The sequence below is a fragment of the Saccharothrix sp. NBAS 001 genome, assembly GCF_056640475.1.
The window spans coordinates 2798811-2853890 of the sequence record NZ_CM153251.1 but is presented as its reverse complement, the minus strand read 5'-3'; the positions used below and the strand labels follow the sequence as shown (position 1 = coordinate 2853890).

Annotated in this window: 58 protein-coding genes and 1 pseudogene (2 of these 59 running past the window's edge); 32 read left to right on the top strand and 27 right to left on the bottom strand. The window is 73.6% G+C overall.

Going from position 1 to position 55080, the window contains the following annotated elements; translation table 11 throughout:
- The 3 genes in view from AC0HI0_RS12080 to AC0HI0_RS12070 are tightly spaced (each overlapping or abutting the next) and all read left to right on the top strand, a layout consistent with a single transcriptional unit that may run on beyond the window.
- Positions 1-641, top strand: the 3' portion of a protein-coding gene (locus AC0HI0_RS12080) for a toxic anion resistance protein (RefSeq protein ID WP_480932404.1). Its footprint begins 514 nt before the window's first position; only the last 641 of its 1155 coding nucleotides appear in the window; its start codon lies off the left edge, out of view; the stop codon is at positions 639-641.
- Positions 638-2266, top strand: a complete 1629-nt coding sequence (locus tag AC0HI0_RS12075) for a vWA domain-containing protein (RefSeq protein WP_480932403.1) — start codon at positions 638-640, stop codon at positions 2264-2266. The genes AC0HI0_RS12080 and AC0HI0_RS12075 overlap by 4 nt, the downstream gene beginning before the upstream one ends.
- Complete coding sequence (locus tag AC0HI0_RS12070; protein WP_480932402.1) at positions 2263-2853, top strand: hypothetical protein; 591 nt, start codon at positions 2263-2265, stop codon at positions 2851-2853. The genes AC0HI0_RS12075 and AC0HI0_RS12070 overlap by 4 nt, the downstream gene beginning before the upstream one ends.
- Positions 2854-2939: 86 nt before the next feature.
- Here the strand turns inward: AC0HI0_RS12070 and AC0HI0_RS12065 are convergent, their stop codons facing one another.
- The gene (locus tag AC0HI0_RS12065) at positions 2940-3503 is read right to left on the bottom strand and encodes a hypothetical protein (protein ID WP_480932401.1); all 564 of its coding nucleotides are present in this window, start codon (positions 3501-3503) and stop codon (positions 2940-2942) included.
- A gap of 541 nt (positions 3504-4044) precedes the next feature.
- On the opposite strand from AC0HI0_RS12065, the gene AC0HI0_RS12060 reads away from it, so the two are divergent.
- Complete coding sequence (locus tag AC0HI0_RS12060) at positions 4045-5238, top strand: esterase-like activity of phytase family protein (protein WP_480932400.1); 1194 nt, start codon at positions 4045-4047, stop codon at positions 5236-5238.
- Between the two features lie 103 nt (positions 5239-5341).
- On the opposite strand, the gene AC0HI0_RS12055 is transcribed toward AC0HI0_RS12060, so the two are convergent.
- Positions 5342-6604 (bottom strand): AlkA N-terminal domain-containing protein, encoded by a 1263-nt coding sequence (locus tag AC0HI0_RS12055; RefSeq protein ID WP_480932399.1) that lies wholly within the window; start codon positions 6602-6604, stop codon positions 5342-5344.
- Between the two features lie 145 nt (positions 6605-6749).
- Between AC0HI0_RS12055 and AC0HI0_RS12050 the strand changes: the two genes are divergently transcribed.
- Positions 6750-7550 carry an isocitrate lyase/PEP mutase family protein gene (locus tag AC0HI0_RS12050; RefSeq protein WP_480932398.1) on the top strand — a complete coding sequence of 267 codons (801 nt, stop codon included), beginning with the start codon at positions 6750-6752 and terminating at the stop codon, positions 7548-7550.
- Between the two features lie 60 nt (positions 7551-7610).
- Here AC0HI0_RS12050 and AC0HI0_RS12045 read toward each other — a convergent pair whose 3' ends face one another.
- A complete protein-coding gene (locus tag AC0HI0_RS12045) occupies positions 7611-7961 on the bottom strand; it encodes a hypothetical protein (RefSeq protein WP_480932397.1) in 351 nt (116 codons plus the stop codon).
- A 147-nt stretch (positions 7962-8108) separates the two neighbouring features.
- On the opposite strand from AC0HI0_RS12045, the gene AC0HI0_RS12040 reads away from it, so the two are divergent.
- Positions 8109-9329: an MFS transporter gene (locus AC0HI0_RS12040; protein ID WP_480932396.1), complete on the top strand. Its 1221-nt coding sequence runs from the start codon at positions 8109-8111 to the stop codon at positions 9327-9329.
- Here AC0HI0_RS12040 and AC0HI0_RS12035 read toward each other — a convergent pair whose 3' ends face one another.
- Positions 9330-9959: a response regulator gene (locus tag AC0HI0_RS12035; RefSeq protein WP_480934291.1), complete on the bottom strand. Its 630-nt coding sequence runs from the start codon at positions 9957-9959 to the stop codon at positions 9330-9332.
- Positions 9950-11194 carry a sensor histidine kinase gene (locus tag AC0HI0_RS12030; protein ID WP_480934290.1) on the bottom strand — a complete coding sequence of 415 codons (1245 nt, stop codon included), beginning with the start codon at positions 11192-11194 and terminating at the stop codon, positions 9950-9952. Before AC0HI0_RS12030 ends, AC0HI0_RS12035 begins: the two co-directional genes overlap by 10 nt.
- 137 nt (positions 11195-11331) lie before the next feature.
- On the opposite strand from AC0HI0_RS12030, the gene AC0HI0_RS12025 reads away from it, so the two are divergent.
- Complete coding sequence (locus AC0HI0_RS12025) at positions 11332-12141, top strand: CPBP family glutamic-type intramembrane protease (RefSeq protein ID WP_480932395.1); 810 nt, start codon at positions 11332-11334, stop codon at positions 12139-12141.
- 116 nt (positions 12142-12257) lie between these two features.
- Here the strand turns inward: AC0HI0_RS12025 and AC0HI0_RS12020 are convergent, their stop codons facing one another.
- A complete protein-coding gene (locus tag AC0HI0_RS12020; protein WP_480932394.1) occupies positions 12258-13640 on the bottom strand; it encodes a KamA family radical SAM protein in 1383 nt (460 codons plus the stop codon).
- A 107-nt stretch (positions 13641-13747) separates the two neighbouring features.
- Here AC0HI0_RS12020 and AC0HI0_RS12015 point away from each other — a divergent pair, with 107 nt between their 5' ends.
- Positions 13748-14242 (top strand): FxsA family protein, encoded by a 495-nt coding sequence (locus tag AC0HI0_RS12015; RefSeq protein ID WP_480932393.1) that lies wholly within the window; start codon positions 13748-13750, stop codon positions 14240-14242.
- Here the strand turns inward: AC0HI0_RS12015 and AC0HI0_RS12010 are convergent.
- The gene (locus tag AC0HI0_RS12010; protein ID WP_480932392.1) at positions 14125-14814 is read right to left on the bottom strand and encodes a hypothetical protein; all 690 of its coding nucleotides are present in this window, start codon (positions 14812-14814) and stop codon (positions 14125-14127) included. The genes AC0HI0_RS12015 and AC0HI0_RS12010 overlap by 118 nt on opposite strands.
- Positions 14815-14856: 42 nt before the next feature.
- On the opposite strand from AC0HI0_RS12010, the gene aroQ reads away from it, so the two are divergent.
- Positions 14857-15330, top strand: a complete 474-nt coding sequence (gene aroQ, locus AC0HI0_RS12005; RefSeq protein WP_480932391.1) for a gamma subclass chorismate mutase AroQ — start codon at positions 14857-14859, stop codon at positions 15328-15330.
- Positions 15331-15340: 10 nt separating this feature from the next.
- On the opposite strand, the gene AC0HI0_RS12000 is transcribed toward aroQ, so the two are convergent.
- From AC0HI0_RS12000 to AC0HI0_RS11990, 3 genes are read right to left on the bottom strand one after another with little or no spacing between them, the layout of a single operon-like run.
- Positions 15341-15994 carry a class I SAM-dependent methyltransferase gene (locus tag AC0HI0_RS12000; RefSeq protein ID WP_480932390.1) on the bottom strand — a complete coding sequence of 218 codons (654 nt, stop codon included), beginning with the start codon at positions 15992-15994 and terminating at the stop codon, positions 15341-15343.
- Between the two features lie 16 nt (positions 15995-16010).
- Positions 16011-16682: a response regulator gene (locus AC0HI0_RS11995; RefSeq protein WP_480932389.1), complete on the bottom strand. Its 672-nt coding sequence runs from the start codon at positions 16680-16682 to the stop codon at positions 16011-16013.
- On the bottom strand, positions 16679-18253 hold the full coding sequence (locus AC0HI0_RS11990) for an ATP-binding protein (RefSeq protein WP_480932388.1): 1575 nt from the start codon (positions 18251-18253) through the stop codon (positions 16679-16681). Before AC0HI0_RS11990 ends, AC0HI0_RS11995 begins: the two co-directional genes overlap by 4 nt.
- A 153-nt stretch (positions 18254-18406) precedes the next feature.
- Here AC0HI0_RS11990 and AC0HI0_RS11985 point away from each other — a divergent pair, with 153 nt between their 5' ends.
- The 3 genes from AC0HI0_RS11985 to AC0HI0_RS11975 are packed head-to-tail and all read left to right on the top strand — an operon-like array spanning position 18407 to position 21376.
- Positions 18407-19387, top strand: a complete 981-nt coding sequence (locus AC0HI0_RS11985) for a Bug family tripartite tricarboxylate transporter substrate binding protein (protein WP_480932387.1) — start codon at positions 18407-18409, stop codon at positions 19385-19387.
- Positions 19384-19902 carry a tripartite tricarboxylate transporter TctB family protein gene (locus AC0HI0_RS11980; protein ID WP_480932386.1) on the top strand — a complete coding sequence of 173 codons (519 nt, stop codon included), beginning with the start codon at positions 19384-19386 and terminating at the stop codon, positions 19900-19902. Before AC0HI0_RS11985 ends, AC0HI0_RS11980 begins: the two co-directional genes overlap by 4 nt.
- Positions 19895-21376: a tripartite tricarboxylate transporter permease gene (locus tag AC0HI0_RS11975; protein WP_480932385.1), complete on the top strand. Its 1482-nt coding sequence runs from the start codon at positions 19895-19897 to the stop codon at positions 21374-21376. The genes AC0HI0_RS11980 and AC0HI0_RS11975 overlap by 8 nt, the downstream gene beginning before the upstream one ends.
- Here AC0HI0_RS11975 and AC0HI0_RS11970 read toward each other — a convergent pair.
- Complete coding sequence (locus tag AC0HI0_RS11970) at positions 21313-21663, bottom strand: hypothetical protein (protein WP_480932384.1); 351 nt, start codon at positions 21661-21663, stop codon at positions 21313-21315. The two genes, AC0HI0_RS11975 and AC0HI0_RS11970, sit on opposite strands and share 64 nt — an antisense overlap.
- A 123-nt stretch (positions 21664-21786) precedes the next feature.
- On the opposite strand from AC0HI0_RS11970, the gene AC0HI0_RS11965 reads away from it, so the two are divergent.
- From AC0HI0_RS11965 to AC0HI0_RS11955, 3 genes are read left to right on the top strand one after another with little or no spacing between them, the layout of a single operon-like run.
- Complete coding sequence (locus tag AC0HI0_RS11965) at positions 21787-22689, top strand: helix-turn-helix domain-containing protein (RefSeq protein ID WP_480932383.1); 903 nt, start codon at positions 21787-21789, stop codon at positions 22687-22689.
- Positions 22631-22798 carry a DUF397 domain-containing protein gene (locus AC0HI0_RS11960; protein ID WP_480932382.1) on the top strand — a complete coding sequence of 56 codons (168 nt, stop codon included), beginning with the start codon at positions 22631-22633 and terminating at the stop codon, positions 22796-22798. Before AC0HI0_RS11965 ends, AC0HI0_RS11960 begins: the two co-directional genes overlap by 59 nt.
- Before the next feature lie 42 nt (positions 22799-22840).
- A complete protein-coding gene (locus AC0HI0_RS11955) occupies positions 22841-23008 on the top strand; it encodes a DUF397 domain-containing protein (RefSeq protein ID WP_480932381.1) in 168 nt (55 codons plus the stop codon).
- Here AC0HI0_RS11955 and AC0HI0_RS11950 read toward each other — a convergent pair.
- A complete protein-coding gene (locus AC0HI0_RS11950; RefSeq protein ID WP_480932380.1) occupies positions 22962-23795 on the bottom strand; it encodes a helix-turn-helix transcriptional regulator in 834 nt (277 codons plus the stop codon). The two genes, AC0HI0_RS11955 and AC0HI0_RS11950, sit on opposite strands and share 47 nt — an antisense overlap.
- A gap of 78 nt (positions 23796-23873) precedes the next feature.
- Here AC0HI0_RS11950 and AC0HI0_RS11945 point away from each other — a divergent pair, with 78 nt between their 5' ends.
- The 7 genes from AC0HI0_RS11945 (at position 23874) to kal (ending at position 30957) form a co-directional block, all read left to right on the top strand.
- Positions 23874-25031, top strand: a complete 1158-nt coding sequence (locus AC0HI0_RS11945) for an FAD-dependent monooxygenase (protein ID WP_480932379.1) — start codon at positions 23874-23876, stop codon at positions 25029-25031.
- Between the two features lie 69 nt (positions 25032-25100).
- Complete coding sequence (kdd, locus tag AC0HI0_RS11940; protein ID WP_480932378.1) at positions 25101-26114, top strand: L-erythro-3,5-diaminohexanoate dehydrogenase; 1014 nt, start codon at positions 25101-25103, stop codon at positions 26112-26114.
- A complete protein-coding gene (locus AC0HI0_RS11935) occupies positions 26111-27685 on the top strand; it encodes an amidohydrolase (protein ID WP_480932377.1) in 1575 nt (524 codons plus the stop codon). Before kdd ends, AC0HI0_RS11935 begins: the two co-directional genes overlap by 4 nt.
- Positions 27682-28212, top strand: coding sequence for a hypothetical protein (locus AC0HI0_RS11930; RefSeq protein ID WP_480932376.1), 531 nt, complete (start codon positions 27682-27684; stop codon positions 28210-28212). Before AC0HI0_RS11935 ends, AC0HI0_RS11930 begins: the two co-directional genes overlap by 4 nt.
- 41 nt (positions 28213-28253) lie before the next feature.
- Positions 28254-29819 (top strand): lysine 5,6-aminomutase subunit alpha, encoded by a 1566-nt coding sequence (kamD, locus tag AC0HI0_RS11925; RefSeq protein ID WP_480932375.1) that lies wholly within the window; start codon positions 28254-28256, stop codon positions 29817-29819.
- Complete coding sequence (gene kamE / locus AC0HI0_RS11920) at positions 29816-30568, top strand: lysine 5,6-aminomutase subunit beta (RefSeq protein WP_480932374.1); 753 nt, start codon at positions 29816-29818, stop codon at positions 30566-30568. The genes kamD and kamE overlap by 4 nt, the downstream gene beginning before the upstream one ends.
- On the top strand, positions 30565-30957 hold the full coding sequence (kal, locus tag AC0HI0_RS11915) for a 3-aminobutyryl-CoA ammonia lyase (RefSeq protein WP_480932373.1): 393 nt from the start codon (positions 30565-30567) through the stop codon (positions 30955-30957). Before kamE ends, kal begins: the two co-directional genes overlap by 4 nt.
- Before the next feature lie 3 nt (positions 30958-30960).
- Here the strand turns inward: kal and AC0HI0_RS11910 are convergent, their stop codons facing one another.
- On the bottom strand, positions 30961-32934 hold the full coding sequence (locus AC0HI0_RS11910; protein ID WP_480932372.1) for a HelD family protein: 1974 nt from the start codon (positions 32932-32934) through the stop codon (positions 30961-30963).
- A 109-nt stretch (positions 32935-33043) separates the two neighbouring features.
- Here AC0HI0_RS11910 and AC0HI0_RS11905 point away from each other — a divergent pair, with 109 nt between their 5' ends.
- A complete protein-coding gene (locus AC0HI0_RS11905; RefSeq protein WP_480932371.1) occupies positions 33044-33397 on the top strand; it encodes a GntR family transcriptional regulator in 354 nt (117 codons plus the stop codon).
- A 16-nt stretch (positions 33398-33413) separates the two neighbouring features.
- The gene (locus tag AC0HI0_RS11900; protein WP_480932370.1) at positions 33414-34160 is read left to right on the top strand and encodes a TetR/AcrR family transcriptional regulator; all 747 of its coding nucleotides are present in this window, start codon (positions 33414-33416) and stop codon (positions 34158-34160) included.
- Here AC0HI0_RS11900 and AC0HI0_RS11895 read toward each other — a convergent pair.
- The gene (locus AC0HI0_RS11895) at positions 34154-34339 is read right to left on the bottom strand and encodes a PspC domain-containing protein (RefSeq protein ID WP_360732702.1); all 186 of its coding nucleotides are present in this window, start codon (positions 34337-34339) and stop codon (positions 34154-34156) included. The two genes, AC0HI0_RS11900 and AC0HI0_RS11895, sit on opposite strands and share 7 nt — an antisense overlap.
- 232 nt (positions 34340-34571) lie before the next feature.
- Between AC0HI0_RS11895 and lnt the strand changes: the two genes are divergently transcribed.
- Positions 34572-36182: an apolipoprotein N-acyltransferase gene (gene lnt, locus AC0HI0_RS11890; protein WP_480932369.1), complete on the top strand. Its 1611-nt coding sequence runs from the start codon at positions 34572-34574 to the stop codon at positions 36180-36182.
- Entirely contained in the window at positions 36157-36948 is a 792-nt protein-coding gene (locus tag AC0HI0_RS11885; RefSeq protein WP_480932368.1) for a polyprenol monophosphomannose synthase, read from the top strand. The genes lnt and AC0HI0_RS11885 overlap by 26 nt, the downstream gene beginning before the upstream one ends.
- Before the next feature lie 65 nt (positions 36949-37013).
- Here the strand turns inward: AC0HI0_RS11885 and AC0HI0_RS11880 are convergent, their stop codons facing one another.
- A complete protein-coding gene (locus AC0HI0_RS11880) occupies positions 37014-37358 on the bottom strand; it encodes an RNA polymerase-binding protein RbpA (RefSeq protein ID WP_015101702.1) in 345 nt (114 codons plus the stop codon).
- A gap of 481 nt (positions 37359-37839) precedes the next feature.
- A complete protein-coding gene (locus tag AC0HI0_RS11875; RefSeq protein ID WP_480932367.1) occupies positions 37840-38307 on the bottom strand; it encodes an NUDIX hydrolase in 468 nt (155 codons plus the stop codon).
- A 175-nt stretch (positions 38308-38482) separates the two neighbouring features.
- Here AC0HI0_RS11875 and AC0HI0_RS11870 point away from each other — a divergent pair, with 175 nt between their 5' ends.
- Positions 38483-39565 carry an SGNH/GDSL hydrolase family protein gene (locus AC0HI0_RS11870; RefSeq protein WP_480932366.1) on the top strand — a complete coding sequence of 361 codons (1083 nt, stop codon included), beginning with the start codon at positions 38483-38485 and terminating at the stop codon, positions 39563-39565.
- A 49-nt stretch (positions 39566-39614) separates the two neighbouring features.
- On the opposite strand, the gene AC0HI0_RS11865 is transcribed toward AC0HI0_RS11870, so the two are convergent.
- Positions 39615-40331, bottom strand: coding sequence for a thymidine kinase (locus tag AC0HI0_RS11865; RefSeq protein ID WP_480932365.1), 717 nt, complete (start codon positions 40329-40331; stop codon positions 39615-39617).
- A 211-nt stretch (positions 40332-40542) separates the two neighbouring features.
- On the opposite strand from AC0HI0_RS11865, the gene AC0HI0_RS11860 reads away from it, so the two are divergent.
- The 3 genes from AC0HI0_RS11860 (at position 40543) to AC0HI0_RS11850 (ending at position 42292) form a co-directional block, all read left to right on the top strand.
- Positions 40543-41106 (top strand): RICIN domain-containing protein, encoded by a 564-nt coding sequence (locus AC0HI0_RS11860; protein ID WP_480932364.1) that lies wholly within the window; start codon positions 40543-40545, stop codon positions 41104-41106.
- A gap of 185 nt (positions 41107-41291) precedes the next feature.
- Entirely contained in the window at positions 41292-41606 is a 315-nt protein-coding gene (locus AC0HI0_RS11855; RefSeq protein WP_480932363.1) for a PadR family transcriptional regulator, read from the top strand.
- A complete protein-coding gene (locus AC0HI0_RS11850) occupies positions 41603-42292 on the top strand; it encodes a hypothetical protein (RefSeq protein ID WP_480932362.1) in 690 nt (229 codons plus the stop codon). Before AC0HI0_RS11855 ends, AC0HI0_RS11850 begins: the two co-directional genes overlap by 4 nt.
- Here AC0HI0_RS11850 and AC0HI0_RS11845 read toward each other — a convergent pair.
- The 3 genes from AC0HI0_RS11845 to AC0HI0_RS11835 all read right to left on the bottom strand — a co-directional run bounded on the left by AC0HI0_RS11845 (position 42243) and on the right by AC0HI0_RS11835 (position 45354).
- Positions 42243-43100: an alpha/beta hydrolase fold domain-containing protein gene (locus tag AC0HI0_RS11845; RefSeq protein ID WP_480932361.1), complete on the bottom strand. Its 858-nt coding sequence runs from the start codon at positions 43098-43100 to the stop codon at positions 42243-42245. The two genes, AC0HI0_RS11850 and AC0HI0_RS11845, sit on opposite strands and share 50 nt — an antisense overlap.
- 18 nt (positions 43101-43118) lie before the next feature.
- The gene (locus AC0HI0_RS11840) at positions 43119-44516 is read right to left on the bottom strand and encodes an MFS transporter (protein WP_480932360.1); all 1398 of its coding nucleotides are present in this window, start codon (positions 44514-44516) and stop codon (positions 43119-43121) included.
- Positions 44517-44577: 61 nt separating this feature from the next.
- Positions 44578-45354 (bottom strand): glycerophosphodiester phosphodiesterase family protein, encoded by a 777-nt coding sequence (locus AC0HI0_RS11835; protein WP_480932359.1) that lies wholly within the window; start codon positions 45352-45354, stop codon positions 44578-44580.
- A gap of 67 nt (positions 45355-45421) precedes the next feature.
- Here AC0HI0_RS11835 and AC0HI0_RS11830 point away from each other — a divergent pair, with 67 nt between their 5' ends.
- On the top strand, positions 45422-45778 hold the full coding sequence (locus AC0HI0_RS11830) for a hypothetical protein (RefSeq protein ID WP_480932358.1): 357 nt from the start codon (positions 45422-45424) through the stop codon (positions 45776-45778).
- A gap of 175 nt (positions 45779-45953) precedes the next feature.
- Complete coding sequence (locus tag AC0HI0_RS11825; protein WP_480932357.1) at positions 45954-46625, top strand: VOC family protein; 672 nt, start codon at positions 45954-45956, stop codon at positions 46623-46625.
- Between the two features lie 18 nt (positions 46626-46643).
- Here the strand turns inward: AC0HI0_RS11825 and AC0HI0_RS11820 are convergent, their stop codons facing one another.
- The 7 genes and pseudogenes from AC0HI0_RS11820 to ligD (AC0HI0_RS11790) all read right to left on the bottom strand — a co-directional run.
- Entirely contained in the window at positions 46644-47105 is a 462-nt protein-coding gene (locus tag AC0HI0_RS11820; protein WP_480932356.1) for a PPOX class F420-dependent oxidoreductase, read from the bottom strand.
- Positions 47106-47504: 399 nt separating this feature from the next.
- Positions 47505-49016, bottom strand: coding sequence for an MFS transporter (locus AC0HI0_RS11815; protein ID WP_480932355.1), 1512 nt, complete (start codon positions 49014-49016; stop codon positions 47505-47507).
- 31 nt (positions 49017-49047) lie between these two features.
- Positions 49048-52050 carry an ATP-binding protein gene (locus AC0HI0_RS11810; RefSeq protein ID WP_480932354.1) on the bottom strand — a complete coding sequence of 1001 codons (3003 nt, stop codon included), beginning with the start codon at positions 52048-52050 and terminating at the stop codon, positions 49048-49050.
- Between the two features lie 206 nt (positions 52051-52256).
- Positions 52257-53129 carry a hypothetical protein gene (locus AC0HI0_RS11805; protein WP_480932353.1) on the bottom strand — a complete coding sequence of 291 codons (873 nt, stop codon included), beginning with the start codon at positions 53127-53129 and terminating at the stop codon, positions 52257-52259.
- Positions 53130-53346: 217 nt separating this feature from the next.
- Entirely contained in the window at positions 53347-53919 is a 573-nt protein-coding gene (locus AC0HI0_RS11800) for a GrpB family protein (protein WP_480932352.1), read from the bottom strand.
- Between the two features lie 60 nt (positions 53920-53979).
- Positions 53980-54886 (bottom strand): annotated as a pseudogene (gene ligD / locus AC0HI0_RS11795) (non-homologous end-joining DNA ligase).
- Positions 54855-55080, bottom strand: partial view of a non-homologous end-joining DNA ligase gene (gene ligD, locus AC0HI0_RS11790; RefSeq protein WP_480932351.1) — the end only. Its footprint extends 1271 nt past the window's final position; the window shows 226 of its 1497 coding nt (coding positions 1272-1497); the start codon falls outside the window, past its right edge — the gene reads right to left on this strand; the stop codon is at positions 54855-54857. The pseudogene ligD (AC0HI0_RS11795) and the gene ligD (AC0HI0_RS11790) overlap by 32 nt, the downstream one beginning before the upstream one ends.

Sequence of the window (55080 nt, the reverse complement as noted above, 5' to 3'; positions counted from 1 at the left end):
AGCGGGAGCGGCTGTGGCGCACGATGGGCCGGCTGGCCGAGGCCGCCGCGTTCGCCGAGGCGGTGGACGGCGCGGTGGAGCGCCAGGCCGGCGTGTTCGACCTGACCGACCCGCTGCGCGCGCAGGCGTTGCGCGCCGACGCCCAGTACCCGATCCGGCAGCGCCACCAGGACCTGCTGACCCAGCTCGCGGTCAGCGCGCAGGGCTACCTGGCGCTGGACCTGGTGCGCCGCAACAACGACGAGCTGATCCGGGGCGTGGAACGGGCGGTGTCCACGACCGTGGCCGCGCTGCGGGTGGCGCTGCTGGTCAGCGGCGCGCTGGCGAGCCAGCGGGACGTGCTGGACGAGGTCGCCGCGCTCCAGGCCACCACCGACGGCCTGATCCGCGCCAACTCCGACCTGCTCGACCTCCAGGGTGCCGAGATCCGCCGGGCGGGCGCGGACCCGGCGGTGGCCGTGGAGACGATCCGGGCGTCGTTCGAGCGGATCTACGCGGCGATCGACGCGGTGGACGGCTTCCGGGCCGACGCCGTGCGCACCATGTCGGCCACCGTCGAGTCGCTGTCCGGCGAGATCCGCCGCGCCGAAGAACACCTGCGCCGGTCGCACGACGCGACCGCCGCCGAGGGGGACCGATGAGGAAAGTGCTCGCGCTCGGGTCGACGGCGCTGCTGCTGGCCGGGCTGCTCGCCGGGTGTTCGGCCGAGCCGGACCCGGCGCAGCCGGTGGGGCCGCCGGAGAAGGGCACGCTGCGGGTGCTCGCGGGCAGCGAACTCGCGGACATGCAGCCGGTGCTGGAGGAGGCGGCGAAGGCGACCGGGGTGAGCGTGAAGTTCAGCTTCGCGGGCACCCTCGAAGGCGCGGAGCAGCTCGCCAACGGCTCGGCGGACGGCAAGTACGACGCGGTGTGGTTCTCTTCGAACCGGTACCTGTCGGGCATCCCGGACGCGGCCAAGCGGCTGGGCAACCAGGTCAAGATCATGAGTTCGCCGGTCGTGCTGGGCCTGGCCACCTCCGCCGCGCAGCGGCTGGGCTGGGTCGGCAAGCAGGTCGGCTGGGGCGAGATCGCCGCGCGGGCCGGGCAGAAGGCGTTCAGCTACGGCATGACCGACCCGTCCGCGTCCAACTCCGGGTTCTCCGCGCTGGTCGGCGTGGCGTCGGCGCTCGCGGGCGCGGGCACCGCCGTGGACGCCGGCCAGATCGCGGCGGTGACCCCGAAGCTGACCGAGTTCTTCAGCGCGCAGGCGCTCTCGGCGGGTTCGTCGGGCTGGCTGTCCGAGGCGTACCAGCGCCGGGCCTCCGGCCAGGACGCCGGGCAGAAGATCGACGGTCTGGTCAACTACGAGTCGGTGCTGCTGTCGCTGAACAGCGCGGGCACCCTGCCCGAGCCGCTGACCGTGGTCTACCCGAGCGACGGCGTGATCACCGCCGACTACCCACTCACCCTGCTGACCTCCGCGAGCGACGACGCGCGCCAGGCCCACCAGCGCCTGGGCGACCACCTGCGCACGCCCGACGTCCAGCGCCGGATCATGGAGACCACCCAGCGCCGCCCGGTCGTGCCGGGGGTCGAGCTGGGCGCGCAGTTCGCCCGCAAGGACCTGGTGGAGCTGCCGTTCCCGGCCACCCAGGACGCGGTGGACGCGCTGCTGTCGGCCTACTTCAACAAGATCCGGCGGCCCTCGCGCACGCTGTACGTGGTGGACACGTCGGGGTCGATGCAGGGCGACCGGATCGACGCGCTGCGCTCCGCCCTGGTCGGCCTGACCGGCGCGGACAGCTCGCTCACCGGCCGGTTCCGGGGCTTCCGCAACCGCGAGGAGGTGACCATCCTGCCGTTCAGCACGGCACCGGCGCAGCCGCGCACGTTCACCGTGCCCGAGCAGCACCCGGAGGCCACCCTGGCCGAGATCAAGGACTTCGCGCAGGCCCTGGCCGCCAACGGCGGCACCGCGATCTACGACAGCCTGTCGCGGGCCTACCAGGTGCTGGGCCCGGTGGTCGCGGCCGACCCGGACCGGTTCAACTCGATCGTGCTGATGACCGACGGCGAGAACGCCAACGGCTCGGACTTCGACGGGTTCAAGCGGGCTTTCCCGGGCGTGCCCGGTTCGGTGCGGTCGGTGCCGGTGTTCACCGTGCTGTTCGGCGAGGGCAGCAGCGACGAGCTGTCGGAGGTGGCGACGATGACCGGCGGCAAGGTGTTCGACGCCCGCAAGGCCCAGCTGTCCGAGGTGTTCCAGGAGATCCGCGGTTACCAATGATCCGCTACCTGGGCTCGACCAAGAACCTCGCCGGCTGCGTCGGCGGGCTGCTCGGCGTGGTGCTGCACCTGACCGGCGTGGTCGGCGCGTGGTGGCCGCTGGTCGTGGCCGCCCTGTACGCGGCGGGCGCGCTGATGGCGCCGCCGGAGAAGGTCCGGCTGGTGCCGGTGGACGCGGCGACCGAGGCAGGCCAGGTGCGGGCGGGGCTGGACACCCTGGTCGGCGAGGTCGCCGGGCAGGCGTCCCGGATGCCCGAGTCGACCGTGGACGCCGTGCGGCGGATCGCGGACGTGCTGGGCGACATGCTGTCCCGGCCCGCGCAGCTGGCCGCGAACCCGGACCTGCGGCACACCCTGGTCCGGCTGGCGCGCACCGACCTGCCGCTGTCCGTGCAGACCTACCTGAACCTGCCGTGGTGGTTCGCGGTGAAGCGGCGGACCGGCGGGGAGCCGAGCGCGGGGGAGGAGCTGGTCACCCAGCTCGGGCTGCTGGAGCGGCAGGCGCACCAGCTCGCCGAGCGGTTCTACGCGGGCGACGTGAACCAGCAGGCCGACCACACCCGTTACCTGCGCGATCAGGGCGAGTGACGCAGGAGTTCGCGCACGGGATCGCCTGATGCGTCCCGGTGCCCCGTCCGCTTCGTACGGGGCACCGGAAACCTCGTGCTACCTGCTCAGAAATTCCACGCGTTGGTGCTGATCGGCGACACCGCGGACTGCGTGCGGATCTTCGCCCACGAGAAGGCGTACTTGTTGAACACCTCCGCAGTGGTGATGTGCCGATATCCGCCCGCGCCGATTCCGCCGGCGTTGGCGTCCCAGATGTACGTCGCGGGGGACGAGGCCGACTTGGCGAGGTGCGCATTGCTCATGGTGAAGTAGCCGTGGAAGCAGTCGATGAGGACGTTGTCGCCCACTGTCGAGATCCCGTCCCAGCTGTCCCACAGGTTGAAGTAGACGGTCGGATTCGGGATCAGGTTGGCGGTGCTGTTCGGGTCGATGAGGTAGACGTTGGACGAGGTCGTCGTCTTCACCCGCTGGCCGGGTTGGGGACAGGCCAGGCGCGCGGTCGCCCCTGTCGCCGCCCGTGCGGCCTGCGCCTTGGACGTGGTGGCCGGACCGAACGCCCGGGTGCTCGCGGTGCCGGTCGCGGTCGTGGCGACGGTGAGGCCCACGGCCAGCGCGAGCGCGGTCAGGACAATGCGGGCCGTGGACTTCCCGACACGGAATTTATTCATGGAACATCCTTCGAAAGGTGTGCAATGTGCGGGCGGCGCGCGAGTGCGTGCCGCCGCGACGCCCGGCGGGCGGAGGCGTGCGGGAGCCGCATTTGCGGACATGTCGATACAGTCTGCCGGTGACGCCGCGGACATCACGACAGTTAAGTGTTATCCCCCTCTGCGGCATTCCTGCCCGCTCGGATTTCGCCGTCCCCTCGGCGGAGTCGCAATCCGAGTATCGACCCGGGCGCGCGTTTTCGTCAATCCTCGCGATTCGAGAATGGGGCCCCGCACCGCGCTCGTCGTCGCGTTCCCCTGGTGTGCCGTTCGTCGGACACCCTCCCGGTCGACGGCGCGGAAACCCGCCCGGGTGCGCGGACCCAGGCGGCGGCCACGCGGGCGGGAACCGCTGGGGCGCAACGACAACGCCCCGCACGACGACCGGTGCGGCCATCCGGGCGAGGCCGAAGCGCGTCCATCCCGCGTTCACCTCGCCCCCCTAGCGTTCCGTCCCGCCGCGCGTGCCGTGGGGCCGCGCCACGGGGAGATCGGAACACCCATGAGGAGACCGCTCGTCGTCGGACTGTCCGTGCTCGCCCTGGTCGCGGCGGCAGTGCCCGGCGAAGCGTCGCCGACCGACCGCCGGGGCGATTTCGGGCAGGCGACGCTGACCCGGTTCGCGTCCCTGCCCGCCCGGACCTTCGTGCCCGCGAGCGAACCGTCCGGCGCGGCGCTGGGCACCGCCCCGGTCAACGGGATCACGCCGCCGTTCGCCGACCAGCCCGTGCAGGGGTTCAGCGCGGTGCTGCGCAACGGCGACGGCAGCTACGACGTGCTGTCGGACAACGGTTACGGCAGCAGGGAGAACAGCGCCGACTTCGCGCTGCGGGTGCACCGCATCGCGCCGGACTTCGCCACCGGCCGGGTCGACGTGGTCGGCGGCGTGACCCTCACCGACCCGGACGGCCGCGTCCCGTTCCCGCTGACCCGCCCCGACCGGGTGCTCACCGGCGCGGACTTCGACGTCGAGTCCATGGTCCGGCTCGCCGACGGCTCGTTCTGGACCGGCGACGAGTTCGGCCCGTACCTGCTGCACTTCGACCGCGCCGGCCGGCTGCTGTCGCCGCCCGTGCCGACGCCCGGCGTGTTCGCGCCCGGCAACCCGGCGGGCCCGCCGAACATCGGCGGCAGCAAGGGTTTCGAGGGCCTGGCGCTCTCGCCGGACCGCCGCACCCTCAACGCCCTGCTGGAGGGCACGGTCGCCGGCGACGAGCCGGGCACGCTGCGCCTGTACGAGTTCGACCTGGCGGCGGGCCGGTTCACCGACACCCGGTGGGTCTACCGGCTGGACTCCACCGAGCACGCGATCGGCGAGGCCGTCGCCGTGGACCGCAACCGCCTGCTGGTGATCGAGCGCGACGCCAACGCGGGCCCGGACGCCAAGGTGAAGAAGGTCTACCTGGCCGACAAGCGCGACCGCGACCGGGACGGCAAGCTCGACAAGACCCTGGTCGCCGACCTGCTCGACCTGGCCAACCCGCGCGGGCTGGGCGGCTTCGGCAGCCCGTTCCGGTTCCCGTTCCCGACCATCGAGAGCGTGCTGGTGCTCGACGACCGGACGCTGGCCGTGCTGAACGACAACAACTTCCCGTTCTCCTCCAGCCGGGTCGCGGGCAAGCCGGACGACAACGAGTTCATCACCGTCAAGCTCGCCGAACGCCTGTACGCCGACCCCCGCGTCCTCGGCCGCTAGCCCGTCGGGCGCACCCGGGACAGGCCCGGCGACGTCCCGGGTGGGCACGAGTGATGTCTCGTAGCTGAGCTTGTGGTTGTGGCGGGTCTGTTCCGGGCGGTCCTTATGTCCCGGCCGTGACCAGGTGCACGGCCGCGAGCGAGCGCCACGGTCGCCAGTCCTCCGCCAGGCCCGCGCCCGCCTGGTGGAGGACGCCGGCCGGCAGCACGTCACGCCCTCCCAGCCGCAGGGCGATCCACGCCGCCTGGTCCGGGGTCACGCCCGGCACGGCGGACAGGTCGTCCTGCCCGTCCAGCACCAGCTCGCCCGACACCACCCGCACCGCCAGTTCCCGCACCACGTCCGGCACGTCGGCGCGCGCGAGCACGTCGGCGGCCGGGAACAGGTGCGTCAGCCCGTGCCCCAGCCCGCCCACCGGCTGCCCGCATCGCCGCACCAGGTCGCCCACGGCGTCCGGCGCGAGCACCGACACCGCCAGCTCGAACGGCCCCCACGCGCCCGGAACCCGCACCCCGGGCCGGGCCGCCACCAGCGGTCCCAGCACGGGATCGGCGGCGAACGCCTCGACGGCGGGCGTGACGTCGGTGTCGACCCCGACCACCCGCGCCACCCGCTCCACGACGTGGATCACGCCCTCCCAGTACGGCAGGTGCGCCCGCAGCAGCAGGTGGTCCTCGCCGCCCGGCCGCACCTCCAGCACCCCGGCCTCGCCGTCGAGGCTGATCGTCCGCCGGTACACCGCACCCCGCACCGACTCCACGCCGGGCACGGCGCGCGCGTCGAGGAACGCCAGCACCGCCGACCAGTCGTAGGGAGCCTGGAACGGCAGCCGCACGGTCAGCCCACCGTCGGCGGCGAGCCGGTCCGCCCTGCGCCGCCGCTGCCGCAGCTGCGACGGCGAGGCCCGGAACACCTCGGTCATCGTCCGGTTGAACTGGCGCAGGCTGCCGAAGCCCGACGCGAACGCGATGTCGGCGACGGTCAGGTCCGAGTCGTCCAGCAGCCGCCGGGCGAAGTGCGCGCGGCGCGAGCGGGCGAACTGGTCGGGGGTGGTGCCGAGGTGCTCGTGGAACAGCCGCCGCAGGTGCCGCGCCGACAACCCCAGCCGACCCGCCAACTCCGCCTCCGACCCGGCGTCCAGCGCGCCGGAGATGATCAGCTGCACGGCCCGGCACACCAGCTCGGGCGCGTCCGCCGCCAAGGGGCCGGCCACCCGGTACGGGCGGCAGCGCAGGCAGGCCCGGAACCCGGCGGCTTCGGCCGCCGCCGGCAGCGCGAACGTGCGGACGTTCTCCGCGCGCGGCTTCGCCCCGCAGCCGGGCCGGCAGTAGATGCCGGTCGTCACCACCGCCGAATACGTTGTCACCACCCAGGTCTAGCCGATCGGCGGGCCGTGCGCCGGCCGGATCCGGACACCCGGCGGTGATGTCCGGATCCGGCCAGACGGCCGACCGGGGGATGGGCCAGGCTGGTGCCCGACCACGAACCCCGTCACCACCGGAGCGAATCTGATGTCCCAGCAGGACAAAGCCACGGCCTTCCACGCCCTGCACACCGGCCCCGTCCTGGTCCTGCCCAACGCGTGGGACGCCGGTTCCGCGCGGCTGGTCGAGCACGCGGGCGCCCGCGCGGTCGCCACCACCAGCGCGGGGTTCTCGTGGAGCCTCGGCAAGCCGGACGGCGGCCGGCTGGACCGGGCCACCGCGCTGGCCGCGCTGTCCCGGATCACCGCGGCGGTCGACGTCCCCGTCACCGCGGACATCGAGGGCGGGTACGGCGAGGACCTGGCGGAGACCGTCGAGCAGGTCCTGGCGGCCGGTGTCGTCGGCATCAACATCGAGGACAGCGCGGACGCCCGCCTGCTCGACCCGGACACCCACGCCGAGCGCATCGCGACGATCCGCCGGGCCGCCGAGCGCGCGGGCGTCGACCTGTTCGTCAACGCCCGCGTCGACGTGTACTTCTTCGGCGACCGCTCGGTGTCGGACACCCTGCGCCGGGCGCGGGCGTACCTGGCGGCGGGCGCGAACGGCGTGTTCGTGCCGGGTGTCGGCGACCCGGGCACCATCGCCGAACTGGTCGGCGGCCTGGACGCGCCGCTCAACGTGATGGCGGGCCGGGGGTCGCCGACCGTGGCCGAGCTGGCGGCGCTGGGCGTGGCCCGGGTGAGCGTCGGCCAGGGCATCGCCGAGGCCGCCTACTCGGTGGCGCACCGCGCGGCGGTCGAACTGCTCGCCGAGGGCACGTACGCGGTCGGCGGCGAGATCGACTACGGCACGTTCAACGGCCTGCTGGCCGGGCGCGACGCGTGACCCCGGCGCCGTGCCCGGCGGACGCCTTCGCCCGCCGGGCACGGCTTTCCGCCGGCGCGCTCAGTCGGTGTACCCGGTTTCGCACACGATCGGTCCGACGATGTGCTCGTTGAACTCGGCCAGGTCCTCCGCCGGGATCCAGTACTCCAGCACGTCCCGGCCGCCGGCCTGGCGGACCGGGTAGCGGGACAGGAAGTCGGCGTCGACCTCGAACCGGGTCACGTAGCCCACGCCCTCGGCGGGCACGTTCCACTCGCGCGCGATCTTCGTGGCGTACCAGCGGTTCGCGACCGGGTAGAAGATCGGCTGGTCGGGCAGGCGGGGCGGCCACGCGCGCCAACCGCCGGCCGCGACCAGGTCGAGTTCGGCCTGCCCGGTCGGTCGCCACAGGGTCACCGTCGGCTTGGACATCGTTGCAGGATAACGAGGTCCCGCACCCCGCCCGGACCGGTTTTCCGGCCGCCGGGAAACCCGCTTGCCGACGCGTCCGCGCGCCCCGGATGATCGGGTGCTCCCCGCCCGGGGCGGCGGTTCCCGGCCGACCGGAAGGCTCGCGCCATGCCCCGTGCGGTGTCCTCCGAGGTGTCCTCCGAGGGATCCGGCGTCCTCGGCCGCGCGGCCCGCCGGAGGTTCGTGGCCTCGACGGTGATCGACGCGGTCGGCAGCGGGCTGTGGGTGCCGTTCGCCCTGCTGTTCCTGGTGCACGGGCGCGGTCTCGGGCTGGTCGAGGCCGGCGCGGCGCTCACGGCGGGCGGGCTGGTCGGGTTGGCGTCGGTGCCCTTCGTCGGCGCGGCGGCCGACCGGATCGGGTTCGGCCGGGTGCTGGTGGCGGGCAACGTGCTCCGGTTCGGCTGTTTCCTGTGCTACCCATTCGTGTCCGCCGGCTGGCAGGTGGTCGTGCCGGCGGCCGCCGTCAGCGTCGGCGACCGGTTGTTCTGGACCGCCAACGCCCCGCTGGTGGCGGCGTCGACCACCGGCCGTGACGCCGAGAAGGTGCTGGGCGCGCAGACCGTCGCGCGGTTCGCGGGCGCGGGGGTCGGGGCGGCCTGCGTGGCCGTCCTGCCGGGTGCGGCGATGTTCGACCTGCTCGCCGTGGCGAACGCGGTGAGCTTCGCCGTCGCGGCCCTGCTGCCGGTGGGCCTCAAGGTCCCGGCGGCGGAGCCCGTCGCGGTGCGGGCGGGGTGGCGGGCGCTGCTGCGGGACCGGCCGTACGTGGCGTTCTGCGCGACGCACGTGGTGTTCGCGCCGGCGAGCGTCGCCAAGTTCACCGTGCTGCCCCTGGTGGTGTTCGACGTGCTTCGCGGTCCACAGTGGACCCCCGGGGTCGCGGTCGCCGTGGGCACGGTGGTGATCGTCGTGGGCCAGCGGCCGATCACCGCGTTCGTGTCGCGGTGGAGCCGTGGCTCGGCGCTGGTGGCGGGCGCTGCGCTGTTCGCGGTGTCGTTCGCCGCGCTGGCCCCGTTGACGGTCGTGCCGCTCCCGGTCGCGACGGTGGTCGTGCTCGGGTTCAGCGTGGTGGTGTCGGTCGCGGAGGCGGTGTTCGCGCCGGCTGCGACGGCGGCCGCCGCCGCAGCGGCCCCACCGCACCTGGCCGGTCGGGCGAGCGGGCTGTTCCAGCTGTCCTGGGGTGTCGCCGGGGCCGCCGCGCCGGTCCTGCTGGCCGGGCTGCTCGGCGCGGGCAACGCGGTGCTGTGGTCGGTCCTGGCGGTGCTGTGCGCGGCGGCCGTGCCGGCGGTGCTGCGGCTGCGTTCCGCGCTGCCCGCCGGCGCCCTCGGGTGACTACCCGCGCAGGTGGGCCAGCACGGCGAGCACCCGGCGGTTGGTGTCGTCGTCGGGCGGCAGGTCGAGCTTGGCCAGGATGTTGCCGACGTGCTTGACCACCGCCCCCTCGCTGACCACGAGCCGGCGCGCGATGGCGGCGTTGGAGCGGCCCTCGGCGATCAGCGCCAGCACTTCCCGTTCCCGCGCCGACAGCCGCGCCAGCGGGCTGCGGGCGAGCAGCTGCCGCACCACGTCCGGGTCGACCACGGTCGCGCCGGCCGCGACCCGGCGCAGCACGCCGACGAACTCCTCGACGTCGGCGACCCGGTCCTTGAGCAGGTAGCCGACCCCTCCGGGGGTGTCGAGCAGGTCGACGGCGTACCCGCGCTCGACGTACTGGCTCAACGCGACCACGGGCAGCCCCGGGCGTTCCCTGCGCAGCGCCACGGCCGCGCGCAGACCCTCGTCGCCGTAGCCCGGCGGCATCCGGATGTCGGTCACCACCAGGTCCGGCCCTTCCCGGCGCACGGCCGCGATCAACGCCTCGGCGTCGCCCACGGCCGCCACGACCGGCAGCCCGAACCGGTCGAGCAGGCCCGCGAGCCCTTCGCGCAGCAGCACGCCGTCCTCGGCGAGCACTACTCGGATCGGTGACAAGGCAGCTCCACGCGCAGCAGGGTCGGACCGCCGACCGGACTCGACAACGACATCCTGCCGTCCACCACCGCGACCCGGTCCGCGAGCCCCGCCAGCCCGCCGCCGGGCACCGCGCCGCCCGCGCCGTCGTCGACCACCTCGACCACGAGCATCCCGTTGCGCTCGGCCGCGCTGACCGTCGCCGTTTCCGCACCGCTGTGCCGGGCCACGTTGGTCAGCGCCTCGGCCACCACGAAGTACGCGGTGGACTCCAGGTGCGGCGGCAGCCGGCCGACGTCGGCGGTCACCGCGACCGGGACCGGGCTGCGGCCCGCGAGGTCTTCCAGCGCGGCCACCAGCCCCCGGTCGGTGAGCACCTTCGGGTGGATGCCGCGCACCAGCTCCCGCAGCTCGACCATGAGCTGCTTGGCCTGTTCGTGCGCGGCGACGACCTCGGGGTGCGCGGGGGAGTCGGCCGGCACGTCCAGCCGCGCCATGCCCAGCCGCAGGGTCAGGCTGACCAGCTTCTCCTGCGCGCCGTCGTGCAGGTCGCGCTCGATCCGCCGCCGCTCGGCGTCGAACGAGTCCACCAGCCGGGCCCGCGACCGGGTCACCTCGACCAGCCGCAGGTCGCCGAGCAGCAGCGCCCGCGCGGCCGCCATGTGCCCGGCGGCGAGCAGCCCCACGACGTAGGGCACCAGGGGCAGCAGCACCAGCCCGACCGCCGCGTAGCCCAGCGCCTGCTCGGTGGTCACGATCGGGTCGAACCCCAGCGTGATCGGCCCGTTGGTGGCCTCCAGGACCAGCGGCGCGGTCAGGTAGACCAGCGGCGTGCCCGCGAGCAGCAAGGCGCCGCCGTAGACCAGCGGCCCGAGCGTGACCAGCAGCGCGGTGTACCCGGCCGCGCGCCACGTGGCGGGGTCGCGGTAGCCCAGCGGCGAGGGGCGGTCGCGGGAGTTCGGGTCGACCAGCCGCAGCCGCCGCCGTTCGAGCCGGGCCAGCGGCCGGGCCACCCACGGCAGGCCCAGCGCCAGCGCCGCGAGCCCCACGACCAGCGACACCGCGCGGGCACCACCGGAGGCGTTGTGCGAGAACACGAACATCATCGGCACCGCGAGCACCCCGACCGGCACGGCCGTCGCGACCGCGACGACCGGAGTGCTCAGCACGTACCCCAACGCCCGCCACGGCCACCGCCCGAGCACGAACCGTCGCTGCCGCAAGGCGTCCCACAGGGTCGTTTCCATCACGCCGGGAACGTTAGGCAACGGCGCGGTCGGCTGTCTGCGCGGCTGCGTGGAGTTCTCGGGGTGGACCTGGCCCCACCTCCGGACGCCCGCCACGCGTAGTGCCCCGCACCCGCCGCCGCTGATCTTGTGTGGCCATGACGACGACTGCGGTCGGGGCTCGTGGGGTCCCGGCGTTCCTCCTGCTCTCCTTCGGTGTCGCGTGGGTCGGCATGACCGGCGCGTGGCTGCTCGGCTTGTCGCTGGTCAACCCGCTGGTGCAGCTCCCGTTCGGGTTCGCGCCGGCGATCGCGGCGTTCGTGGTGCGCCGGTGGGTGACCCGTGAGGGGTTCGCCGACGCGGGCCTGGCGCTGCGGCCCGGTAAGGCGTGGCGGTACTACCTGGCGGCGTGGCTGGGCCCGTTCGGGCTGGTCGCCGGCGCGCTGGCGACCTCGGCGGTGCTGGGCCTGTGGCAGCCGGCGTGGCCGACCGCGGACGAGTGGGCGTTCGTCGGCGTGCTGGCGCTGGTGGTCCCGCTGCTGACGCCGATCTACTGGGGCGAGGAGTTCGGCTGGACCGCCTACCTGCGGCTGCGCCTGCTGCCCGACCGCCCGCTGGCGTCGACGGTGGCGACCGGGCTGATCTGGGCGGTGTGGCACTACCCGCTGGCGTTCCTCGGGTACATCGAGTTCGACAACGTGGTGCTGGGCCTGGCCGTGTGGACGGTGTCGTTCCTGTGCCAGGAGGTGATCCTGAGCTGGTTGCGGATCGGCAGCGGCACGGTGTGGCCGGCCGGCCTGGCGCACGCGGGCAACAACATGGTGCTCGCGCTGCTCACCGGCGCGGTGCTGGGCGAGCACGTCGACGCCACCACGACCACGGTGGTGATGACCGTGCCGCTGGCCCTGGTCGCCGGGTGGATCGTCTGGACGGGCCGGATCTCCGAGCAGGCACCGGCCCGGGTCTGACGCCGGACGCGGTGGCGGTGCGCGCGGCGTGCGAAGGTCCCCGGACTGGCCGGAACCTCGTCCGCACGGCCGCGCCCACCGCCGCGTCCGGCCTGGCCCGCGTGCCGCCGGCGGCGCTACGCCTGGGCGGCCCACCAGCGGCGGCCCGCCTCGCCCAGCGTCGAGATCGGGTCGTAGTACGGGTAGCGCCGGTCCAGCGCGTCCGCGTCCTCCAGTTCGATCCCGGTCCGGTAGTTCTTCGTCCAGTACGAGATGCCGCGCTCGCGGTCGTAGTCGGCGAGCTGGTGCACCCACCGCTTGCCGACGTACGGCACGTCGCACACGATCCGCGGCGTCGCGTAGCCCGGCAGGTAGCCCATGATCGCGTGCTGGAGTTCCTGCGCCTCCCACACCGCGACCCGCCAGTGCTCGGCGTTCGGGATCATGTCGCACATGTAGAAGTAGTACGGGAGGATGTTCGCCTCGCCCTGCAACGCGAAGCACAGGTCGAGCAGGTCGTCCGTGGTGGCGTTGACGCCCTTCATCAGCACGCCCTGGTTGCGCACGTCCCGCACGCCGACCTCCAGCGCGGTCCGCGCGGCCTCGGCGACCAGCGGCGTCACCGACTGCGCGTGGTTGACGTGGGTGTGGATGGCCAGGTTCACGCCGCGCCGGGCGGCGGTGCGCGCGACCCGCTCCAGCCCCTCGACCACCTTGGGCTGGAGCCAGTGCTGCGGCAGCCCGGCCAGCGCCTTGGTGGCCAGCCGGACGTCGCGGACGCTGTCGACGTCCAGCAGCCGCATCAGGAACGACTCCAGCTGGGGCCACGGCACGTTGGCGACGTCGCCGCCGGAGACGACCACGTCCCGCACGCCGGGCGTGCGCTTGAGGTAGTCGATCATCCGGTCCTGCCGGTCGACCGGCTTGAGCAGCAGTTTGTGCTTCTGGACCTGCGGGGTGGAGTTGCCGACCAGGTCCATCCGGGTGCAGTGCCCGCAGTACTGGGGGCAGGTCGACACCAGTTCGGCGAGCACCTTGGTGGGGTAGCGGTGGGTCAGGCCCTCGACCACCCACATCTCGGCCTCGTGCAGCGAGTCCCGCGCGGAGTGCGGGTGGTTGGGCCAGTCCGGGTCGCGGTCGAGGCGGACCGGGATCATGTAGCGCCGGATCGGGTCGGCGAAGAACGCGTCGGTGAAGTCGGCCGGCGCGGCGTCCGGGGCCATGGTGTTGAGCATCTGCGGCGGCACCAGCATGGACATGGTGGCCAGGTCGGCCTGGTCGGCGGCCAGCTCCTCGTAGAACCGCTCGTCGAGCAGGTCGCCCAGCAGCGCGCGCAGCTGCTTGACGTTCTTCACGCAGTTGGCCCGCTGCCACTGGGCGTCGCGCCACTGGGCCTCGGTCACGTCCCGCCACCCCGGGAACCGTCGCCAGTCGGGCTCGACGAGTTCCCGCCGCGCGTAGGTGTACGGCTGGAGGTCAGGCCGGTGCAGCGCGGGCACGACGTCGTGTAGCGCAGTCATCCATGCTCCCTACCCGTGTAGTGGCGTAAAGATATGCTGCCAGATGGCCACTTCGGCGTAAATATTTCGGCAGGGAGTGTTTTGGCCGGTTCGTTCGTTGAGGGGGTATGCGCGTGTTCGCCGTAGTGCTCATCGGTCTGGCCGTCGAGATCACCGCCCTCGTGGCGGCCTTCGGGGCGTGGGGGTTCCTGCCCACCCTCGGGCTGCTCGTCCTGGGCGGGGTGGTCGGCTCGATGCTGATGCGCCGGGAAGGCGCGCGCACGATGGCCGCGTTCTCCGAGGCGCTGCGCAACCGCCGGCAGCCGCACCAGGAGATCGCCGACGGCGTGCTCATCGCCGCGGCCGGCTTCCTGATCCTGGTGCCCGGCTTCCTCAGCGACGTGCTGGGCCTGTTCCTGCTGTTCCCGCCCACCCGGCGGCTGGTCAGCAGGCGGATCGCGCGGCGCGCCGAGCAGCGCGAGCGCGAGATGGTCCTGAACCTGCGCTACGGCCGCCCGCCGACCGCCGGCGGCGTGGTGATCGACGGCGACGTGGTCGAGGGCGCGGTGGTCGACGTCCCGGCCGACGCCGCCCGCCCGGCCGCCCGTCCCGAACTGCCCTGAGCCGCCTCGCGCACCAGCCCGGTCACCTCGGTCAGCACGACGTGCCGCCGGTACCCGGCGGCGCTCCTCGCCTCGGCCGCCAACCGCCCGACCTCGTCGACGCACGCCGTGAGCAGCGCGTCCTCCGCCGCGCCGAACCGGCCGTCCAGGCAGGCCCGCACGCACCGCCGCACCGCGGCCTCCAGCGGGTCGGCGACCCGGTCGGGCCGCCGCGCGTCCCACAGCCGCAGCAGGTGCCGCGCGCTCCCCGCCCGGTCGACCGACCGCCGGAACGGGTTCGGGAGGTGAGGGTCGGGCGTCCGCCGTCCGGCTCGCTTCGCGGCCCGCCGGGTCCGGGCATAGGCTTCGATCTCGGCGTGCTTGCGCGCCCGGAGGTCTTCGACCACCGACAGCGCGCGCAGCAGCGCCTGCTGGTCGTGGTGGAACGGGCCGACTTCCAGTTCGAGGAAGGCGAGCGTGCCGTGCAGGCTGTACTCGGTGACCTCCCGCGCGCACGACCGCAGCCGCGACACGCGCCGGCGCATCGGCAGCCCGGGGTCGCGCACCTGGCGCGCGTCGGCGGCGAAGCTCACACCGGCCAGTCTCGGCCAGGCCGCACCCGGCCGGCCACCGGATTGCGCCGCGCGGCGGCCCTGCCCCTCGCCCTGGTCCTCACCCTGACCTGCCCCGACGCCACGACCACGGACCTGGCGACGCGGCGCCTGCTGATCGCGGACGAGGTGGCGGCGGCGAAGTTCGGCACGTCCGCGCCCATCGACGACCCGGCGCGGGAGCGGCAGGTCGTGGACGCGGCGGTGGCCCGCGCGGTCGAGATCGGCCTGGCCGCCGACCCGGTGCGGATCTTCTTCCGCGACCAGGTCGAGGCGAACAAGGTCGTCCAGCGCGGCCTGTTCGCCCGCTGGACCGCCCACCCCGAGCAGCGCCCGACCCGTCGCCCCGACCTGGCCGGCGAGGTCCGCCCGAAGCTCGACCGGCTGACCACCGCGATGCTGGAGGACCTGCGCGACGGCCCGGACTGCGGTCCGCCCCCGCGCCTGGACCCCCTGCACCGCGCCGCGCTGCGCAAGGCACTCGCCTCGGTGTGCTGACCGGCGTCGACTACGGCCGCCAGAGGTCCACGGCGATGTCGTGGGTCCGCTCGCTGAACACACCGTCCGGGCTCACGTCCGCCGGCAGCCCGCGCAGCGCGGCCTCGAACTCCCCGAGGCGCTCGCCGAACAGCTGCGGCGCGGCGCTGGACAGCGAGAACACCCCGGCGACCACGTCGTCCACGTCCCGGGTGACCACCCTCCCGGGCACCTCGACCCGGCCCGGCCCGGTGAACCCGGCGGCCCGGTAGACCTCGCTCTCCCCGGACGCCGCGCACCGCCGCGGCGACCCTGGGCCGATCGAGCCAGTGGAACGACTGGGCGAAGGTGACCAGCCGGAACGACCCGAGCCCGGCGGGCAGCTCCTCGGCCCGCATCCGCAGCCACCGGGCGTTGCGCACCCCCGCGAGCCCGGCCGACCGGCCTCGGTGATCATGCCCTGGTCGGCGTCGATCCCGACCACCCGCGCGAACCGGTCGGCGAGCAGCAGCGTCAGCGAGCCGGGCCCGCAGCCGACGTCGAGCAGCCGGCCGGAACCGTCCAGGTCGAGCGCGCCGGCCAACGCCTCGGCCAGGGCGTCGGGGTAGGCGATGCGGCCGCGCGCGTAGTAGCCGGCGCTCCCCGAGTACAGCGACGGGTCCCACTCCCACGGTTCGGCGGCCATGGCGTGAGCATGTTGATCAGGTCAGCCGGTACCCGTGCGACGGTCGGTTGGCCATCCCGTAGCGCGGCTGGACCTCGGCCTTCCCCACGGTGACCAGGTGTTCCAGGTACCGGCGCGCGCTGACCCGGGACAGGCCGGCGCGTTGCCCGACCTCCTGCGCCGACAGGTCGCCGGCGCAGTCCCGCAACGCCTCGGTCACCAGCCGCAGCGTCACCGCCGACAGGCCCTTGGGCAGCCCGATCGACCGGGGCCGGTGCTGGAGCAGCCGGTCCACCTCGTCCTGGTCGAGCCACTGCCCCAGCCGCTGGACCTCGGTGCGGCGCGCCAGGTACTGCCGCATCCGGTCCTGGAACGCGGTCCGGGTGAACGGTTTCACCAGGTAGTGGTCGACGCCCCGGGACATCGCCTGCCGCACGGTCTCGCGCTCGCGCGCCGCCGTCACCGCGATCACGTCGACCGGCGTCCCGCTGCGCGCCCGCAGCCGGGCCAGCACCTCCAGCCCGGAGATGTCGGGCAGGTGGATGTCGAGCAGCACCAGGTCCGGCCGCAACGCCTCCACGGCCCGCAGCGCCTCGCCGCCGCCGTGCGCCTCGCCGACCACGCTGAACTCCGGCAGCGCCTCCAGGAACCCCCGGTGCACGGCGGCGACCGCGAAATCGTCGTCCACGACCAGCGTGCGCACGTTCATCGGACACCCGCTTCCGGCAGCCACACGTCGAACGACGCCCCGCCCAGCGCCGAGTCGGAGATCTCCACCCGCCCGCTGCGGCGGGCCACCACCCGCGACACCAGCGCCAACCCGATCCCGCGCCCGTGCGCGCCCTCGGGCGCCTTCGAACTCACGCCGAGGGTGAAGATCCGCCCGCGCTGCGACTCGGCCACGCCCGGCCCGTCGTCGTCCACGACCACCCGGACCCCGTCCTCGGACGCCCGGACCAGCACCCGGACCGTGCCGCCGGTCTCCACCGCGTCCACCGCGTTGTCGACCAGGTTGCCCAGCACGGTCAGCGCGTCGTCCCCGGCCCGGGTGTCCACCGCCGAGGCCGGGTCCAGCCGCAGCGCCACCCCGCGCTCGTGCGCGGTGGACGACTTGGCCAGCAGCAGCGCCGCCAGCGCCGGGTCGGCCACCGCACCCTCGACCAGGTCCGAGGTCACCGAGCCCGCGCCGCCGACGCGTTCGATGTAGGCGACCGCGTCCGCCCGCCGGTCCAGCTCGACCAGCCCGCCGATGACGTGCAGGTGGTTGGAGAACTCGTGGGCCTGCGCCCGCAGCACCTCGGTCACCGTCCGCTGCCCGTCGAGCTGGCGCAGCGCGTCGTGCAGCTCGGTCCGGTCGCGCAGGGTCAGCACCACGCCGACCGGCCGCCCGTGGGTCTTGGCGGTCATCCGGTTGGCGACCAGCACCCGTTCTCCGGCCGGCACCAGCCGGTCGGCGACGTCGTCGCGCCCGCGCGCCAGGTCGAGCAGGCCGCCGTCCTCCAGCACCTCGGCGGCGGGCCGCCCGGTCGGGTCCTCGGTCAACCCGAGCAGCCGCATCGCCTCGTCGTTGACCAGGTCGAGCCGTTCGCGCTCGTCCACCGCCACCACGCCCTCGCGGATGCCGTGCAGCATCGCGTCCCGGGTCTCCAGCAGCTGCGCGATCTCGGCCGGTTCGAGCTTGAACGTCCGCCGGCGCACCGCCTGGGTGACCAGCGCCGCGCCCAGCACGCCGATCAGCGCCGCCCCGGCCAGCCACCCGATCAGCTCGGGCAGGTCCTCGGCGAGGTCGGCGGACAGCTCGCTCTCCAGGATCCCGACCGACGCCATGCCCATGACCTGGCCGTCCTCGGCCCGGATCGGCACCTTCGCGCGCAGCGACGTGCCCAGCGTCCCGGTCTCGGTGCCCACGAACACCGTTCCCGACAGCGCCGGACCCGGGTCCGTGGAGACGCGTTCCCCGATGCGCGAGGGGTCCGGGTGGGCGTAGCGGACGCCGTTGCGGTCGGTGACCACGACGTAGGTGACGCTGGAGGCCTTGCGCAGCAGCTCGGCCAGCGGCTGGATCGTCCTGGCCGGGTCCGGCTCGTCGAACGCCCGCACCACGGTCGGCAGCCGCGCCACGCTCTCCGCCACGGACAGCATCCGCTCCCGGTAGGACTCCCGGATCCGGTCGCTCTGGAGCTTGGCCGCGAGCAGCCCGGCGGCGCAGGTGGTCGCCAGCACGATGACCACCTGCAAGACCAGCAGGAACACCCCCAACGGGACGGAACGGCGACGCATGCGTCGCATTCTGACCTATGGCGTGTGAGCCCGGCCACGACCTAAACGACCAATACAACCCTTACGACCGATGCCTTACCGCGCACGTCCCGCGCTCCTACCGTTCCCGGCCACCAGGGCGACGAAGCCCCGGTGGGGAACGTGGAGGATCCGATGGCAGGACAGCACACCCGACTGGTCACGGCCGTGGCCGCGGCGGGTCTCGTGCTCGCGGGGTGCGGCGCGGGCGGCCCGACGGCGGCGGGCGGGGACGTCGCCAAGCTGGAGATCATGGCCCCGGCGGACCCCGGCGGCGGCTGGGACCAGACGGCGAGGTCCATGCAGGCCGCGTTCACCGGGGCGAACCTGGTGCGGTCCGCGCAGGTGTCGAACGTGGGCGGCGCGGGCGGCACGGTCGGGCTGCGCAAGCTCGCCAACGAGAAGTCCGAGACGTTCCTGATGGTCACCGGCCTGGTCATGGTCGGCGCGGTGGAGACCAACGGCGTCGACAAGCGGCTGGAGGACACCACCCCGATCGCCCGGCTCACCGCCGAGGACGAGGTGGTCGTGGTGCCCGCCGACTCGCCGCACCGGACCATCGAGGACCTGCTCAAGGCGATCGACGAGAAGGGCCGGGGCGTCTCGGTGACCGGCGGTTCGGCCGGCGGTACCGACCACGTCCTGGCCGCGATGCTGCTCAAGGCGAAGGGCATCGACTCCGCGAAGCTCAACTACGTCCCGTACTCCGGCGGCGGCGAGTCGCTGGCCGCGCTGCTGGGCAAGAAGGTCGACGCGGGCATCTCCGGCGTCGGCGAGTACAAGGAGCAGATCAAGGCGGGCAAGCTGCGCGCCCTGGGCACCTCCGGCCCGCAGCCGCACCCCGACCTCGACGCGCCGACGTTCAAGAACCTCGGCACCGGCGTCGAGCTGATCAACTGGCGCGGCGTCGTGGCCCCCGGCTCGATCTCCGCCGCCGCGAAGGACCGCCTGGTCAAGCTCGTCACGGACATGCACGCCAGCCCCCAGTGGCAGGAGGAGCTGAAGAAGAAGGGCTGGACCGACACGTTCCTCACCGGCCACGAGTTCGCCAAGTTCCTGACCGTGGAGATCGGCCGCATCAAGCCGGTGCTTCAGGAGATCGGTCTGGTCAAGTGACCCCGGACGAGGCCCGCCGCCCGACCTCCGCCCGCGTCGAGGAGTACGTCTTCGCCGGCCTGGTCACCGCGCTGGGCGTGTTCACCCTGGTCGACGCCACCACCATCGCCGCGCGCGGCACGGCCGGCGGCATCGGCCCCCGGGCCTTCCCGTACGCGGTGGGCGCGCTGCTGGTGGCGACCGGCGTGGCGGCCCTGGTCGCGGTCGCGCGCGGGAAGCTCGGCCGGGCCGAGGACGCGGAGGACGTCGACACCTCGGTCCGCACGGACTGGGCGACCGCGGCGAAGCTGGTCGCGATCCTGGTGGCGCACCTGGCGCTGATCGACCTGGTCGGCTGGCCGGTCGCGGCGGCGGTGCTGTTCGCCGGCGCGGCGTGGACGCTGGGCGCGGTGTGGTGGAAGGCGCTCGCCGCGGGCGTGGTGCTCGCGCTCGTGGTGCAGGTGGTGTTCGCGTCGGGCCTGGGCTTGTCGCTGCCCGCCGGGATCTTCGAAGGGGTGCCGTTCCTCGATGGGTGACCTGGCCGCCCTGCTGGAGGGTTTCGCGACCGCCGCGCAGCCCGCGTACCTGCTCTACGCCCTGCTGGGAGTCACCCTCGGCACCGCCGTGGGCGTGCTGCCGGGCATCGGCCCGGCCATGACGGTGGCGCTGCTGCTGCCGTTGACCTACACGCTCGAACCGACCGCCGCCCTGATCATCTTCGCGGGCATCTACTACGGCGGCATGTACGGCGGGTCGACCACCTCGATCCTGCTCAACACACCGGGCGAGTCGTCCTCGATCGTCACCGCGCTGGAGGGCAACCGGATGGCGCGGGCGGGCAGGGGCGCGGCGGCCCTGGCCACGGCGGCGATCGGCTCGTTCGTCGCGGGGACGATCGCCACGGTCCTGCTGACGCTGCTGGCCCCGACCATCGCCGACGTGGCGGTGACGCTGGGCCCGGCGGACTACGTGGCGCTGATGGTCGTCGCGTTCACCACCGTCGCCGCGCTGCTGGGCTCGTCGCCGGTGCGCGGGTTGGCGTCGCTGGGGCTGGGCCTGTTCCTCGGCCTGGTCGGCACGGACACGCTGTCCGGGCAGCAGCGGTTCACGCTCGGCGTGTCGACGCTGGCCGACGGGATCGACGTCGTGGTGGTGGCGGTGGGCGTGTTCGCGGTCGGCGAGGCGCTCTACGTGGCCTCGCGCCTGCGGCACGGCCCGGTCGAGGTCGTGCCGGTCGGCGGGAAGTGGTTCACCCGCGAGTTCTGGTCGCGCTCGTGGAAGCCGTGGCTGCGCGGGACGTTCATCGGCTTCCCGATCGGCACGGTGCCGGCCGGCGGCGCGGACGTCTCGACGTTCCTGTCCTACGCGGCGGAGAAGAAGCTGTCCAAGCGGCCGGAGGAGTTCGGGAAGGGCGCGATCGAGGGCGTGGCCGGGCCGGAGGCGGCGAACAACGCGGCGGCGGCCGGGGTCCTGGTGCCGTTGCTGACCTTGGGCCTGCCGACCACCGCGACCGCGGCGGTGATCGTGGCGGCGTTCCAGTCCTACGGCATCCAGCCGGGTCCGTTGTTGTTCACCAACAACTCCGGGATGGTCTGGGCGCTGATCGCGTCGCTCTACATCGGCAACGTGATGCTGCTGGTACTGAACCTGCCGTTGGTGAAGATCTGGGTGAAGGTCCTCCAGATCCCGCGTCCCTACCTGTACGCGGGGATCCTGCTGTTCGCGGCGCTGGGCACCTACGCGGTGAACTTCGTCGTGGACGACCTGGTCGTGCTGCTGGTGATCGGCGTCGTTGGGTTCTTCATGCGCCGCCACGGCTATCCGGTCGCGCCGCTGGTCGTGGGCCTGATCCTGGGGCCGATGGCGGAGGAGCAGGTGCGCCGGACGTTGCAGATCAGCGAGGGAGACCTGACCGCGCTGGTGACGAGCCCCTTCGCGGCGGCGGCCTACGCGGTGCTCGCGCTGGTGCTGGCGACGGCCGCGGTGCTGCGGGTGCGCCGCCGCTCCTGACCGGGCGGCAGCCACAGCAGGTGCGGCCTCGCCTCACCCTGTTCGGTGAAAAACACCAGCGCGTTCTCCGGCTTCTGGAGGGTGGCGTAGAAGCCGCCCTCGGTGGAGACGACCTCCGACCGGTCCTCGAACGCCAGCCCGTACGCGGCGATGTGGGTGTCTTCGCGGTCGTCGTATTCCACGGCGACCGCGAAGAGGCGCGGCGCTCCCTCGACCGCGAGCGCGGCGAGGAACTGGGCGAACCCCGAGTCGTCCCAGGGGGCGGTGGTGGTGGCGTCGGCATGCATGAGCGGTACCCTCCGATCGTGAGGAGTGGTTTGCGCAACCAGTGTCCGGTTTGCGCAACCAACGCGTCAATACCTCGATCAGGTGTACCAGGAGGTCCGTTTGCCATCCCTAAGCTGGGCCGCATGATCCGCAGCACGGCGAAAGCCATGGCGCTCGGCGCGAAGATCCGCGCGGCTCGCGAAGCGGCCGGTTTGACCCAACGGGTGGTGTGCCGGAGAACCGGGATCCACCCCGGCACGATGACCCGGCACGAGTCGGGCGAGCGCCCGCCGGGCGAGGAGGCCGTCACCGCCATCCTCGACGCGATAGGCGTGCAGGGGCCGGACCGCGAGGAGATCCTCGACCTGGCCCGCGACGAACCCGCCACCGGCTCGGCCTGGCTGGCGATAGGACTGCCGGAGCAGCAGGTCCAACTCGACGCGCTGCTCCAAATCGAACGGCTGGCCACCTCGATCGTCGACATCAGCCCGCTGGTGGTACCCGGCCTGCTCCAGACCAGCGACTACACCCGCGCGATCATGCGGGCGGGCACGGTACCCGAGTCGAGGATCGAGACCAGGGTGGCGATCCGGATGGGCCGCAGGGACGTCCTCACCAGAGCCCGCCCGGTCCACTACACGGCGCTGATCGGCGAACAGGTGCTCCGGCAGCGGTTCAGCGACCACACGGCCCGCATCGAGCAGTTGCAGCACCTGCGCAAGATGGCCGAGTTGCCGAATGTTTCGCTGCGGGCCTTCCGGATCGATCAGTGCTGGCACGAAGCCCTCGACGGGCCGTTCTCGCTAGTCACCCTCGGCCCGGACGAGACGATCGTCCACTTGGAGAACCACGCGAGTGGCCTGTACATCCAGGAGAGGGATTCGGTCGCGGTGTTCCAGGACGCCGTCGAACGGGTCTCGGCGGTCTCGCTCGGTGTCGAGGAGACCGCCGACCTCATCGGACGACTTGTGGAGGAGGCAGGAACTGATGAGTCCAACTCGGTGGCGGAAGTCGAGCAAGTCGGGCACGGCTACGAATTGCGTTGAGGTACATGGGGATTTGAGCGCGCTGCGCGACTCCAAGCAGCCTGACGGGCCCGCGTTGCGGTTCACGGGTGCGGGGCCGTTCCGGCGGTTTGTGTCCGCGATCCGTTGAGCGGTCGCCGGCGTTCGGTGTGCAGACGAGAGGAGGGACCGGATGAACGCACTCCGGTGGCGAAAGTCCAGTAGGTCCGGCCCGAATGGCAGCTGCGTTGAGGTGCGCGGCGATCTGAGCGCGCTGCGCGACTCCAAGCAGCCTGGCGGGCCCGCGTTGCGGTTCACGGGCCCGGGAGCGTTCCGGCGGTTCGTGTCCGCGATTCGCTGAGCAGTCGCAGGGCGTCCGCGCCCGCCGACGACGGCTGCGCGCTGTAGGTGATCAGCGTCCGGTCGGGTTCGCCGGGCACCGCGAACGCCTCGTAGTGCAGCGTGAACTCCCCGGCCACCGGGTGTCGGAAGTGCTTCGCCCCGTGCGGGCTCGTCCACACCCGGTGGTCGGCCCACATCGGCCCGAAGTCCGGGTTCCCGGCCGTCAGCTCGGCGAGCAGCGCCTGCAGCTCCTGGTCCTGCGGGTACATCCCGACCAGCACCCGCAGCCCGCCCAGGGTGTCGCGCGCCTTGTCCTCCCACGGCTGCCACAGGTCCCGCGCCCCCGGGTCCAGGAAGACCAGCCGGGCCATGTTGGGCCGGTCCAGCTCACCCAGGTCCACGCCGTACAGGGCGCACGCCAGGTCGTTCCACGCCACCACGTCGGTCCGCGCGCCGAGGATGTAGGCGGGCCCGTGGATGCTGTCCAGCAGCCAGCGCTGGGCCGCGCGCACGGGCTGTTCGCCGGGTGTGCGCGGCAGCGGCCGGGCCAGGGTGCGCAGGTGGCCCTGTTCGGTGTCGTCCAGCCGCAGGGCGCGCGCCACGGCGTCGAGCACCTGGTCGGAGACGTTGTCCAGGCGGCCCTGCTCCAGCCGCACGTAGTAGTCCGCGCTGATCCCGGCGAGCTGCGCCAACTCCTCGCGGCGCAGCCCCGGCACGCGCCGTCGGGTGCCGTAGGTCGGCAGCCCGGCCTCCTCGGGGCTCAGTCGGGCGCGTCGGGAACGCAGGAACTCGCTCAGCTCGCTCACCGCGCAAGCCTAGGTCTGCCAGACCTGGGAATTTCCTGGCGCTGGGTACACCGGTCGCGCGGTCCGAGGCTGTGTCCCATGAACATTCTGATCTCGGGTGCGGGTGTCGCGGGTGTGTCGCTGGCCTACTGGCTGCGCGAGCGGGGTTTCGGCGTGACGGTGGTGGAGCGGGCGTCCGCGCCGCGCGACGGCGGGTACAAGATCGACATCCGGGGTGCGGCGGTCGAGGTGGTGCGCCGCGCGGGTCTGCTCGACGCGGTGCGCGCGGTCTCGACCCGGGTCCGGGACGCGCACTTCGTGGACGCCTCGGGGCGTCGGGTGGCGACGATGAGCGCGGACGTGTTCGGCGGGCGCGAGGGCGAGGACGTGGAGGTCGTGCGCGGCGACCTGCTCAAGGTGCTGCGCGGCGCGGCCGACGTCGAGTACGTCTACGGCGACTCGGTCACCGGGCTGGACTCGCGGGCCGACGGGGTCGTGGTGAGCTTCGCGTCGGGCGCTGAACGGACGTTCGACGTGGTGGTGGGCGCGGACGGGCTGCACTCGGCGGTGCGGGCGCTGGCGTTCGGCGACGAGTCGCGGTTCCGGCGGGACCTGGGGCACCACGTGTCGATCTTCACCTCGTCGCACGGGCACGGGCTGGACCGCGAGGAGCTGCTGTACGCGGAGCCGGGCCGCACGACGAACGTCTACCGGACCGCAGGCGACGCCGGCGCGCGGGCGTTGTTCCTGTTCAAGTCGCCGGCGGGGGACGGGACGCCGGTGGCGACGCTGTCGGCGGCGTTCGCCGGCGCGGGCTGGCGGGTGCCGGAGCTGGTGGCCGAGGCGGCGCGGGCGCGGGACCTGTACTTCGACACGGTCAGCCAGATCCGGATGGACTCGTGGTCGGCGGGCCGGGTGGTGCTGGTCGGTGACGCCGCCTGTGCCGCGTCGCCCGCGTCGGGGCAGGGCACGAGCGTGGCGCTGGTCGGGGCGTACGTGCTGGCGGGGGAGTTGGCGGCCGGGCTGGAGGGCGCGTTCGCCCGGTACGAGTCGGTGATGCGGGGGTTCGCGGAGGCGAACCAGGCGCTGGCGGAGTCGAACCTCAAGGGCATGGTGCTCCGGTCGAAGGCGCGGATCTGGTTCCAGACCCGGATGCTGCGGCTGATGCCGAAGCTGCCCGGCCGGGAGAAGATGATCGAGCGGGTGACCGCGCCGATCCGTCGTGCGGCGACCGCGATCGACCTCCCCACGTACTGAATACTTGCGCAATCTTGACGTGCCACGTGAAGATATCCTGGTCCTGCCGCTGTCGACCGAAGGATTTCCATGACTTCGCCGTACGGTCTGCACCGAGTCGTCGAGCCCGCCGGCGTGCTGCCGCAGCAGGCGTGGCGGCTGGACGCGACACCGGAGTGCGGCACGGACGAGGTCGTGGTGGACGTCGAGCGGCTCAACCTCGACGCGGCGTCGTTCCGGCAGCTGCGCGAGCAGCACGGTCCGGACGTGCGGCGGGCGGTGCTCGACATCGTGGCCGAGCGCGGCAAGATGCAGAACCCGGTGACCGGGTCGGGCGGGATGCTGCTGGGCACGGTCCGCGCGGTCGGCCCGCGCTCGCCGCTGGGCCTGCGGGCCGGTGACCGGATCGCCACGCTGGTCTCGCTCACGCTCACGCCGTTGCGGATCACCGACGGCCTGGCCGGCTGGGACGGCACCACCGAACAGGTCCCGTGCGCGGGGACGGCGGTGCTGTTCGGCCGTTCGATCGCCGCCGTGCTGCCCGACGACCTGCCCGACGAACTCGCGCTGTCCGTCCTGGACGTGTGCGGCGCGCCCGCGCTCACCGACCGGGTGGTGCGCCGCCGGGCGGCGGAGTCCGTGCTGGTGCTGGGCGGTGGCGGCAAGTCCGGGTCGCTGTCGCTGGCCGCCGCGCGCCGGGCCGGCGCGTCCCGGCTGGTGGCGCTGGTGCCGACCGGGGCCGAAGCCGACCTGGTGCGGTCGTCGGGTCTGGCGACCGAGGTGGTCGTGGCCGACGCGCGCAACCCGGTGGCGGTGCTGGACGCGGTCGGCACGCCCGTGGACGTGACGGTGGTGTGCGTCGACGTGCCGGGGTGCGAGCACGGCGCGATCCTGGCCACGGCGAACGGCGGGGTGGTCGTGTTCTTCTCCATGGCCACGTCGTTCCCGGCCGCCGCGCTGGGCGCCGAGGGGCTGGCGGCCGACGTGCAGATGCTCGTCGGCAACGGCTATGTCCCAGGTCACGCGGCGTTCGCGCTGGACCTGGTCCGGGCCGAACCTGCCGTGCGGGCGCTGTTCGAACACCGGCAGACTGCTCAGGCGTGACTACTGTGAACGCCGCTCCCACCACCCTCCTGCTCGGCGGCCGGATCCACTCCCCGACCTCCTCCGACGCCACCGCGATGGCGATCACCGACGGCACCGTGGTGTGGCTGGGCCAGGACTCCGTGGGCCGCGCCCTGCACCCGGACGCCGAGGTCGTGGACCTGGCCGGCGCGTGGGTCGCGCCGGCGTTCGTGGACGCGCACGTGCACGCCACCTCCGCCGGCCTCCTGCTCACCGGCCTCGACCTGACCCGGTGCCGCTCGCTGGCCGAACTCCTGGACGCGGTGCGCGCCGCCGAGGGCCCGCTGATCTGGGGCCACGGCTGGGACGAGACCCGCTGGCCGGAGAACCGCCCGCCGACCCGCGCCGAGCTGGACGACGCGGCGCGCGGCGCGGTGGTGTACCTGTCGCGGATCGACGTGCACTCGGCGCTGGCGTCCACGGCGCTGCTCGACCTCGCGCCCGGTGCGCGCGACGCGGACGGCTGGTCGCCGGACGGCCCGTTGTCGCGGGCGTCGCACCACCACGTGCGGGGCGCGGCCAAGGACGCCATCCCGGCGGCCCGGCGTCGGGCCGCGCAGGACGCGTTCCTGGAGCACGCGGCCTCGCGCGGGATCGCGTCGGTGCACGAGTGCGCCGGGCCGGACATCTCCAGCCGCGACGACCTGGCCGACCTGCTGGCCCGCACCGACGGCCCCGAGGTCGTCGGCTACTGGGGTTCGACCGAGCCGATCGACCTGCCCGTGCGCGGGCTGGCCGGCGACCTGTTCGTGGACGGCGCGCTCGGCTCGCGCACGGCCGCGCTGTGCTCGCCCTACGCGGACGCCGACACCTCCGGCGCGCTGTACCTGACCCCCGACGAGATCGCCGCGCACCTCGTGGCGTGCACGGAAGCGGGTCTGCAGGGCGGTTTCCACGTGATCGGCGACGCCGCCGCGGCCGCCGTGGTCGAGGGCTTCGAGAAGGCCGCGGCGGCGGTCGGGGTGCCCGCGCTGGCCGCCCGGAAGCACCGGCTCGAACACGTCGAGATGATCGACGCCGACCAGGCCGCGAAGCTCGGGTCCTGGGGCGTGGTCGCCTCCGTGCAGCCGCTGTTCGACCACGAGTGGGGCGGCGCGTCCGGGATGTACGCGCAGCGGCTCGGGGTCGCGCGGGGCACGGCGCTCAACCCGTTCTCGCGGTTGGCGGGCGCCGGGCTGGTGCTGGCGCTGGGGTCGGACGCGCCGGTGACCGTCGTCGACCCGTGGGCGTCCGTGCGCGCGGCCGTGCACCACCGGACCGACGGGTTCGGGATCTCGCCGCGCGCGGCGTTCAACGCGCACACCCGGGGCGGGTGGCGCGCGGCCGGCGTGGACGACGGGATCACCGGCACGTTGCAGCCGGGCGCGCCCGCCACCTACGCCGTGTGGCAGGCCGGTGAGCTGGAGGTCACCACGCCCGACTCGCGCGTGCAGCGGTGGTCGACCGACCCCCGCTCGGGCGTGCCGGGGCTGCCGTCGCTGGACGAGCCGCCGACGTGCCTGCGGACCGTGCTGCGCGGCCGGACCATCTTCGACCGGGAGGACTCGTGAAGGTCTTCCTGTCCTGGTCGGGCGCGCAGGCGCGGGAGTTCGCGCTGTTCCTGTTCGAGGCCGGGGCGATCTCCCGCAGCGTCGGCGAGTCGGCGGTGGTCCCGCTGCTGCTCGACCTGGCCAAGACCGACGTGGTGGGGCCGCTGAGCCGGTTCCAGGCCGTCGACGCGGGCTCGCGGCAGGACGTGTTCCGGATGTCGGAGTCGGTCAACGCGCCGATGGCCCGCCCGCTGGAACCGGCGGTCCTGGCGCACGTCGCGGACTGGGAGTGGGACGGCTTCGCCGCCGCCGCGTCGCGTGCCGGCGCTCCGGCGGACCGACCGCCGGCGCGCAGCGAACGCGAGGTGCTCGCCGAGATCCTGGAGACCGTGCGCACCATCGAGCGCAACGGCCGCCCCGAGCCGGAGACGTTCGCTCGTGGGCTCGGCGCGGCGACCGTCGCCGGCCGTCGCGCAGGCGGCGGGTCGACCGATCGCCTGCCCGACGGGTACGGGTTCGGGCAACCCGGACCACCGCCCGGAGGGTGACCCGATCCGGCGGAGGACAGGCACAACGAAAGGGAGTGACAATGGCGTTGCTCGACCTCGACCCGACAGTGGTCGCCACGGCGCGCAGGCTGGCCGCCAAGGCGGCCGAGCCCGTGGTGACCATCGCGAAGGCGCACACGACGGTGGCGGTCGAGCGCGCGACGCTGCGGCTGGCCGGCATCACCGGCGCGGACTCCACGCACCGCGCCGGTGACGTGCCGTGGGTCAACCGCGTCATCGACACCGTCCGGGAGCACTGCGGCCTCGAACACGGCGTCGTGCTGCCCGCGTTCCACGCCCTCAAGGAGCACGACCTGGGCTCGCTCACCGAGCTGGCCGAGGCCACCGCCGCCGGCCAGGTCCGGTACGCGGTCCCGACCGGCAAGGACCGCGTCCGCGCCGAGAAGCACGCCCGCACGGCCGTCACCAGGGGCCTGCGCACGGTGGACCGCAACCGGCTCCAGCGCGACAAGCTCGTCGCCCGGCTCGGCGACCCGGCGCAACGGCCGTGGATCTACCTGATCGTGGCGACCGGCGACATCGACGAGGACGTGGTGCAGGCGCGGAACGCGGCCCGCGCGGGCGCGGACGTCATCGCGGTGATCCGCTCCACCGGGCAGTCGCTGCTGGACTACGTGCCCGAAGGCGCGACGCACCACGGGTTCGCGGGCACCTACGCCACGCAGGAGAACTTCCGGATCATGCGGGCCGCGCTGGACGAGGCGTCCAAGGAGGTCGGCCGGTACGTGCGGCTGACCAACTACGCGTCCGGCCTGTGCATGCCCGAGATCGCGGTCCTGGCGGGGCTCCAGCGCCTGGACATGATGCTCAACGACTCGATGTACGGGATCCTGTTCCGCGACATCAACCCGATCCGGACGTTCGTGGACCAGCGGTTCTCCCGCCAGGTGCACGCCCGCGCCGGGATCATCATCAACACCGGCGAGGACAACTACCTCACCACCGCCGACGCCGTGGACGCCGCGCACACCGTGACCGTGTCGCAGCTGCTCAACGAGCACTTCGCGCACGAGGCCGGCCTGCCCGACGCGCTGCTGGGCCTGGGTCACGCGTTCGAGATCAACCCGAAGGTGCCCGAGTCGTTCCGGCTGGAGCTGGCGCACGCGCTGCTGGCCCGCGAGCTGTTCCCGGACGCGCCGCTGAAGTGGATGCCGCCGACCAAGCACATGACCGGCGACGTGTTCAACGGCTACCTGCTCGACGGGTTCTTCAACCTGGCGGGCGTGCTCACCGGCCAGTCGATCCTGCTGGTGGGCATGATGACCGAGGCCGTGGTGACCCCGTTCCTGTCCGACCGGGACCTGGCGCTGGCCAACGTCCGCTACGTGCTGAACGCGGCGGGCAGCCTGCGCGAGGACTTCCGGCCCGCCCCGGACGGGCTCATCGTCAAGCGCGCACACCAGGTGCTGGGCGAAGCCGTCGACCTGCTGGAGCGGATCGTCGACGACGGGCTGCTGCCCGCCATCGCGGACGGCACGTTCGGGCTGATGAAACGCCCCGCGCACGCCGGCAAGGGCGCGGACGGCGTGGTGGAGAAGGCCGAGGGCTACTGCAACCCGGCCGCGGAACTGCTGGAGGCACGGTGAGCGGGGGCAAGCGGCACGTCCGCCCGTACGGCGACACCACCGGCGACGGGATGGTGCAGACCTCGTTCACGCTGCCGGTGCCGTTCGGGCCCAAGGCCGACGGCGCGGCGCAGCAGCTCGCGAACAGGATGGGCATCGACCCGGCCATGGTCGTGCACTCCCACCCGATCGGCGAGGACTTCACGTTCTTCGTCGTCTACGGGTCGGTCAAGCACGTCGTGGACCTGGACGAAGTGCGCGTGGTGGAACGGGAGTACCCGCTGCTGTCACCGTCCGAGGTGAACACGACGCTGAAGAAACTGCTGCGGCGCAAGCTGGTCGTGGTCGGCGGGTGCATCGGGACGGACGCGCACACCGTCGGCATCGACGCGATCCTCAACATCAAGGGGTTCGCCGGCGAGAAGGGCCTGGAGTACTACCGGGAGCTGAAGGTGGTCAACCTCGGCGCGCAGGTGTCGGTGCCCGAGCTGGTGCGCCGCGCCCGCGCCGAGAAGGCCGACGCGGTGCTGGTGTCGCAGGTGGTGACCCAGCGGGACGCGCACATCCTCAACACCCAGGAGATGTCGGCGGCGTTCCGCGAGGCGATGGGCGCGCGCCGCCCGCTGCTGATCGCCGGCGGCCCCCGGTTCGACCCGCTGATGGCGGGGGAGTTGGGCGTGGACCGGGTGTTCAGCCGCGGTACGACGCCCGGCGAGGTGGCGAGCTACCTGGTGCACGCCGTGCAGACCAAGAAGGAAGTGACAGTGTGACCGGTCCGACCGAGGGCGTGAGCGTCACCCACCGCCGCTACGTGCCCCACTCGCACGCCCACTACGGCGGCAACCTGGTCGATGGCGCGTACGGGCTGGGCCTGTTCGGCGACGTGGCGACCGAGCTGCTCATCCGCACCGACGCCGACGAGGGCCTGTTCGCGGGCTACTCCAGCGTCGAGTTCACCGCCCCGATCCAGGCGGGCGACGTGATCGAGGCGACCGCGACCCTGGTCCGGGTCGGCAACCGGTCCCGCGAGATCGAGTTCGAGGCCCGCGTGGTGTGCCGCTCGGCCCCGGACCGGGGCCCGTCGGCGGCCGACGTGCTGGACCCGCCGGTCGTGGTCACCCGCGCGCGGGGAACGGTGGTGGCCCCGCCGCGCCGGTGACCCTCAGCCGAGCGGGAGCCCGGCGATCTCGGCGGGCGGCGGACCGGTGTGGACGACCACCAGCCGGTGGGTGGCCCTGGTCATCGCCACGTACAGGTCGTTGCGGCCGCGCGGCGCGGCCAGGATGCCGCCGGGGTCGACCACGATCACCGCGTCGAACTCCAGGCCCTTGGCCTGCGCGGGGGTGAGCACCGGGGCCGGGACGTCCAGCGGTCGCGGGGAGATCACGGCGGTCCGGCCGTCCTGCGCCGCCACCAGGGCCGCCACGGTCGCCGGCACGTCGTCGGTGCGCACCCGCCACGGCGCGACCTCCGCCGACCGGACCGACGTGGGCGGCGCGACCCCGGGCAGCACGGCCGCCGCCGCGGCCATCATCTCGGCGGGCGTCCGGTAGTTCACGGTGAGCCGTTCAGCCCGCCACCGGTCGCCGACGTGCGGACCGAGCACCTCGCCCCACGACGTGGCCCCGGCGGGCGTGCCGGTCTGCGCGAGGTCGCCCACCACCGTCATCGACCGGGACGGGCAGCGGCGCATCACCAGCCGCCACGCCATCGCCGACAGCTCCTGCGCCTCGTCCACGACCACGTGCCCGAACGCCCACCCCCGGTCGGCCGCCGCGCGCTCGGCGACCGTGCCGCGCGTCCCGCCGCCCCGGACGCCCACCAGGGCGGCGGCCTCGTCCAGCAGGGGCACGTCCGACACCCGCCACCCGTCGCGGGGCGGGAACAGCGCGCCCACCACCTCCTCGGGGGTGAGCACCGGCCACCGCCCGGCGATCAGCGCCCGGACGTCCCGGTCGGCGAGCAGCCCCGCCCGCAGGTCGGCCAGGTCCGCCCCGGACAGCAGCGCGCGCGGCCCGGTGTCGTCCGGGTCGACCACCACGCCGGCCGCCGCCAGCGCCCGCAGGTCGGCCGCGCCCAGCGACCCGTCCGCCGCGCCGCCGTCGAGCGCCTCGCCCGACTCGGCCAGCACGACGCGCTCCATCCGCTCGGCGAGCCGCGCCGCCAGCACGTCCACCACCTCGCGCTCGAACACCAGCCGGGCCTGGTTGTGCGGCAGACCGGACCGCCACGCGCGGTCGGCGGCCCGCCGGAACTCCGCCGGCGCGACCCGCGCGGTGTGCCCCTCGAACCCGACCTCGACGGTCTCGTCCGGGATCGCCACCCGGGCCCGCACCGCCTCGGCGAGCACCTCCGCCATCCGCCCGTCGCCCTTGGCCACCGCGTCGGCCACCGACTCGTCGGCCACCGGCACGACCCCGGGCCACAGGTCGGCGACGGTGGCGGTGACCACGCAGTCCTCGCCGAGACCGGGCAGGACCTGGCCGATGTAGTCGAGGAACACCCGGCTCGGACCGACCACCAGCACACCGCGGGCGACCAGGTGGCGCTGCCGGTAGAGCAGGTGGGCGACGCGGTGCAGCGCGACGGCCGTCTTGCCGGTGCCGGGGCCGCCCTCCACGACGAGCACGCCGGCGTGCTCGCTGCGCACGATCCGGTCCTGCTCGGTGCGCAGGGTCGTGACGATGTCGCGCATCCGCTCGCCGCGCCCGGCGGTGAGGGCGGCCACCAGCGCGGCGTCCCCCGCCAGCCCGTCCCCCGCCGGCCCGTCCCCGGCGTCGCCGTCGCCGAGCAGTTCGTCGTCCAGCGCCACGACCGCCCGGCCCCGGGTGGTGATGCGGCGGCGTCGGCGCAGGCCCTGCGGCGCGGCGGCGGTCGCGGTGTAGAACGGCCGGGCCGCCGGGGCGCGCCAGTCGACCAGCAGCGGGTCGTCGCCGTCGAACAGGCCGACGCGGCCGATGTAGAGCGTCCCGGACGGGCCGTCCAGGCGGCCGAAGCACAATCCGTCGCGCACGGGCTCCAGCCGGTCGCGGTCGGCGGGGTCCGCCGCGCACAACCGGTCCAGGTGCACGTGCAGGAGGTCCAGGTAGGACTGTTCGCGGGCGATCTCGGTCGCGTTCGGGTCGTCGGACGGCACGCGGGCAGCGTCCCGCGACCCGACGCCGGGCAACAGTCTTGTTCTTTCCGCGTCCGTCAGCCGGACGGCGTCGTTCTGCGCGCCCGGAGTCTCTGCCAGTATCGACTCCGTGATCAGTCTCGATCCGGTTTCCTCGGTGCCGCCCTACGAGCAGGTGCGGTCCCAGTTCGCCCGCAAGATCACCGACCGGGAGTTGGCCGTGGGCACCCGGCTGCCCACCGTCCGCGCGCTGGCCGCGGAACTGGGCATCGCGGTCAACACGGTCGCCCGCGCCTACCGGGAACTGGAGGAGGCGGGTCTCATCGAGACCCGCGGCAGAGCCGGGACGGTGGTCAGCGCGGCGGGGGAGCGCAGCCGGGAACGGGTGCTGCGCGCGGCGCGCGGGTACGCGTCCACGGCGCGCGAGCAGGGCCTGACGGCGGACGAGGCGCTCGACATCGTGCGGGCGGCACTCGCGGATTGATCAGTAGTGTGGTCGGGTGGCGAACGGACACAGCGGCGACCCGGCCCGGACCCTCTCGGTGCTCTGGCGCACCACCTCGCCCAGCGCGCGCAAGGATCTCGGCGTGGACCGGATCGTCGCGGTCGCGGTCGCCCTGGCCGACGCCGAGGGGCTCGGCGCGCTGTCCATGCGCCGGGTCGCGGACAAGCTCGGCGTGGGCACGATGTCGCTCTACACCTACGTGCCGGGCAAGGCCGAACTGGTCGACGTCATGGTGGACACCGTGCACGGCGAGACGGCCCGGCCCGACGAGGTGCCCGGCGGGTGGCGCGGGCGGCTGACCCAGCTCGCCCGGGAGAACTGGGCGCTGCACCTGCGGCACCCGTGGCTGCTCGACGTGGCGACCAACCGCGCGGTGCTCGGCCCGAACGTGGCGGCCAAGTACGACTACGAGCTGGCGGCGGTCGACGGCATCGGCCTGTCGGACGTGGAGATGGACGCGGTGCTCGGCCTGGTGCTCGGGCACGTGCAGGCCACCGCGCGGCTCGCGGTGGAGGCGGCGCAGGTCGAGCAGCGCACCGGGCTGACCGACGAGCAGTGGTGGCGGGCCGCCGCGCCGTTCCTGGCCCGCGTGTTCGACCCGGAGCGCTTCCCCACCGCGGCCCGGGTCGGGGCGGCGGCGGGGGAGGCGCACGGCTCGGCCTACTCGGGCGAGCACGCGTTCGAGTTCGGCCTGGAACGCGTGCTCGACGGCGTGGAGGCGCTGGTGGTGTCGCGTCAGTAGTCGCGCTTGGGCATGATCACCCACAGCACGAGGTAGATCACGAACTGCGGTCCGGGCAGCAGGCAGGAGAGCAGGGCGATCAGCCGGACGGTGTTCGGCTGCCAACCGAACCGCTCGGCCAGTCCCGCGCACACACCCGCGATCACGCGCTGGTTACGAGGTCTGGTCAACGTGGTCATGGTTCAACCATGCGCCACGCGGGCGCCGCCCGCATTGGGGTGAACCCTGATCTTCTCCCTCCGGCTACCCCTACCCCGGTCCGGGGGCCTGGTGCCCCTCGTCACCCCGGCCGGCCCCGCGCGGCGGCGGAAATCGGGCACGGCGGGGCAAGCCGGGACACCGCTCGCGGATTTCGCCGTCCTACCGGCGGTCGTTGTCCCGGGCTTCACACCGTCCTCGTACGCTGATCGGGTGGTCGCTCCCCCCATCGCGCCGGGCCAGTCCGCCCCCGGCACCCCGCCCGCACGCCGGCGCCGGGACGTGCGCGGCACGCTGCTGAGGATCGTGCTCGCGGCGGTCGGCGGCGGCCTGGTGTTCCTCAGCTTCCCGCCGCGCACGGCGTGGTGGCTCGCCCCGGTCGGGTTCGCGGTGCTGGGCGTGCTGCTGCACGGCCGGCGGATGCGCGCGGGCTTCGGGTTCGGCGTGGTGTGGGGCCTGGGGTTCATGGCCCCGCTGCTGCGCTGGACCGGGGAGTTCGTCGGGCTGGTCGCGTGGCTGCCGCTGGCGCTGCTGTGCGCGGTGCTCATCGGCGTGGGCACGATGCTGATGGCGCGGGTGTCGACGCTGCCGGGCGCGCCGCTGTGGATGGCGCTGCTGTGGGTGGCCGACGAGTTCCTGCGCGGCGTGTTCCCGTTCGGCGGCTTCCCGTGGGGCAAGATCGCGTTCGGCCAGCCCGAGGGCTGGTACCTGCCGCTGGCCGCGCTCGGCGGCGCGCCGCTGATCGGGTTCGCGGTGGCGCTGACCGGGTTCTCGCTGGCGTGGCTGGGCCGCAACTGGAAGCTCGCGCTGCCGCTGGCGGTCGTGCCGCTCGCGGGCGGCCTGGCGACGGTGCCGTTCGTGGGCACCGCGCCGGACGAGGGGACGGTGGTGGTCGCGGCGATCCAGGGCAACGTGCCGCGCGCCGGGCTGGACTTCAACGCCCAGCGCCGCGCCGTGCTGGACAACCACGTGAACCGGACGCTGGAGCTGGCCCAGGCGGTGGCCGACGGGCGGGAGCGGCAGCCCGACATCGTGATCTGGCCGGAGAACTCCTCCGACATCGACCCGTTCCGCAACGCCGACGCCGCCGCGCAGATCGACCGGGCGGCCAAGCAGATCAAAGCGCCGATCGCGGTCGGCGCGGTGGTCGTGGACAGGTCCGACAACCTGCCGCGCAACACCGTGGTGCTGTGGGACCCGGACAAGGGCCCGGTCGACACCTACACCAAGCGGCAGCTCCAGCCGTTCGGCGAGACGATGCCGATGCGCTCGTTCTTCCGGATCTTCAGCGAGACCGTGGACCGGGCCGGCACGTTCCAGCCGGGCACCGACCCGGAGGGCTTCGCGATGGGCCGCGCGAAGGTGGCCATCGACACCTGTTACGAGGTCGCGTTCGACGGCGTGGTGCGCGATTCGGTGCTGGCGGGCGCGAACATCATCGCCATCCCGACCAACAACGCCACGTTCGGCTACACCGAGATGACCTACCAGCAGCTGGCCATGTCGCGGGTGCGGGCGGTGGAGCACGGCAAGGCCGTGGTCGTCGCGGCCACCAGCGGGGTCAGCGCGATCGTGCAGCCGGACGGCTCGGTCACCCGGCGGACCGGGATGTTCGTCCCGGACGCTCTGGTGGCGGAGCTGCCGCTGCGCGGGGAGGCTACGCTGGCCACCCGGTTCGGCGCTTGGCCCGAGTGGGTGATGACCGCTCTGGGCCTGCTGGCCGTGGCGTTCGGCTTGACAGTGCAACGACGAGGATCGCGTCCGGCCCCTGGTGCGGGGACCGGCGAGGAGGAAACGGATGGCGGACCAGCAGGCGCAGCCTGACCGCGAGCTCGGGCCGGTGCTGGTGGTGATCCCGACCTACAACGAGCGGGACAACATCGGGAAGATCGTGAAGCGGCTGCACGCGGCGCTGCCGAAGGTGCACGCCCTCGTGGTCGACGACGGCAGCCCGGACGGGACGGGGGAGCTGGCCGACGAGATGGCCGCCGCGGACGACCGCGTGCACGTGATGCACCGCACCGAGAAGGCCGGGCTGGGCGCCGCCTACGTGGCGGGCTTCAAGTGGGCGCTGGAGCACGGCTACGACGTCGTGGTCGAGATGGACGCGGACGGCTCGCACGCGCCGGAGGACCTGCCGCGGCTGCTGGACGCGCTGCGCGACGCCCACCTGGTGCTGGGGTCGCGGTACGTGCCGGGCGGCAGCACGGTGAACTGGCCGTGGCACCGGCAGCTGATCTCGCGCGGCGGCAACGTCTACTCGCAGATCGCGCTGGGCACGAGTGTGAAGGACATCACCGGCGGCTACCGGGCGTTCCGGGCCGAGGTGCTGCGCCGGCTGAAGCTGGACACGGTGGCCTCGCAGGGCTACTGCTTCCAGATCGACCTGGCGTGGCGGGCCATCGAGCTGGGCTACCGGGTGGTCGAGGTGCCGATCACGTTCACCGAGCGTGAGCTGGGCGAGTCGAAGATGAGCGGCAACATCGTGCGGGAGGCCCTGCTGCGGGTCACCAAGTGGGGGCTGCGCCGCCGCTACACGCAGCTGCGCGACCTGTTCGCGCCGAGGCCGAAGGCGGGCGCGAACCGCTAGGACCCGGCCGTGCGAAGGGGCCCGCCGATCTCTCGGCGGGCCCCTTCGCACGTGTGCCGGGCCGGTCAGGCGGTGCGGGTGCGCCGTCCCTTCAGCTCCTCCAGCCGCTCGTCCAGGAGTTCCTCCAGCTCCGGGATGGTGCGGCGCTCCAGGAGCATGTCCCAGTGCGTGCGCGGCGGCTTGACCTTCTTCGCCTCCGGCTCGGCGCCGTCGATGATCTTGGATTCCGTCCCGTGGAGACGACACTCCCAGGTGTGCGGGATCTCGGCGTCGTCGGAGAACGGAACCTCGAAGTCGTGGTTCTTGGGGCAGGCGTACCGCACCGACCGGCGCGGGGCGAGGTCGTGATTGCGGTCGGTCTCGTAGCTGACTGCTCCGAGCCGGCTACCCCGTAGAACGCGGTCGGCCATGGCGGTGTCCTTTCGCTCGGCTCAGGGCCGGGGCCCAGGCTGGTGCTCACCGAGTGCAACGACCGGACTGCTCCGTTCGTTCCCGGCTTTACGGTCATGGTCGCCCACAGTGACGTCTTTCACCCGTCAACGAAGGCTTCCTCCTAAGGGATGCAATCGCGGCTGGATCGTGACGCGTTATCAAGCTGTCGGGCTACTTCATCACACGGATGGAGCAGTACCGGCAGAAAGTGTGCGGCTGCGACAGCTTAGACCGAACACGTAGGGCGATGTTACGGCGGGTTTAACTCGGCGGTAGTGACGGCCGTCATCCTTGTGGTTACGGAAAGTTATTTCGGTGGCCTTCGGCCCGGTCGCCACGCTGCGTGCCCGCACGATCGTGCTGCGTGGTCGCCATCTCACGGGGTCACCCGTCCGGCCCGCACCCAAACGTTGGTCCGCACACTTTATTCCCGTAATGATTTCAGTGTGGACTTAAAGATCAGCTTCCGGCCTGGTCGGCGAGCCGGTCGAGGAACACCCGCTGCGCCGTGACGAGCTTCGGACCGGCTTCGGCCAGCGGCACCCAGGCGACCCGGTCGACCTCGGGGAACTCGCGCAGCGCGCCGGAGCCGCGCGGCCACTCCAGCTCGAAGGTGCCGGGGACGACCGCTTCGGGGTCCAGGTCGCCCTCCAGCGCCCAGACGTGCACGACCTTGCCGCCGGACTGGCGGACCTCGCCCAGGGGCACCAGGTCGCCGTGCGGGACCGGCAGGCCCAGTTCCTCGGCGAACTCGCGGCGGGCGGTGGCCTCCAGCGGCTCGTCGCCCTCCGGCTCGCCCTTGGGGATCGACCAGGCCCCGGCGTCCTTGCGGGCCCAGAACGGGCCGCCCATGTGGCCGATGAGCACTTCGACGCCCTCGGGCGTGCGGCGGTGCAGCAGGATGCCCGCGCTGATCTTCCCAGTCACCGCCACAGTGTGGCCTGCCCGCCCGGACAGGTGGTTCCCGTGGGGCGGTTCGGACACGTCCGAGTGGAGTCGGGGGTTCGGGACTCCGCCGTGCGCCGTAGGCCAGTTGCATGGGGTCGGGCCGGTGGTTGCCGCCGGCCCGCCTGTCGTCGGCTGTGGTGAGCGGAGGTCGGTCGTGTCTCGACGTCGCAGGGTGGGTTCGCTGGGCGTGCTGGTGTCGGTGGTGGCGATCTTGGTCCCGGGGGCGGCGGGGGCCGCGCCCGAGCCGCTGGAGTGGGTGGCGCTGGGCGACTCGTACACGGCGGGGGTCTTCGCCGGCGCGCCCCGGCCGGCGCTGGGCAGTGCCGATCGGGACGGGTGCGACCGGACCGCCGACTCCTACCCGGACGTGGTGTCCCGGCGGCTCGCCGCGGACCCGCCGGGCCGGGCGGTGCGGCTGACCGACGTCAGCTGCGGCGGGGCGACGATCGAGGACGTGCACCTGGCCCGGCAGAAGCCGATCAGCCCCGTGCAGCCGCCGGCGCAGGGCTGGCCGTCGGTGGACGCCCAGCTCGACCGGGTGGACGCCGACGCCGACCTGGTGACGGTCGGGGTGGGCGGGAACAGCCTGCCGCTCGGGTCGGTGGTGTTCGCCTGCCTGCTGGTGGGCACGGGCCAGGAGGACGACGCGACCCCGTGCCGCGACGCCTTCGAGCAGGGTCACCCGATCTTCGCGCCGGAGACGATCCGGGACACCTTCGCGCGGGTCTTCCGGGAGTACGTGGCCCTGTTGGAGGCGGTGCACGAGAAGGCTCCGGGCGCGAAGGTCGTGACGGTGGGCTACCCGGTGGTGTTCCCGGCCGACGCGCGCGGCTGCGACCGCGCGGACCCGACGCAGTTCGCCGCGGTGGTGCAGGAGACGACGGTGTCGATGACCAAGGGCGACATCGAGTGGCTGCACGCGGTCATGACGGAGTTGAACTCCGTCATCGAGGACGCCACCGACCTGGTGGACCACGGGTACGCGTACGTGGACACGGCGACGTCGAGCGCAGAGCGGGACGTGTGCCGGCCGGCGGGGACGAAGTGGGTCGAGGGGGTGTGCGGCGCGGCGGCGGGCCACTGGCCGTCGTCGCTGACGGTCGGCACGCCGCCGCTGGCGGCCACGCTGGCGTGTCCGGAGGGCACGCGCGCGACCGTCGTGCACCCGAACCGGGACGGCTACGCCAACACGGCGGTCCTGGTGGAGAGGGCGGTCCGGGCCGCGATCGCGGGTTGACGCCCGCCGGGTCGCCGCCGGGCGGGCGGCGACCCGGCGGGGGAGCGGGTCAGGTGAGGCTGAGCTGGAGGCCGTCGACGGTGTGCGGGCCGAGGTCGCCGGTGCGGTAGTGGCGGCGGCACAGGACCTGGTAGCGGACCTCGTCGGCGGTGGGGGCGGTGTCGGCGACCAGGACGGTGTCGCCGGCGCGGACCAGGTCGCCGTCGTGCACGCGGGCGTTGAACCGGCCGGGGTGGCCGCACCAGCACAGGACCTCGACCTGGATGGCGTTGAGGTCGTCGGCGAGTTCGAACAGCCGGCGGGAGCCGGGGAACATCGCGCTGCGGAAGTCGGTGGCCAGGCCGAAGCAGTAGACGTCGAGCTGGGCGTCGTCGGCGAGTTCGGCGAGCTGGTCGACCTGGGCGGGGGAGAGGAACTGGGCTTCGTCGACGATGACGTAGTCGACCCGGGTGCCGGCGGACCAGTGCTGCCGGACCAGGGCGCACAGGTCCATGTCCTCGTGGACCTCGACGGCGTTGCGGGCCAGGCCCATCCGGCTGGAGATGGTGGGGGTGCCGGACCGGTCGTGGCGGACCAGCAGGAGGCCGCTGCGGCCCTGGCGGGCCTGGTTGTGGTCGATCTGGAGGGCGAGGGTGGACTTGCCGCAGTCCATCGGCCCGAAGAAGAAGCGGAGCCTGCCGGTGGGGGCGACGCCGCGTCGCGCCCCGGCCGCGGGCACGGAGGACAGGGCGTCGGTCGGGTCGGTGCGGGGGTTCGTGGGCTCCACGGCGGGCCACCTTAACGGGCGTGGGGCGGCGGGTGTTGGTGTGGATCACGGGGGCGTTGGTCCGGACGGCTGGTTTCGGTCGCGGTGGTGGTCGGGCGCGGGGTGGTGCTGGGACCCTCCGGGTGGGCGTCGGATGTCCGGATCGTCCTGGGGGCGGGGGTTCCGCGGGTCCGGCGTCGGGTGGTGTTCCGACTGCCGGAAGGGGAGTGTCGTGTTCCTTCGAAGATTCGTGTCCGCGGTGTGCGCGGTTGTGGTGGTCGCGTTGCCGGCGGTGGCGCAGGGTGTGCCCGTGGCGGGGGCCGTGGCGGGGGCCGTGGCGGGGGCGTATCGGGCGGCCCAGCCGACGTACCCGTACCGGTACGTGCCGACGCCGGGGCAGGAGCTCCGGATGTCGGTGCACAGCTGGTGGCGTGACTGCCTCGACCTGGAGAACGTGACGGGGCCGTACGTGCTGCACTGGCCGTGCCACGGGCAGGACAACCAGCAGTGGATCCTGCTGGACGGCGGTGGGGGTTACTGGCAGATCCGCCCGAAGGGCTATCCGTCCGACTGCGTGGACGTGGAGGGCGTGACGGGGCCGAGGGTGTTGAAGTGGCCGTGCCACGGCGGTGACAACCAGCTGTGGGACATCTGGATGGAGCGGTCGGGGGTGGCCCGGATCTCGCCGAAGTCCGACCTGGGCACGTGCCTGATCGTCGTGGCCGAGGGGAGTCGGGTGCTGGTGTCGACGGAGTGCTGGGACCGGCAGGACCACCGGTGGGGGATCTCGGCCTGAGCGGGCTGTCGCACTGACGTCCGGTTGTTGCTACTACGCTCTATTGTTTCAGTAACGACCGATATCAAGCCTCCGACCCGCTGATGCCGGGCGGTCCGCTCCCGGCCCTCCGACAAACGGCACCGACGCCGTGAGCATCTGGACGAGATATACCGCTTTGCGATATAACCTGCGTTGTGAGGGGTATGTCAGAGCAGGCGTTCCTGGTGCTCACGGCGTTGGCCGAGGAGCCCTTGCACGGGTACGCGATCGTGCGGTCGGTGGAGGTCCTGTCCGAGGGCCGGGTGGTGCTGCGGGTCGGCACGCTCTACGGCGTGCTGGACCGGATGGTCGCCGACGGGTGGGCGGAACGGGACCGCGAAGAGGTCCACCAGGGCCGGCTGCGGCGCTACTACCGGCTGACCGATGCCGGGGTGCGGGTGCTGTCGGCCGAGGTGGCGCGGCTGTCGGCGAACGTGCGGGCCGCGTCGTCGGTGCTGCGGGCGAGGGAGGCGCGGTGAGGTCGAACCTGGAACGCCGGTACCGGGCGCTGCTGCGGGCGCTGCCCGCCTGGTACCGGGCGGAGCGGGAAGAGGAGATGGTGGGGATCTTCCTCACCGACCGGCACGACGACCTGGACCTGGAGCACGGCCGGCCGGGCTGGGGCGAGGCATTCGCGACGGCGGGGCTGGCGGTGCGGGTGCGGTTCCGGGCGCGCAGCCGCGCGGGGGACGCGGCGCGGCTGGTGGCGATGGCCGGTCTGCTGGGGCACGTGGTGCTCTCGGCGCAGGGCGCGGCGTCGGCGCTGAGGTTCGGCGGGGTGCCGGCGCTGTGGTACGACGCGCTGGTGGTGGGGGCGTTCGCGACGGCGGTGACCGGCCGGACGGTGTGGGCGCGGTGGCTGGTACTGGCCTCGGCGGTGTTCACGCTGGTGGCCGCGGCGGGCTCGCCGTCCTGGTGGGCGCTGCCGATGTGGGTGACGGTGGCCGCGGTGTGGCTGGGCCTGCACCGGGAGGCGCCCCCGGTACCACAGGCGCGGTGGACGGCGGCTGCGGTCACGGGGGCGGCGGTGGGCGCGGCGTCGGCGTTGGTGGTGCCGTTGTCGCTGGTGACGTGGGTGGGCGCGTGGCTGGTCACCACGGCTGTGGTGGTGGCGTTCAGGCCGTGGGCAGGTGCGTCCGCAGGAACGTCAGCGCCCGCCGGATGAGCCGGTCGCGGGTGGGTTCGTCGAAGAAGTGGCCGGCCCCGGGGACCCGGACGAGGTCGACGGTGGCCCCGGCGGCGCGGTAGGCGGCGGCGAGCCGTTCGCTGTGCGCGACGGGGATCGCGTGGTCGAGTTCGCCGTGGGCGAGCAGCAGCGGGGCGGCGTCGCGGGTCACGTGGGTGCGGGTGCTCGCGGCGGTCTTGAGCGCCGGGGTCGGGCCGAGCCAGTCGTGCGGGTCGGCCCCGGTGCCGTGGAAGACCGATTCGGGCGGCGGCGGGGGCAGGTCGTCGAGGTCGACGGGCGCGTTCCAGCCGATCGCCGCCTGCACGGCGCTGGGCACGCCGGTGACGCCCAGGTCGCCTTCGATCTCGGGCGCGGCGCGGCCGGTGACGGCGAGCAGGGTGGCCAGGTGGCCGCCGGAGGACGCGCCCCAGGCGGCGAACCGGTCGGGGTCCAGGCCCAGCGCGGCGGCGTGCCGGCGCAGCCAGCGGACGGCGGCTTTGAGGTCGTGGGCCTGGGCGGGGAACGGGGCTTCGCGGCTGTGCCGGTGTTGGACGCGGGCCACCGCGTACCCGTCGAGGGCGTCGGCGAGGTGGCGGCCCAGCGTGTCGTGGCGGTGGGAGCCGGTGGCGAACGCGCCGCCGTAGACGTGGATCACCAGGGGCGCGGGCGGGCCGGGCGGGACGACGAGGTCCAGGCTCAGCGGCCGGTAGCCCAGGGGGCGGGCGACGAGGGCGTCGCGGTAGAGGTTGCCGCGCGGGTGGGGCTCGGGCGCGGGCGGGTCGAGGGGTGGCTGCTGCGGTGTGCGCACCGCAGCAGCCTGCCCGGATCAGACCTTGGCCGGTACCGGGTTTCCGGAGGCGACGATCGCCTTGCGCACCGGCACGAAGATCATCAGCACGAACCCGACCACGAAGAACACGACCAGCGAGATGATCGCCAGCCGGAAGGAGCCGGTGGCCTGGCCGACGCCCGCGAACACCAGCGGGCCCAGCCACGAGGTGGAGCGCTCGCCGACCTCGTAGAGGGAGAAGTACTGGGCCTCCCGGCCGGGCGGGATCATCTGGGAGAACAGCGACCGGGACAGCGCGTTGGTGCCGCCCAGGACGATGCCGATGCCGACGGCGAGCAGGTAGAACTGGACCTGCTGGCCCGCCTGCACGAAGTAGGCCGCGCCGATGACCACGATCCACACCACCAGGCTGATCATGATGGTGCGCTTGGCGCCCCACAGCTTGGCCATCTTCCCGTGGATGACCGCGCCGCCGAAGGCGACGAACTGGACGATCAGGATGGTGGCGATCAGGACGGTCTCGTCGAGCTTGAGCTCGTCGCGGCCGTACTGGGCGGAGACGTTGGCGACGGTGGCGATGCCGTCGGTGTAGATCAGGTAGGTGCCCAGGAAGGCGAGGGTGAGCGGGAAGGTCTTGGCCTGCCGCAGGGTCTGGCGCAGTTCCTTGAACCCGGCGGTGATCACCGACGCGCCGGACTCGCCGCCGTGCGGCTCCTGGTGGCGCTTGAGCCGGGCCAGCGGGATGAGGGTGAACGCGGCCCACCACAGGCCGGACATGACGAACCCGATCCGCACGGCGACGCCCTCGCCGATGCCGATCGCGTCGTGGCCGATGAACAGCCCGAGCTGGACGGCCAGCGCGAGCCCGCCGCCGAGGTAGCCGAAGGCCCAGCCGCGCGAGGAGACGGCGTCGCGCTCGTCGGGGGTGGCGATCTCGGGCAGGAACGCGTAGTAGACGACGACCGACGAGCCGTAGCTCATGTTGGCCAGGATGAACAGGGCGATGCCCAGCTGCCAGTTCGTGCCGCCGACGAAGGCGAGCGCGGCGGTGGCGCCCGCGCCGATGAACGCGGTCCAGGCGAGCATGCGCCGCTTGTTCTGGGTGCGGTCGGCGATCGCGCCCATGATGGGCAGCACGAGGACCTGGACGACGGTGGCGACGGACAGCAGGTAGCCCCACAGCGACCCGGCGGGCACGTACCCGCCGAACACGGAGATGTCGCACTGCTGGAGCGAGCCGGCGGCGCACGCGTCGGGCCCGTTGCGGGCGACGTCCTCACGGGCGGCTTCCTTGGCCACGGCGGTGAGGTAGCCGGAGAGGAAGACGGTGATCACGGATGTGGGGAAGACCTGGTTGGCCCAGTCGTACCAGATCCATCCGCGTTGTTCCCGCTTGCGGTCGATCGCGGGTGCAGGGGTGTCGGCCACGCTCATGGGCGGGGACTGTACTTCCCCGCCCGCACCGCCGTGGTGATCACCGCCAAGCTGTTGCCAATCAGCCGCCCGCCCACTGCCCGCGCGCCTTGAGCACGTCACGCAGCACGTCGGGCCGGTCGGTCACCAGCCCGTCGACGCCGGTGTCGAGCAGCGAGGTCATCTGGGCGGCGGTGTCGATCGTCCACACGTGCACCTCCAGGCCCCGGCGGTGGGCGGCGCGGACGAACCGCCCGTCCACGACCGTGAGCCGGCCCTGGGTCGCGGGCACCTGGGCGATGCGCCCGGCGACCGGCAGGCGCAGCGCGGGCACCCGGCCCCCGGCCCACAGCGCGCCCGCCGAGCGGGGGCCCATGGAGGTCATCAGGTCGGGGCCGGCGAGCCGGCGCAGGCGGGCCAGGCGGGCGTCGGAGAACGACGCCAGGCACACCCGGTGCAGGCTGTCGGTGGCGCGCAGCAGGTCCACGACGGGCTCCACGGCGTGCTCGGCCTTGACGTCGACGTTGAGCAGCGCGTCGGGCAGCTCTTCGAGCAGGTCGGCCAGCCGGGTGACCGGTTCGCGGCCGCCGACCTTGGCCCGGGCGACCGCGGACCACGGCTGGGCGGAGACCGGGCCGACGCCGTCGGTGGTCCGGTCCAGCGTGTCGTCGTGGTGGACCACGACCACGCCGTCGGCGGTGGCGTGCACGTCGGTCTCCAGGTAGCGGAAGCCCTCCGCGGCGGCGCGCCGGAATGCCGACAGCGAGTTCTCCATGCCTTCCAGCTCGTCGAGGTGCCAGCCTCGGTGGGCGTAGGCCCTCGGGTGCGGTCCGGACAGGTACGGGTGGTTCGCGGTCACGGGTGGAGTCTGCCTTGGCGGCGTGGCGTTGGGGTGACCGGTGGGTAGCGGGATACCGTCGCGCGCCATGGAGCTGGTGACCGAGATCGTCGCGGCGCGACGGGAGGAGGCCAGGCATTGTGCCTGGTGTGGCCGTCGGCTGCCCGACAGCGGGCGGATCGGGCGGCCCCGCCGGTACTGCGCGCAGCCGTGCCGGCAGCGGGCCTACGAGCGGCGCGCGGCGGTGCAGCGGGGCGGGCTGCCGGAGGACGCGGTGGTGTTGTCGGCGGCGGAGCTGGCGGACCTGCAGGACCGGCTGTTCCAGCTGCGCTGCGCGGCGGAGGACGTGGCCACGGCGGCCTCGGACGGGGCGGACGCGGCGGAGCTGCGCCGGCTGGCGGAGGAGCTGGTGGAGAACGCGCGCGGTCTGGAACGCCTGCGCTGACCGCCACGCACCCGCGGCCCGGCTGGGCCGGGGTCGTGCCTGGGCCGGCCGGTGCCGCCCCCGGGGCTCCTTTCGGTCGACCCGGTGGGTCCGAACGGAGCATTGTCGCCACGGTCGGCGGGTGCGGAGGATAGGGCGCGTTCCTGATCTCCCCGCCGCCGCCGATGGGAATCCCGTGACCGGTCCTTCCAGCAGCCCCGCGCGCGGTGTCCGCCGCGTCGAGCTGACCACCGCCGACCCCGAGCCGGTCGCCGACTTCTACGCCCACCTGCTCGGCTGGGTCGTCATCGCCGAACCGGACGGGGTGTTCTCCGGCTGGGTCGGCGACCGGCTGGCCGCCCGGGTGCTGCCCGGCGACGACGGCTTCCGGGTCGTGTTCGCCGGACCCGCGCCGCGCGGGCTGCGCGAGGGCGCGTCGGTCGACCAGGGACGGGTGCTGCACGGGCCGTGGGCACCGCCGCCGCGCGCCGGCGAGCCGTGCTGGGTGGAGTTCGCCGGCGTCGCGGACGACGAGTACTGGACCGGCGAGCTGGGGTGGCGCGGACGCACCCCGGACGAGCCGTTCACCGTCTACGACACCCCGGTCGAGCAGCGGGCGGTCGCGGGCCGGCAGGTGGCCGACGCGCAGCGCTGGGTGTGCTACTTCGCGGTGCCGGACGTGGCGAAGACGTGTGCGCTGGCCGAGGAGGCGGGCGGCCGGGTGGTCGTGCCGCCGACCGAGGTGGCCACCGGGCTGGTCGCCTCGATCGAGGACCCGGCGGGCGCGGTGTTCGCCGTGCTCCAGGACCCGCCGGGCTGGGGCGGCACCTGGCACACCCCGCCGAACCCCGCCGGGACGGCGGGCTAGCCAGGCGGGACCGGGGGCCTAGGCGGGACCGGGGGGCGGGAAGCCACCGGTCGCGATCGGCCCCCACCGGTCGATCTCGACCCGGATCAGCACCTTGCCCTGGCGCAGCATCGCCGCCCGGTACTCGTCCCAGTCGGGGTGCTCGCCCGCGACGGCGCGGTAGTAGTCCACCAGCGGCTCGACCGCCTCGGGCAGGCCGAGCACCTCGGCGCTGCCGTCGACCTGCACGTAGGGGCCGTCCCAGTCGTCGGAGAGCACGCACAGCGAGACCCGCCCGTCCCGGCGCGCGTTGCGGGCCTTCGCCCGCCCCGGATAGCTCGACACCACGACCCGGCCGCGCCCGTCGACCCCGCAGGTGACCGGCGAGACCTGGGGGCGGCCGTCGCGGCGGGCGGTGACCAGCAGGGCGCGGTGTCGGGGGCGCAGGAACTCCAGCAGCCCGGCCCGGTCCGGCGTGTGCGCGGTGGCGATCCTCGGCATCGGCCCAGCCTAGGAGGCCCACCGGGCCCACCGTGACAGCCGGGGCCGTTCCAGGGCGTTCGACGGCATTCGGGTTGCCGGGCGTTCCGGGACGGGGTGGGCGACGACCAGGCCCGGCGCGGTGATCAGGAGGGCACCAAGGGCTCACGCCCGACGATGTCGCCCTCGGCGAACCGGCAGTGCGGGGGACGCAGGCCACGATCCGCGCGCCCGGCGAACGCGTCGCGGACGTAGTCGATCTGCCGCCTGCGGCTCGACCCTGCAGTTTTCCGCTGAACAGCCCCACCGGATCACCGTGAACCGACCGCGCGGGGCGGGGTCCCGAAGCCCATCGGCACCCCACGGTGGCGGGGGCGCGCCCCTCGAACGCCCCCGCCACCCGGACCCCGAACGGCCCGGTCACGACAGGGCCCGGCTCGGCTCCTCGATCACCTTCGGCACCGGACGCAGCACCCGGCCCGCGACCAGCGCCAGCACGACCAGCAACCCAGCGCACACCCACATGCCCGCCGCCGCCCCGTCCACGAACGCCTGGCGCGCCGCCACCACCAGCGGCCCGGCCACCTCGCCCGGCAGACCGGCCGCCACGTGCAGCGTCGCCGCCGGCGAATCGCCCGCCGCCGCCGGCACCCCGGCCGGCAGCACCAGATCACCCCGGTACACCGCGCCCAGCACGCTGCCCAGCACCGCGATCCCCAACGCCCCGCCCACCTCGGTCGCGGTCTCCGAGATCGACGCCGCCGCACCCGCCCGGTCGCGCGGCACCGACGCCAGCACCGTGTCGTTGGTGACCGCGAACGCGAACCCCACCCCGGTCCCGTAGACGACCATCGCGGGCAGGACCGACCAGAACGTCGCGTCGACCGCGAGCACCGCGGCGAACAACGCGAACCCCACCGCGGTCAACCCCAGCCCGCACGCCACCACCGCGGCCCGCCCCCAACGGCCCACCAGCACACCCGCGACCCCGCCCCCGACCGCCCCGCACAGCCCGCCCGGCAACCCGCCCAACCCGGCCTGCAACGGCGTCCACCCCAGCACCAGCTGCAGGTACTGGGCCAGCACCAGCGACAACGACAGGCTCGCGAACATCGCCACCAGCGTCGCCCCGACCGACGCCGAGAACGCCCGCACCCGGAACAGCCGCACCTCGATCAACGGCTCCTCCAGCCGGGTCTGCCGCCGCCCGAACACCCCCAGCGCCACCAGACCCACCACGGCCGCCGCCACCACCCCCACACCGACCCCGCCGTGCGCGGCCTCCTTCACCGCGTACACCACCGCGACCACGCCCACCACCGACAACACCACCGACAACGGGTCCAACCGGCCGGGGGACGGGTTGCGCGACTCGGGCAGCACCACCACGCCCAACCCGACGATCACCGCCACCACCGGCACGTTCACCAGGAACACCGACCCCCACCAGAACCGGTCCAGCAGCAGCCCGCCCACGATCGGCCCGACCGCGAACCCCGCCGCGCCCACCCCGCTCCAGATGCCGACCGCCGTCGACCGCTCCCGGGGATCGGTGAACACGTTGCGGATCAACGACAGCGTCGAGGGCATGATCGTCGCCCCGGCCACCCCCAGCAGCGCCCGCGCGGCGATCAGCGACTCCGGGGTCGGCGCGTAGGCCGTGCACACCGACGCCACCCCGAACCCGGCCGCGCCCACCAGCAGCAGCCGCTTGCGCCCCCACCGGTCGCCCAGGTTGCCCATCGTCACCAACAGCCCCGCCAGCGCGAACCCGTAGACGTCGGCGATCCACAGCACCTGCGTGGCAGAAGGCCCCAGATCGGCCACCAGCGCCGGCACCGCCAGGTGCAGCACGGTCAGGTCCACCGCCAACAACAACATCGCCAGGCACCCCAACACCACGGTGCCCCACTTGCGGGTCTCGCTGTCCATGCGCCGCAGCCTGCCCAGCACCCCGCACCGCTCACGCACGAAGCGCTGACAACACCCCCTCGCGCCCCAACCCCGCCCCACGCGCCGACACCGCGTCGAACACCACGTCGCCCAAGACCGCACGAGCCGCCCGCTCCGCGCCCGACACGTCCGGATCCGGCACCGCCACCGTGCCCCGCAACCCGCGCGCCGCACCCATCAGCAACGCCGCCCCGCGCGCGTCCCCGCACGCCAACGCCAACGCCGCCCGCGCGTCCGCCGCCCGCGCCACGATCATCGCGTTGCCCCACTCCGCCCCGGACTCCACCGCGAGGTCCATCGCCGCCCGCGCCCCGGCCCGGTCACCCTCGGCCAACGCGATCCGGCCCCGCGCCACGTGGATCGTCGCCCGCACCTCCTCGGGCCCGAACCACCCCGACGGGCACACCCGCAGCGCCTCCGCGCACCACCGGCGCGCCCCCGCCACGTCACCCCGGTACCGGCACACCTCCGCCATCCCCAACCGCACCTGCGCCAACGTCTCCACCGCGCCCTGCGACCGGGCCAACCCGCCCGCCCGCTCCAGATCCGCCCACGCCGCGTCGAACTCGCCCCGGTGACACGCCCACTCCGCCCGCCGGCCCAACATCGACGCGGTGTGCTCGGTAGACCCGAACGCGCCCGACAGCTCCAACGCCTCGTCCAGGAACCCGACCGCGCCCACCACGTCCCCGCCGATCCGGGCCAGCTCCGCGAGCTGCCCCAGCACCACCGACATGCCCCACCGCTCGCCCAACGCCCGGAACCCCGCCAACGACTCCAGGTGCGCCTCCCACGCCCGCTCCACCTGGCCCGCGTACTGGTACTGCATCCCCAGGCCCAGCAACGCCAACGCCGCCGACCACGGATCCGGGCCGACCAGGTTCCCGCGCGCGGCCAACGACGGCGACTCCACGTCCGGCACCCCGTAGGCCATGCCCCACAGCATCGTCAGGTACGGCCGCGTCGGCGGCCCCACGAACCCCTCCGGCAACTCCTGCTTCGGCGACGGCGCCCCCGGCAACGCCTCCTCCCGGGTACCGGTCGACGAAGCGTTCAACGCGCACAGCAGGTACTCCTCGGCCAAACCCGGGGGAGCCGACGCGCCCACCGCCGCCACCACCTCGCCCGCCAGCGCCGCACCCTCCGTGCGCAACCCCAACACCCAGAAGTACCAGCCCAACTCCGCCATCAACCGCAACGCCAGCCCGTGGTCGGCCACCGCCGCCCACCGCACCGCCGCCTTGAAGTTCTCGTGCTCCCCGGCCAACCGCTCCAACCAGTCGAGCTGCTCGGCCCGCAACAGGTGCGGCGACGCCTCCACCGCCAACCCCAGCAGCCACCGCGCGTGCGCCCGCCGCACCCCGTCCCGCTCACCCGCCTCGACCAGCCGCCGCGCGCAGAACTCCCGGATCGTGTCCAACATCCGGAACCGCCGCCCCGACACCTCCAGCAGCGACTTGTCCACCAGCGACGGCAGCACCTCGTCGGTGCCCGGCACCCCGCACACCGCGGCCGCCGCCTCGACCGTCACCCCGCCGGAGAACACCGTCAACCGGCGCGCCACCGCCTGCTCGTCCGCGTCGAGCAGCTCCCAGCTCCACTCCACCACCGCGTGCAGCGTCCGGTGCCGAGGCGCCGCCGCCCGCGACCCCCGCGACAGCAGCCGGAACCGGTCGCCCAACCGGTCGGCCACCTCCGCCACCGGCAGCGACCGCACCCGCGCCGCCGCCAACTCGATCGCCAGCGGCATCCCGTCCAACGCCCGGCAGATCGCCACCACCAGCGGCCCCGTCACCGGGTCCAGCACGAACGCCGGGTTCACCGCCACCGCCCGGTCGGCGAACAACCGCACACCGGGGGAGTCCAGGTCGTCCACCGGCAGCGGCGGCACCGGCCGCACCGACTCGCCGGTGATCCCCAACGCCTCCCGGCTCGTCGCCAACACCCGCAACCCCGGGCACGCCGCCAACAACCGCCCCACCAACGCCGCCGCGTCCGCCACGACGTGCTCGCAGTTGTCCAACACCACCAGCACCGACCGCTCGGCCAACGCCGCCACCAACCGGTCCACCGGCGAGGCCACCGCCCGCACCCCGTCCTCGCGCAACTCCAACGCCGCCACCACCGCCTGCGGCACGTCCCCGCCCACCCCCAGCGGCGCCAGGTCCACGAAGAACACGTCCCCCGGATCCGCCGACGCCACCTCCACCGCCAACCGCGTCTTGCCCGCCCCACCGGGCCCCGACAACGTCACCAGCCGGCCCGCCGCCAACGCCGCCCCGACCAGCCGCACCTCCTCGGCCCGACCCACGAAACTCGTCAGCTGCGCGGGCAGCACGTGCCGCGCCGGAGCCCGCTCACCCCGCACCACCTCCAGGTGCGCGGCAGCCAACCCGGGGGAGGGGTCGGCCCCCAACTCCTCGGCCAACGCCCGCCGGGTCCGCTCGAACAACGCCAGCGCCTCCGCCTGACGCCCCTCCCGGTGCAGCCCCCGCACCAACCGCGCCACCAGCCGCTCCCGCAGCGGGTTGCCCTCCACCAACTCCCGCAACAACGCCACCGACGCGCCGTCGTGCTCCTCCACCGCCCGCAGCCGCAACTCCTCCCACCGAGCCGCCGCCACCGGCGCGAACGGCGCGTCCCCGACATCGCGCAACGCCGGACCACGCCACAACGCCAACGCCTCACCCGGCAACCCCCGGGCCACCAGCTCCTCGAACCGCAACGCGTCCACCTCGGCCGGATCCACCACCAGCCGGTACCCGGCGGGGGAGCGCTCCACCTCGACGTCGAGCAGCGACCGCAACCGCGACACCTGCGACTGCACCGCGTTGCCCACCCCCGCCGGCGGCGCCTGCCCGTACAGGGCGTCGACCAGCCGATCCACCCCCACGACCCGCCCGGCGTCGAGCACCAACACCGCCAACAACGCCCGCAACCGCGGCCCACCGACCGGGACCTCGGTCCCGTCCACGCGCCGCACCACCATCGGACCGAGCACACCGAACCTCACGCGGCAGGATTGTTCCCCACCCACCCCGCACGACATCGCCGATTCCACCCCACGGCCACCGACGAGCGCCGATCAACAGCAACGAGCCCGACACCCCGCGCACGCCCGCGCCCCGGCAGAACGCACGCCCACCCGCACGACACCACCGGCGTCACTCCGGCCGACCCACACCCCGAACGGCCGAAACCCGACCCACCCCGGACCCGTCAGTTCCGCCTGACCAAGGCGTACGTCGCGTTGTCCCGCTGGTAGACGCCGCCCGCATAAGGGCCGCCGAGGTCCCACGCGGTGGTGTGGAACGCCGGGCCGTCGGAGGTGCCGTCCGCCCGCACCCGCACGGTCTCCCGAGACGCCGTGCCGTGCTCCACGGTCAACTCCAACTCCCACCGGTAGGAGTGGGCCGCCGACAGCGCGGTGATCTCCAACCCCACCTCCTCGCCCAGGTCGAACGTCACGTCCTTCACGTCCAGCAACGGCCTCGTGACACCGTCCTCCGTCGTGGCGGTCAACCGCCCGGACGGGTCGTCCAAATCCACACCCACCTGCTCCACGTCATCGGCACCCTCGCCCAGGTAGAGCAGCAGCGTCCCGTCCAGACGCGGCGACTTCTCCAGCACCCGCGCCCGGATGTCGACCACCCGCACCCGCTCCCGCCGGTTCCCGACCAGCGACACCAGGTGCGTCGTGCTCGACTTGCGCACCCGCCCCGCGTACCCCCACGAGCCGAGCACACCGCCGAGTTCGCGCTTGCGGGCCTCCAGCCGCTTGCCCAACGCGTCCACCTGGTCCGGCGGCAACCCGGCACCCTCCGTCTCGGTCCACCGGCGCGACGGCCCGGCCAACTCCGCCACCGTCGCCTCGTCCAACGCCCGAGGGAACACCCACACCCAGTTCGGCCCCGGAAAAGCCGACCGCACCCGCGCCACGACAGCGGGAAAACGACCCAGATCCGCGTCCTGCGCGCGATTCGCCCCGGACTGGGCACGCGCCTCCTGCTCGCCCGCCTGGTCCAGCGCCAACCCGGCCGAGTACACCGCGATCGCCGCGCCGACCACCAGCGGCACCACCGCGACGCTCACCCACGCCCACACCCTGCGGTGCTCCGGACGCGGCGCAACCGACGGCGTCGTCAGAGCGACGGCATGGCGATCGCGGCGACGACTGCGACGGCGACGGCGGGCCATCCACCGACGGTAGCGGAACACCCGCCGCCCGGGACCCGGTTAGCCGACGCCGCAGCGGATCCCCGCGCCGCAACGGGGGCGCGGCCCCCGGGACAGCCGCGCCCCCCGACGCTCAATCCCGCCTCAACGACCCGTCAGGCACCGCCCGCGCCATGATCTCGTCCACCACCGCGTTCTTCGCGTCCGCGTAGTTCTGCACGAAATCCCAGTCCCGCCCCGCCAACTCCCGCTTCACCGACTCGTACCGCACCCGGTCCCCGTCGTGCGACCGCAACCGGTCCCGGAACGTCCGCATCCACACCACCTGCGAATCCCCTTCCGAGAACACGTGCAGGTTGATGTCCGTGTCCGGCCCCTTGAACAACCGGTGCTCGTGCCAATCCGGCTCCCGCACCCGCAACACGTACCCCGCCGCCTCCAACGCCGGCACGTACCGCGACTCGTCCGCCGAATCCCCGACCACCAGCAGCACGTCCACGATCGGCTTCGCCGCCAACCCCGGCACCGACGTCGACCCCACGTGCTCCACCGCCAGCGCCACACCGCCCAGCACCGCCCGCACCCGCGCCGCCTCGCGCTCGAACAACCCCGGCCACCCCGGGTCGTACTCCGCGAGCACCACCCGACCGCCCAACCGCACCGGCGGCACCACGTGCGTCGCCACGAGGTCCTCCTCAGTGGACACGAAACGGTCCCCAGCCATGACCACCCCTCCGAAAATAGGCAGTCCGCCAGGATAAGCCACTCACGCCGGCAACCGCGACGGATTATCGACCGCGAACAAATCCCCGACCCGCCCCACCCGCGCCCGCACCTCGTCCGCCACGAACACCAACTCCTCCGGCGACCGGCACCCCACCACCTCGTCCCACGACACCGGAGCCGACACCGACGGCACCGGCCGCGCCCGCAACGAATACGGCGCCACCGTCGTCTTCGCCGGGGTTGTTCTGCGACCAGTCGATCAACACCTTCCCCGCGCGCCGCGCCCGCACCATCGACCACACCACCGCCCCCGGCGACTCCGCCGACAACCGCCGCGCCACCGCCTTCGCGTACTCCGACGTCCGCCCCGGCGACGACACCCGCACCGGCGCGTACACCTGCAACCCCTTCGACCCCGACGTCTTCACCACCGGCGACAACCCGTCACCCGCCAACACCGCCCGCAACCGCTCCGCCACCCGACAGCACTCCACCACCGTCGCCGGCGCACCCGGATCCAAGTCGAACACCAGCAGATCGGGGGAGCGCCGCGCCCCACGCGCACCCACCACCCACTGCGGCACGTGCAACTCCAACGCCGCCAGGTTCGCCAACCACACCAGCGTCGCCAACTCCTCCACCACCACGAAATCCGCGAACTCCGCACCACGCGACGACCCCGGCGTGTCCACCCGCACCGTCCGCACCCACTCCGGCACGTGCGACGGCGCGTTCTTCTCGAAGAACGACCCGCCACCCACCCCGTCCGGGAACCGCCGCACCGTCAACGGCCGACCCGCCAGGTGGGGGAGCAGCACCGGCGCGACCCGCGTGTAGTAGTCGATCACCTCCGCCTTGGTGAACCCCACCTCCGGGTACAACACCTTCTCCAGGTTCGTCAGCCGCACCCGCCGCTCACCGACCCGCACCACCGTCCCCGACGCCAACCCGCCGCACCTCCTCCGGCACCCGATCCGGCCGCAACCCCCGCCACGTCGGAAACCGCATCCGCCCCTCCGCCGTCCACCGCCGGTGCACCACCTCACCCACCAACACCGGCCGCACCCACCGCGCACCCCGCGCCCGCTCCCGGGGCACCTCCGACGAGAACGGCGACCCCGGCACCTCCAACCCCCGCAAC

Bases quoted from the DNA above. Each gene is read 5' to 3' on its own strand.
- AC0HI0_RS11955 (WP_480932381.1), top strand. From the start codon at position 22,841: ATGAACGCACTCCGGTGGCGAAAGTCCAGTAGGTCCGGCCCGAATGGC.
- AC0HI0_RS12065 (WP_480932401.1), bottom strand. From the start codon at position 3,503: ATGAATAAATTCCGTGTCGGGAAGTCCACGGCCCGCATTGTCCTGACC.
- AC0HI0_RS11945 (WP_480932379.1), top strand. From the start codon at position 23,874: ATGAACATTCTGATCTCGGGTGCGGGTGTCGCGGGTGTGTCGCTGGCC.
- AC0HI0_RS11895 (WP_360732702.1), bottom strand. From the start codon at position 34,339: ATGACCACGTTGACCAGACCTCGTAACCAGCGCGTGATCGCGGGTGTG.
- AC0HI0_RS12040 (WP_480932396.1), top strand. From the start codon at position 8,109: ATGCCCCGTGCGGTGTCCTCCGAGGTGTCCTCCGAGGGATCCGGCGTC.
- AC0HI0_RS11990 (WP_480932388.1), bottom strand. From the start codon at position 18,253: ATGCGTCGCCGTTCCGTCCCGTTGGGGGTGTTCCTGCTGGTCTTGCAG.
- AC0HI0_RS11880 (WP_015101702.1), bottom strand. From the start codon at position 37,358: ATGGCCGACCGCGTTCTACGGGGTAGCCGGCTCGGAGCAGTCAGCTAC.
- AC0HI0_RS12050 (WP_480932398.1), top strand. From the start codon at position 6,750: ATGTCCCAGCAGGACAAAGCCACGGCCTTCCACGCCCTGCACACCGGC.
- AC0HI0_RS12000 (WP_480932390.1), bottom strand. From the start codon at position 15,994: ATGGCCGCCGAACCGTGGGAGTGGGACCCGTCGCTGTACTCGGGGAGC.
- AC0HI0_RS12070 (WP_480932402.1), top strand. From the start codon at position 2,263: ATGATCCGCTACCTGGGCTCGACCAAGAACCTCGCCGGCTGCGTCGGC.
- AC0HI0_RS12015 (WP_480932393.1), top strand. From the start codon at position 13,748: ATGCGCGTGTTCGCCGTAGTGCTCATCGGTCTGGCCGTCGAGATCACC.
- AC0HI0_RS11830 (WP_480932358.1), top strand. From the start codon at position 45,422: ATGGAGCTGGTGACCGAGATCGTCGCGGCGCGACGGGAGGAGGCCAGG.
- AC0HI0_RS12025 (WP_480932395.1), top strand. From the start codon at position 11,332: ATGACGACGACTGCGGTCGGGGCTCGTGGGGTCCCGGCGTTCCTCCTG.
- AC0HI0_RS12045 (WP_480932397.1), bottom strand. From the start codon at position 7,961: ATGTCCAAGCCGACGGTGACCCTGTGGCGACCGACCGGGCAGGCCGAA.
- AC0HI0_RS11820 (WP_480932356.1), bottom strand. From the start codon at position 47,105: ATGCCGAGGATCGCCACCGCGCACACGCCGGACCGGGCCGGGCTGCTG.
- AC0HI0_RS11985 (WP_480932387.1), top strand. From the start codon at position 18,407: ATGGCAGGACAGCACACCCGACTGGTCACGGCCGTGGCCGCGGCGGGT.
- kamD (WP_480932375.1), top strand. From the start codon at position 28,254: ATGGCGTTGCTCGACCTCGACCCGACAGTGGTCGCCACGGCGCGCAGG.
- AC0HI0_RS11970 (WP_480932384.1), bottom strand. From the start codon at position 21,663: ATGCATGCCGACGCCACCACCACCGCCCCCTGGGACGACTCGGGGTTC.
- AC0HI0_RS12075 (WP_480932403.1), top strand. From the start codon at position 638: ATGAGGAAAGTGCTCGCGCTCGGGTCGACGGCGCTGCTGCTGGCCGGG.
- AC0HI0_RS11815 (WP_480932355.1), bottom strand. From the start codon at position 49,016: ATGGACAGCGAGACCCGCAAGTGGGGCACCGTGGTGTTGGGGTGCCTG.
- AC0HI0_RS12020 (WP_480932394.1), bottom strand. From the start codon at position 13,640: ATGACTGCGCTACACGACGTCGTGCCCGCGCTGCACCGGCCTGACCTC.
- AC0HI0_RS11855 (WP_480932363.1), top strand. From the start codon at position 41,292: ATGTCAGAGCAGGCGTTCCTGGTGCTCACGGCGTTGGCCGAGGAGCCC.
- AC0HI0_RS12060 (WP_480932400.1), top strand. From the start codon at position 4,045: ATGAGGAGACCGCTCGTCGTCGGACTGTCCGTGCTCGCCCTGGTCGCG.
- AC0HI0_RS11975 (WP_480932385.1), top strand. From the start codon at position 19,895: ATGGGTGACCTGGCCGCCCTGCTGGAGGGTTTCGCGACCGCCGCGCAG.
- AC0HI0_RS11885 (WP_480932368.1), top strand. From the start codon at position 36,157: ATGGCGGACCAGCAGGCGCAGCCTGACCGCGAGCTCGGGCCGGTGCTG.
- AC0HI0_RS11960 (WP_480932382.1), top strand. From the start codon at position 22,631: ATGAGTCCAACTCGGTGGCGGAAGTCGAGCAAGTCGGGCACGGCTACG.
- AC0HI0_RS11965 (WP_480932383.1), top strand. From the start codon at position 21,787: ATGATCCGCAGCACGGCGAAAGCCATGGCGCTCGGCGCGAAGATCCGC.
- AC0HI0_RS11995 (WP_480932389.1), bottom strand. From the start codon at position 16,682: ATGAACGTGCGCACGCTGGTCGTGGACGACGATTTCGCGGTCGCCGCC.
- kdd (WP_480932378.1), top strand. From the start codon at position 25,101: ATGACTTCGCCGTACGGTCTGCACCGAGTCGTCGAGCCCGCCGGCGTG.
- AC0HI0_RS12030 (WP_480934290.1), bottom strand. From the start codon at position 11,194: ATGGAAACGACCCTGTGGGACGCCTTGCGGCAGCGACGGTTCGTGCTC.
- AC0HI0_RS11840 (WP_480932360.1), bottom strand. From the start codon at position 44,516: ATGAGCGTGGCCGACACCCCTGCACCCGCGATCGACCGCAAGCGGGAA.